The 57671-nt window shown below is 30.6% G+C and carries 43 protein-coding genes, 5 tRNA genes and 1 pseudogene (1 of these 49 running past the window's edge); 26 read left to right on the top strand and 23 right to left on the bottom strand.

Features of this window, described 5'->3' with window-relative positions; all coding sequences use genetic code 11:
- Together metE and lepA are read right to left on the bottom strand one after the other, a co-directional pair.
- On the bottom strand, positions 1-1126 hold the 5' end (the start) of the coding sequence (gene metE, locus ACUBP5_RS00245; protein WP_482168315.1) for a 5-methyltetrahydropteroyltriglutamate--homocysteine S-methyltransferase. 1145 nt of this gene lie to the left of the window's left edge; only the first 1126 of its 2271 coding nucleotides appear in the window; it begins with the start codon at positions 1124-1126; its stop codon lies beyond the left edge, outside the window.
- Between the two features lie 415 nt (positions 1127-1541).
- Complete coding sequence (gene lepA, locus ACUBP5_RS00240) at positions 1542-3338, bottom strand: translation elongation factor 4 (RefSeq protein WP_482168314.1); 1797 nt, start codon at positions 3336-3338, stop codon at positions 1542-1544.
- A gap of 243 nt (positions 3339-3581) precedes the next feature.
- Between lepA and ACUBP5_RS00235 the strand changes: the two genes are divergently transcribed.
- From ACUBP5_RS00235 to odhB, 9 genes are all read left to right on the top strand, one after another.
- A complete protein-coding gene (locus tag ACUBP5_RS00235) occupies positions 3582-3998 on the top strand; it encodes a deoxycytidylate deaminase (RefSeq protein ID WP_482168313.1) in 417 nt (138 codons plus the stop codon).
- An 840-nt stretch (positions 3999-4838) separates the two neighbouring features.
- On the top strand, positions 4839-5360 hold the full coding sequence (locus tag ACUBP5_RS00230; protein ID WP_482168312.1) for a DUF2480 family protein: 522 nt from the start codon (positions 4839-4841) through the stop codon (positions 5358-5360).
- 1778 nt (positions 5361-7138) lie between these two features.
- Entirely contained in the window at positions 7139-7804 is a 666-nt protein-coding gene (locus tag ACUBP5_RS00225) for a succinate dehydrogenase cytochrome b subunit (protein WP_482168311.1), read from the top strand.
- Between the two features lie 22 nt (positions 7805-7826).
- Positions 7827-9842 (top strand): fumarate reductase/succinate dehydrogenase flavoprotein subunit, encoded by a 2016-nt coding sequence (locus ACUBP5_RS00220; protein WP_482168310.1) that lies wholly within the window; start codon positions 7827-7829, stop codon positions 9840-9842.
- A 9-nt stretch (positions 9843-9851) separates the two neighbouring features.
- Positions 9852-10625, top strand: a complete 774-nt coding sequence (locus tag ACUBP5_RS00215) for a succinate dehydrogenase/fumarate reductase iron-sulfur subunit (RefSeq protein ID WP_482168309.1) — start codon at positions 9852-9854, stop codon at positions 10623-10625.
- Positions 10626-11351, top strand: coding sequence for a tRNA (guanosine(37)-N1)-methyltransferase TrmD (gene trmD, locus ACUBP5_RS00210; protein ID WP_482168308.1), 726 nt, complete (start codon positions 10626-10628; stop codon positions 11349-11351).
- Positions 11352-12258: 907 nt separating this feature from the next.
- A complete protein-coding gene (alaS, locus tag ACUBP5_RS00205) occupies positions 12259-14886 on the top strand; it encodes an alanine--tRNA ligase (protein ID WP_482168307.1) in 2628 nt (875 codons plus the stop codon).
- Positions 14887-15152: 266 nt separating this feature from the next.
- The gene (locus ACUBP5_RS00200) at positions 15153-17927 is read left to right on the top strand and encodes a 2-oxoglutarate dehydrogenase E1 component (protein WP_482168306.1); all 2775 of its coding nucleotides are present in this window, start codon (positions 15153-15155) and stop codon (positions 17925-17927) included.
- Between the two features lie 4 nt (positions 17928-17931).
- Entirely contained in the window at positions 17932-19146 is a 1215-nt protein-coding gene (gene odhB, locus ACUBP5_RS00195) for a 2-oxoglutarate dehydrogenase complex dihydrolipoyllysine-residue succinyltransferase (protein WP_482168305.1), read from the top strand.
- Positions 19147-20054: 908 nt separating this feature from the next.
- On the opposite strand, the gene groL is transcribed toward odhB, so the two are convergent.
- From groL to miaB, 5 genes are all read right to left on the bottom strand, one after another.
- Complete coding sequence (gene groL / locus ACUBP5_RS00190; protein ID WP_482168304.1) at positions 20055-21686, bottom strand: chaperonin GroEL; 1632 nt, start codon at positions 21684-21686, stop codon at positions 20055-20057.
- Between the two features lie 31 nt (positions 21687-21717).
- On the bottom strand, positions 21718-21996 hold the full coding sequence (locus tag ACUBP5_RS00185) for a co-chaperone GroES (RefSeq protein WP_482168624.1): 279 nt from the start codon (positions 21994-21996) through the stop codon (positions 21718-21720).
- A 153-nt stretch (positions 21997-22149) separates the two neighbouring features.
- The gene (gene secG / locus ACUBP5_RS00180; protein WP_482168303.1) at positions 22150-22377 is read right to left on the bottom strand and encodes a preprotein translocase subunit SecG; all 228 of its coding nucleotides are present in this window, start codon (positions 22375-22377) and stop codon (positions 22150-22152) included.
- 1086 nt (positions 22378-23463) lie between these two features.
- Complete coding sequence (locus tag ACUBP5_RS00175; protein WP_482168302.1) at positions 23464-24738, bottom strand: sigma 54-interacting transcriptional regulator; 1275 nt, start codon at positions 24736-24738, stop codon at positions 23464-23466.
- Positions 24739-24743: 5 nt separating this feature from the next.
- Positions 24744-26192 (bottom strand): tRNA (N6-isopentenyl adenosine(37)-C2)-methylthiotransferase MiaB, encoded by a 1449-nt coding sequence (miaB, locus tag ACUBP5_RS00170; protein WP_482168301.1) that lies wholly within the window; start codon positions 26190-26192, stop codon positions 24744-24746.
- A 1118-nt stretch (positions 26193-27310) separates the two neighbouring features.
- On the opposite strand from miaB, the gene mnmA reads away from it, so the two are divergent.
- The 16 genes from mnmA (at position 27311) to rpoC (ending at position 42736) form a co-directional block, all read left to right on the top strand.
- Positions 27311-28498 carry a tRNA 2-thiouridine(34) synthase MnmA gene (mnmA, locus tag ACUBP5_RS00165; RefSeq protein WP_482168300.1) on the top strand — a complete coding sequence of 396 codons (1188 nt, stop codon included), beginning with the start codon at positions 27311-27313 and terminating at the stop codon, positions 28496-28498.
- A gap of 10 nt (positions 28499-28508) precedes the next feature.
- On the top strand, positions 28509-29462 hold the full coding sequence (locus ACUBP5_RS00160) for an NAD(P)H-dependent flavin oxidoreductase (protein WP_482168299.1): 954 nt from the start codon (positions 28509-28511) through the stop codon (positions 29460-29462).
- A gap of 303 nt (positions 29463-29765) precedes the next feature.
- Positions 29766-29839: transfer RNA gene (locus tag ACUBP5_RS00155), tRNA-Thr, on the top strand.
- Positions 29840-29858: 19 nt separating this feature from the next.
- Positions 29859-29941 (top strand) — tRNA-Tyr (locus ACUBP5_RS00150).
- Positions 29942-29991: 50 nt separating this feature from the next.
- Positions 29992-30064 (top strand) — tRNA-Gly (locus ACUBP5_RS00145).
- 17 nt (positions 30065-30081) lie between these two features.
- Positions 30082-30153: transfer RNA gene (locus ACUBP5_RS00140), tRNA-Thr, on the top strand.
- Between the two features lie 58 nt (positions 30154-30211).
- Positions 30212-31399 (top strand): elongation factor Tu, encoded by a 1188-nt coding sequence (tuf, locus tag ACUBP5_RS00135; protein WP_482168298.1) that lies wholly within the window; start codon positions 30212-30214, stop codon positions 31397-31399.
- A gap of 99 nt (positions 31400-31498) precedes the next feature.
- Positions 31499-31571, top strand: a tRNA-Trp gene (locus tag ACUBP5_RS00130).
- A gap of 22 nt (positions 31572-31593) precedes the next feature.
- Positions 31594-31785, top strand: a complete 192-nt coding sequence (secE, locus tag ACUBP5_RS00125; protein WP_482168297.1) for a preprotein translocase subunit SecE — start codon at positions 31594-31596, stop codon at positions 31783-31785.
- 15 nt (positions 31786-31800) lie between these two features.
- A complete protein-coding gene (gene nusG / locus ACUBP5_RS00120) occupies positions 31801-32352 on the top strand; it encodes a transcription termination/antitermination protein NusG (RefSeq protein WP_482168296.1) in 552 nt (183 codons plus the stop codon).
- A 33-nt stretch (positions 32353-32385) separates the two neighbouring features.
- Entirely contained in the window at positions 32386-32829 is a 444-nt protein-coding gene (gene rplK / locus ACUBP5_RS00115) for a 50S ribosomal protein L11 (protein ID WP_482168295.1), read from the top strand.
- 13 nt (positions 32830-32842) lie between these two features.
- Positions 32843-33535, top strand: coding sequence for a 50S ribosomal protein L1 (rplA, locus tag ACUBP5_RS00110; RefSeq protein ID WP_482168294.1), 693 nt, complete (start codon positions 32843-32845; stop codon positions 33533-33535).
- A 22-nt stretch (positions 33536-33557) separates the two neighbouring features.
- Entirely contained in the window at positions 33558-34079 is a 522-nt protein-coding gene (rplJ, locus tag ACUBP5_RS00105) for a 50S ribosomal protein L10 (protein ID WP_482168293.1), read from the top strand.
- Positions 34080-34118: 39 nt separating this feature from the next.
- Entirely contained in the window at positions 34119-34487 is a 369-nt protein-coding gene (gene rplL / locus ACUBP5_RS00100; RefSeq protein ID WP_482168292.1) for a 50S ribosomal protein L7/L12, read from the top strand.
- A 116-nt stretch (positions 34488-34603) separates the two neighbouring features.
- A complete protein-coding gene (rpoB, locus tag ACUBP5_RS00095) occupies positions 34604-38410 on the top strand; it encodes a DNA-directed RNA polymerase subunit beta (protein ID WP_482168623.1) in 3807 nt (1268 codons plus the stop codon).
- Positions 38411-38467: 57 nt separating this feature from the next.
- Complete coding sequence (rpoC, locus tag ACUBP5_RS00090) at positions 38468-42736, top strand: DNA-directed RNA polymerase subunit beta' (RefSeq protein WP_482168291.1); 4269 nt, start codon at positions 38468-38470, stop codon at positions 42734-42736.
- 92 nt (positions 42737-42828) lie between these two features.
- On the opposite strand, the gene truA is transcribed toward rpoC, so the two are convergent.
- The 11 genes and pseudogenes from truA to ACUBP5_RS00035 all read right to left on the bottom strand — a co-directional run bounded on the left by truA (position 42829) and on the right by ACUBP5_RS00035 (position 51926).
- Complete coding sequence (gene truA / locus ACUBP5_RS00085; protein ID WP_482168290.1) at positions 42829-43572, bottom strand: tRNA pseudouridine(38-40) synthase TruA; 744 nt, start codon at positions 43570-43572, stop codon at positions 42829-42831.
- Positions 43573-43853: 281 nt separating this feature from the next.
- Entirely contained in the window at positions 43854-44495 is a 642-nt protein-coding gene (hisE, locus tag ACUBP5_RS00080) for a phosphoribosyl-ATP diphosphatase (RefSeq protein ID WP_482168289.1), read from the bottom strand.
- A gap of 1209 nt (positions 44496-45704) precedes the next feature.
- Positions 45705-46118 carry an OstA-like protein gene (locus tag ACUBP5_RS00075; RefSeq protein WP_482168622.1) on the bottom strand — a complete coding sequence of 138 codons (414 nt, stop codon included), beginning with the start codon at positions 46116-46118 and terminating at the stop codon, positions 45705-45707.
- A gap of 116 nt (positions 46119-46234) precedes the next feature.
- Positions 46235-46687 carry a Fur family transcriptional regulator gene (locus tag ACUBP5_RS00070; RefSeq protein ID WP_482168288.1) on the bottom strand — a complete coding sequence of 151 codons (453 nt, stop codon included), beginning with the start codon at positions 46685-46687 and terminating at the stop codon, positions 46235-46237.
- A 93-nt stretch (positions 46688-46780) separates the two neighbouring features.
- The gene (locus ACUBP5_RS00065) at positions 46781-49015 is read right to left on the bottom strand and encodes a RelA/SpoT family protein (RefSeq protein WP_482168287.1); all 2235 of its coding nucleotides are present in this window, start codon (positions 49013-49015) and stop codon (positions 46781-46783) included.
- A gap of 58 nt (positions 49016-49073) precedes the next feature.
- Positions 49074-49481: a Rid family detoxifying hydrolase gene (locus ACUBP5_RS00060; RefSeq protein ID WP_482168286.1), complete on the bottom strand. Its 408-nt coding sequence runs from the start codon at positions 49479-49481 to the stop codon at positions 49074-49076.
- Positions 49482-49700: 219 nt separating this feature from the next.
- On the bottom strand, positions 49701-50057 hold the full coding sequence (locus ACUBP5_RS00055) for a hypothetical protein (RefSeq protein ID WP_482168285.1): 357 nt from the start codon (positions 50055-50057) through the stop codon (positions 49701-49703).
- A 3-nt stretch (positions 50058-50060) separates the two neighbouring features.
- On the bottom strand, positions 50061-50597 hold the full coding sequence (locus ACUBP5_RS00050; protein WP_482168621.1) for a putative LPS assembly protein LptD: 537 nt from the start codon (positions 50595-50597) through the stop codon (positions 50061-50063).
- A 232-nt stretch (positions 50598-50829) separates the two neighbouring features.
- The gene (locus ACUBP5_RS00045; RefSeq protein ID WP_482168284.1) at positions 50830-51108 is read right to left on the bottom strand and encodes a putative LPS assembly protein LptD; all 279 of its coding nucleotides are present in this window, start codon (positions 51106-51108) and stop codon (positions 50830-50832) included.
- Between the two features lie 37 nt (positions 51109-51145).
- Positions 51146-51477: pseudogene (locus ACUBP5_RS00040) on the bottom strand (putative LPS assembly protein LptD).
- Between the two features lie 59 nt (positions 51478-51536).
- On the bottom strand, positions 51537-51926 hold the full coding sequence (locus ACUBP5_RS00035) for a hypothetical protein (protein ID WP_482168283.1): 390 nt from the start codon (positions 51924-51926) through the stop codon (positions 51537-51539).
- Positions 51927-52251: 325 nt separating this feature from the next.
- Here ACUBP5_RS00035 and ACUBP5_RS00030 point away from each other — a divergent pair, with 325 nt between their 5' ends.
- Positions 52252-53103 carry an N-acetylmuramoyl-L-alanine amidase family protein gene (locus tag ACUBP5_RS00030; protein ID WP_482168282.1) on the top strand — a complete coding sequence of 284 codons (852 nt, stop codon included), beginning with the start codon at positions 52252-52254 and terminating at the stop codon, positions 53101-53103.
- Between the two features lie 639 nt (positions 53104-53742).
- On the opposite strand, the gene ACUBP5_RS00025 is transcribed toward ACUBP5_RS00030, so the two are convergent.
- From ACUBP5_RS00025 to ACUBP5_RS00005, 5 genes are all read right to left on the bottom strand, one after another.
- Positions 53743-54582, bottom strand: coding sequence for a ribonuclease Z (locus ACUBP5_RS00025; RefSeq protein ID WP_482168281.1), 840 nt, complete (start codon positions 54580-54582; stop codon positions 53743-53745).
- Positions 54583-54940: 358 nt separating this feature from the next.
- On the bottom strand, positions 54941-55612 hold the full coding sequence (locus tag ACUBP5_RS00020; RefSeq protein WP_482168280.1) for a CPBP family glutamic-type intramembrane protease: 672 nt from the start codon (positions 55610-55612) through the stop codon (positions 54941-54943).
- Between the two features lie 613 nt (positions 55613-56225).
- The gene (locus tag ACUBP5_RS00015) at positions 56226-56939 is read right to left on the bottom strand and encodes an SAM-dependent methyltransferase (protein ID WP_482168279.1); all 714 of its coding nucleotides are present in this window, start codon (positions 56937-56939) and stop codon (positions 56226-56228) included.
- Positions 56940-57069: 130 nt separating this feature from the next.
- Positions 57070-57204, bottom strand: coding sequence for a hypothetical protein (locus ACUBP5_RS00010; RefSeq protein WP_482168620.1), 135 nt, complete (start codon positions 57202-57204; stop codon positions 57070-57072).
- A gap of 170 nt (positions 57205-57374) precedes the next feature.
- Positions 57375-57539: a hypothetical protein gene (locus ACUBP5_RS00005; protein WP_482168278.1), complete on the bottom strand. Its 165-nt coding sequence runs from the start codon at positions 57537-57539 to the stop codon at positions 57375-57377.
- Between the last annotated feature and the right edge of the window lie 132 nt (positions 57540-57671).

Genomic DNA, 57671 nt, shown 5'->3' with positions numbered 1-57671 from the left:
CTTTAAGTAAAAGACGATTCCCTTTGAAAATACATTGTAGATCCTGAATTTCTTGAAGCTTTTGATAAGCAAATGCCATGCGATCTTTAATCTCAGGGCAAATATTAATTTCAAATTCCAAATCAAATGGAACATGTAAAAATGAACAACTCGGAGCTATTATTAATCTTTCTTCTCCTAATATTTTAGAGGCTTTCCGAAGATATTTTAAAGACAGTTCATAATCATTTCTCCATATATTTCTACCATTAATTATTCCAAGTGAAAGCATACGATTTTTTGGAAAACGATCTAATAACTCATCAAATTGATAAAAAGAATTAATAAGGTCTATATGTAACGCAGTAACTGGCAATTTTAAAGCTAGAGAAATATTTTCATCTAAAGCCCCAAAATAAGTAGCTAAGAAAATTTTTAGAGTGGGATGTTCATTAGCTATGCGATTGTAAACTTTTTCAAAAGCTTTTTTTTCTTTTTCACTAAGGTCTAGTACTAAAAAAGGCTCATCTAGTTGTACCCAATTAGCTCCTTTTTCTTTTAATCGTTGTAATATCTCTAAATAAATAGGCAAAAGGCGATCAATTAAATCTATACGATCAAACCCTTTCTCCTTTTCTTTTCCTAATAATAAATAGGAAACTGGCCCAATAAGAACGGGTTTAGGAATTTTACGTAAAACTTCTTTAGCTTCTTTAAATTCATCAAATACCTTAGTTGAGTATAACTTAAAATCTTGATCTGAATTAAATTCAGGAACTATATAATGGTAATTTGTATCAAACCATTTAGTCATCTCCATAGCTATGATATCAAGACCATCTTTTTGATAACCACGTGCCATAGCAAAATAAAGATCAATAGAAGGCACTAAAGAAAGCAAAGGAGAATATCTCTTGGGGATAGCTCCAAGCAAAAAAGACATATCAAGTACGTGGTCATAAAAACTAAAGTCGTTACAAGGTATCCCTTCTAATTTTGATTGATATAACCAGTGCTCTTTCCGCAATTTCTTCCCTATCTTAAAAAGATCCTCAGAGGCAATTTTCCCCTTCCAATAGTATTCAATGGCTTTTTTTAATTCACGATGGATACCAATTCTAGGATAACCAAGGTTGTGTTTTAACATAATTTGATATTTTTTTATATTTCTCTTAATGAGAAAAAAAACATTTTTTATGAAAAGATTAGATCTATCGATAGCAAATGCGGTTACAATATAAAAGAAATTAAATTAAATAGATGATATTCTTATATATATTTTTAAGTATTAAAAATTTATTTTATTATAATAAATTATAAATTATTAAAAAATAATACCGAAAAGTTATATAGACATAAATTTCTAAATTTTATAAAAAAGGGTGATAAATAAATAAAATGTTTTATCACTTATGATTATTAAGCATAAGTGATAACAGTAAATACAATCTGGATATTACTTATGCCCCTCTGGGCATAATTTTTAGTATCGTATTTTTTTTCAATGAATTTAAGGATTCTATAATAAGAACAAAATTTGCTTGAATTTATATCTATACAGATTAATCCTCTAGTTTAAGGACTGTCATAAAGGCTGATTGTGGTATTTCTATTTTGCCTATTTGCCGCATTTTTTTTTTCCCTTGTTTTTGTTTTTCCAAGAGTTTTCTTTTTCTGGATATATCTCCTCCATAACATTTAGCTGTTACATCTTTTCGAAGTGCTTTAATAGTTTCTCGAGTAATAATTTTGTTTCCTATAGCTGCTTGTAAAGGGATTTCAAATTGCTGTCTGGGGATGAGATCTTTTAATTTTTCACATATTTTTTTGCCTATATAAAAGGCATTACTTCGATGTACTAAAGCTGAGAGCGCATCTATGGACTGTGCATTGATTATAATTTCTACTCGTGCTAAATCTGAGGGACGATAATCTATAGGGCTGTAGTCAAAAGAGGCATATCCCTTAGAAATAGTCTTCAACTTATCGTAAAAATTGAAAACCACTTCGGCTAAAGGCATTTCAAAAATCAACTCTACCCGTTTAGGGGTTATATAAAATTGATTCTTCATAATACCCCTTTTTTCAATACATAAAGATATTACTGCCCCTACGTATTCAGATATTGTAATAATAGAGGCTTTGATATAAGGTTCCTCTAATTTAGAGAGTTTTTTAGTATCAGGCATATCTGAGGGATTTTTTACCCAAAAATACTCAAGTGGAGATTTCTTTAAAAAAGCTTTATAGGAAACATTTGGCATCGTAGTAATTACCCTCATATGGTATTCTCGTTCTAGACGTTCTTGAATAATCTCCATATGTAACATCCCTAAAAAACCGCATCTAAATCCAAGGCCTAAGGCAACAGAAGATTCTGGTATAAAAGTAATAGAAGAATCATTTAAACTTAGTTTTTCAATACAATTACGAAGCTCTTCGTAATCTTGAGTATTCACTGGATATATTCCAGCAAAAACCATAGGTTTTACTTCTTTAAAGCCTTCTATAGCGATGTTAGCCGGGTTAAGCGCTCCTGTAAGAGTATCGCCTACTTTAATCTCCAAAGCATCTTTTATACTTGGAATAAGATAACCTACATCTCCAGTGCTTATTTTTTCTTTAGGAATTTGTTTAAGCTTAAGCGTTCCAATTTCATCAACGTGATATATTCGATTGGTAGCCATAAATTTTATTTTCTGCCCTTTATAAATCTCTCCGTTCATAACTCGAAAATACGCTTGTGCCCCTCTAAATGGGTTGTATACCGAGTCAAAAATAAGAGCTTGCAAAGGAGCTAAATGATCACCTTTAGGATGGGGTATTTTATCTATAACAGCCATAAGTATTTCATCAATACCTATACCTTCTTTAGCACTAGCTCGAATCACCTCATTTGAGGAACAGCCAATAAGATTAACTATCTCGTCTATTACTTCTTCAGGCCTAGCTACCGGTAGATCAATTTTGTTTAAAATAGGTATAATTACTAACCCGTTTTCTAAGGCTAAATAAAGATTTGATAATGTTTGAGCCTGTATACCCTGAGATGCATCAATTACAAGTAAAGCTCCTTCACAAGCAGCGATTGAACGAGAAACTTCATAAGAAAAATCCACATGCCCAGGTGTATCAATAAGATTAAACACATAAGAAATTTCGCCCTGTCTATAATTCATCTGTACTGCATGACTCTTTATAGTAATACCTCTTTCGCGTTCAAGGTCCATATTGTCGAGTAATTGATCTTTCTTTTCTCTCTCACTTATGGTTTTAGTGCGTTCAAGTAATCTATCTGCTAAAGTACTTTTACCATGATCTATATGAGCTATAATACAGAAATTTCTAATGAATCTCATAGGGGAAAAAGGTTTTTACTAAATTACAGTATTTAGAATTCTAAAAAATAATAAAGATTTAATATAAAATTATAAGATTGATATGTTTTTAGTAACTTCATGTTTTATTAACAAGATTATATGTTATATATAATTGTTAAAAAGGAAATTTATAATAAGTTATTAAACAGATCTTATAACTATCAAAATTTTTTATAATTAGCTATATTACTAATATCCGATCAAGACTTTTCATTATTATAAATGAATATTATAAATAAATATGACATTGCGTATATGAAAATGGCTTTTGAATGGGGAAAATTATCTTATTGCAAGCGAAAAAAAGTAGGTGCTATTATTGTTAAAGATCAAATGATCATATCTGATGGATATAATGGGACACCTGTTGGATTTGAAAATATATGTGAAGACAAGAAGGGTTTTACTAAATGGTATGTTTTACATGCTGAAGCCAACGCTATACTAAAAGTAGCTGCTTCTACAAATTCTTGCAAAAAAGCTACTTTATATATTACCTCTTCGCCCTGTTGTGAATGTAGTAAACTTATTCATCAATCTGGTATTGAGAGAGTAGTATATCATACCCTTTATAAAGATATAAAGGGGATCGATTTTCTTCGTCAAGCACGTGTAAACGTTCAACAAATAGAAATTTAGCCATTAATTAATAACTTTTAAGACTTTTTACGATGATGTTTTTTATATTTCTACCAGTAGATTTTTATTCCTAACGGGGAGATGCCTATTAGATTATGACTACTAATAAAAAAGTTTAACCTTTATTTTATAATTAGATTAAAAGAGTGAAAAAAAAGATTATTCCTTAATCTAAAGAGACTTATAGTATTTTTTTTAAAAAAAAAATCTAACATAAGTTATTCTATATACAGCATAGAAAATATATAACATTGCCTTCTTTGCATAGTACAAAATAAGTTTTTATCTATATAAAGCTTTGTGATAGTTTATCCCTTTCGGGGAATAAATAATCCCACTTATATATAGTCATAAGAATAAAAATGTATAAATCATAAATATGTAAATATTTATATAATTTATTGTTTTAGACTTTTTCCAAGGTAAAAGAGCAAATGTTCTCCTTTTTATTAAAAGTTTATGTTCTCTTATAAATATTTTCCTAAAAGGGAGATACTATATTAAAGAACATCTCTAAGAGAACATATCCTAGTAAAATAAGAATTTTATATGTTGTAAATTCGATATTACAAGTATTTATGATAAATCTATTTTTTTTAATTTAAAAGCGCTTATTATCTTCTATATTCATCTCTAACATAGAGTATAAATTAAATTATTTTAAACATCATGTTATTTTATAACATTAAAGAATTTATCTCAACAACTAAAGAATATGCATTATGGATCTTCCATTTAATATATGTAGGTCTACTCTATAAAGCCTATTATTAGGATTTACTAATGATTATATAATATTTTATAGTTTTACAAGTATAAGAAAATTAAGTTTCATAAGACATGGAAAAAATTATTAATAAGGTATCTAAGAGTACTCTCATTAGTATTGATCTAGAAACATTGCGTCCTAAAGGGCCACGTATACTACTAGACATAAAACCATGGCTTTATAAAGAACTTATGTTATGCGAAAAAGACTTTAGAGCACAGCTTAAAATACATAGATGGTCTAAGTATAGTAATGCTTTCATTGCACTCGATTGTTCTTCAAATGCAATTGTTCCGGCTTGGGTTTACATGCTACTAACAACATATCTTCAACCTTATGCATTTAGAGTTGTTAGGGGATCTCTAAATATTCTAGAAACTATTCTTTATCAAGAATTTATCCAAAAAATGGATTTGCAAAAATATCGAAATGCTCGAGTTATTATCAAAGGATGTAATGAGCAAGCCATTCCCGAAAATGCTTACTTATTGTTAATTCAAAAATTACAGCCTATAGTACATTCTATTATGTATGGAGAGCCATGTAGTACCGTGCCCTTATTTAAGGATTCAACATTGAAAACATGTTCTTGAACTACTTTTTTGCAAATTTAATATGTTCTAAGTACATCAAGATTTTTTGAATCTAAGATTATTATCGTTAAAAACAATACATACTAATAATTATTTTAAGTATGGTCATTAATGAGGCAGAAAGAAGTGTATAACTGATGGGATATTTTTATTATTATAACCTAAGTATCTTTACAATTATTTTTTATATAATTAAAAATTACATAGGAGTAAAAAACTAATTAAAATAAATTATTCAAGAAAAAAGTAGAGCTATATTATTCAGTATCTTCTATAGATTCCTAGGTTTATTAACATAGTCAACAATTTTAAATGGATAATTTTAAGGCTCTATTCATAGAGCTATGTACAAAATAGCTCAAAACACTGACTGATTGCCTATCTATAGAAATATGTTTTTCTCTATAATTAAATACCTCATAGCTGTTATGTAAAAGAGATTATTCTTTTGCGAACATTGTAGTTATATACTATGATCCTAGCAGGGATTTATAGCATATATTTTTATATTAGGAGTTTCACTGATGTTTTTACATAAAGTATATAAAAAGATCTTTATAGAATTTAGAAGTAATCTTTATCACAGGTAAACTTTTAACTATTTAAAAAATATAAAATATAAACAATATATAGGGTTATAAATATAACATTACAAATAAGTAAACGGATTTTTATTTTTTAATAGTCTTTTTTTTTAGGCTTATTCTGCAGAATAAAAACATTTTTCCCGTATATTTCATCTTTTTTTAAAGATATATTGGTGAATTTCATAACGATCTAGTTCGTAAATATCTCGTTGGATATTTTAATGTATTATAATAACTTTCCTTAGTTAGGAATAATTTTAAGGATATTATATGTTAAATCTGTTGAATCTTTATTTCAATTTAATAAAAACCATATGCTATTTAAAAATATAAATCATAATACTTTCTTTCTTATAAAGTGGTTTGTATAGATACAATAACGTTTTCAACCTTTTTACTTTTGATTTGAAGGATATATACTTATTTTATTTCGTTTATAGTGAAAAAATAAGTAATTGCCTTTTCCCCCCATATTCAAGACAATATCTTTTTCAATTGTTAAAGAACAATCTATCGCTTATAGAATCATTTTAAAAGGAAATATTTATTATAAACTTAAAAAGCTTTTTATAATACGTATTAGCTCAAAAAAAATTAGTTATATAAACATTTAACAATTATGAAAAACGATAAAAAAAATATATACGTATAAATAAATAGGTAAAAATCCTTACTCTAATTATAGAAATACAATTATAGAAAAAAAAATCGTGTAAAAAAAAAGAATTCCCTTTTTTTCGAAAAAAAATATATAAAATATAGGAAAAGAGCAAAAAAAAAGATCATCTTAGCTTAAGATGTATTTATAGATTTTATATAAAATTTTCTATTTCCTTAAAAATCTAATAGATAGACTTTGAGAAAATAAAAATAAAAGAATAGTATAAATATAAAGATTTCAATAGTAAATATTCATCTAATTATTTTTATTAAAATATTTACTTAATAACCAAAACTTAAGGGTTAAGTCGAAAAAGAAATATAAAAGGATATTTTATTTGTAAATAAATATCCTTTTATATTAAAAATTTTCATAAGTATAGATATTCAAGAGGTGGTATATTATTGAATAAAATAGTTTCTTTATTAAGAATTGTTCTAAAAATATAAGACATATTAAAAAATATTTGTAATATACAATACGTCAACCTAAATTTGCTTAAGGTTATGTATATATAAATATGTGCAATAATGCAGCAACCCAAGTTTATTCATTCTTCTATAGGAAAGAAAATCCTGATGGCTATTACTGGGTTCTTTCTCATGATTTTCCTTTTAGTACATCTAAGTATTAATCTTTTTCTTTTTGTAGGTGAAGACGCTTTTAATAAAGCGTCTCATTTTATGTCTACTAATCCATTTATTCAAGTCTCGCAATATATTCTTGCAGTAGGGTTTATTATTCATATCTTTTTTGGCATTAAGCTTTTCATTCAAAATAATGGTGCACGTGGAGAAGTATCTTATATAATAAATCAATGGCAAACGCATACTCCCTTTAATGCTAGAACTATGATTTATACAGGAGGGTTAGTATTGTGTTTTTTGATTTTGCATTTAAATAACTTTACTATTCCAATAAAAATGCATCTTACTTCGGAGGTCAATGATTATAAATTGGTTACTTCTCACTTTAAAAGCCCTATTTACACAATAATTTATATAATCTCCTTTATCTTTCTTGCTATTCATCTTAGTCATGGGTTTAAGTCAGCTTTTCAATCCACAGGAGCATATCATAAAAATTATATACACGTAATACGGAAAGCCGGCATATTATATTTTTGGGTTATATCACTTGGATTTTCGGCTATTGCCTTTTGGTTCTTTTTTAAAAACAACGCTATTTTCCCTTAGCTTGATTATCTATTTTTATAGTATGAACAACATATTAGATGCGAAAATACCTAAAGGACCTTTGTTTGACAAATGGAAAAATCACAAGTCTGAACTTAAATTAGTAGCTACTAATAACCGTTCTAGTATTGAAATCATTATCGTAGGCACTGGGTTAGCGGGAGGAAGTGCCGCAGCTACCTTAGCTGAACTCGGATATAGAATTAAAGTTTTTTGTTATCAGGATTCTCCACGCAGAGCACACTCTATAGCGGCACAAGGAGGAATTAATGCATCAAAAAATTACAAAGGAGATAACGATTCTGTATATAGACTTTTTTACGATACGATCAAAGGAGGAGATTATCGATCAAGAGAGGCTAATGTATATCGTTTAGCTGAAGTTTCATCAAATATTATTGACCAATGTGTTGCACAGGGAGTCCCTTTCGCTCGTGATTATGGAGGGTTACTCGATAACCGTTCTTTCGGGGGAGTTCAAGTTTCAAGAACGTTTTATGCCAAGGGTCAAACAGGTCAACAACTTTTACTTGGGTGTTATTCAGCGATGTCTCGCCAGATTGGTAAAGGACGCATTGATATGTACTGTCGTCATGAAATGCTCGATATAGTTATTATTGACGGTAAGGCACGCGGTATTATAGCACGTGATTTAATAAGCGGTGAAATACAAAGACATTCGGCGCATGCAGTAATTATTGCTTCAGGAGGTTATTCTAATGTTTTCTTTCTTTCTACTAACGCTATGGGCTCAAATGTTACGGCTGCTTGGAAAATTCATAAAAAAGGTGCTTTTTTTGCTAATCCATGTTATACACAAATTCATCCTACATGTATACCCGTACATGGTTCGTTTCAATCAAAACTTACACTTATGTCTGAATCATTGAGAAATGATGGACGTATTTGGGTGCCAAAAGATCAACAAGAAGCACTAGCTATTCGTCAAAAGCTTAAAAATCCTGATGACATCCCTGAACAGTCGCGGGATTATTATCTCGAGCGACGCTATCCCTCTTTTGCAAATCTCGTGCCTAGAGATATCGCTTCGAGAGCAGCTAAAGAGCGCTGCGATGCGGGGTTAGGTATTGAAGATAACGAAAACAAAGAAGGAGTATTTTTAGATTTTTCAACTGCTATTAGACGTTACGGAGAGGAAAAAGCATATGAGTTAGGACTTAAAAAACTTAATCATGAACAAATTATCAGCTTAGGGGAGAAGATGCTTGAATCCAAGTATGGCAATCTTTTTCAGATGTATGAAAAAATTACTAATCAAAATCCTTATCAAACACCTATGAAAATATATCCAGCAGTTCATTATACTATGGGCGGCATTTGGGTAGATTATAATCTTATGAGTTCTATACCAGGTTGTTATGTCATAGGTGAAGCAAATTTTTCAGATCATGGAGCAAATCGTCTAGGTGCTTCTGCCTTAATGCAAGGTCTAGCAGATGGCTATTTTATACTACCTTATACTATTGCCGATTATCTAGCCGACGATATTCGAACTGAATCTACACCAAAAGAACATCCTGAATTTGAGATAGCTGAGCAAGGCGTACGTGATAGGTTGAATTTTTTTATTAAAAATAAGGGACGTGAATCAGTAAATTACTTTCATAAAGCATTAGGAAAGATTATGTGGAATAAAGTAGGCATGGCTAGAGATAAAAAGGGACTTTTACAAGCTATAGAAGAAATTCAGAATATACGAAAGGAATTTTGGAGCAATGTTCGTGTCCCAGGTACTGCCTATGAACTAAATCCTGAATTAGAAAAGGCTAATCGCGTAGCTGATTTTCTTGAATTAGGCGAACTTATAGCTAAAGATGCACTCAACCGTAGAGAATCTTGCGGAGGGCATTTCCGTATAGAATATCAAAATGAAGAAGGTGAAGCCCTACGGGATGATAAACGCTATGCTTATGTATCTACTTGGGAGTATAAAGGCAAGAATATTAAGGAAGAAAAATTACATAAAGAAGCTTTGCACTTTGAATCTGTTAAACTTAAAACACGCTCCTATAAATAGGAAGAATTTATGACATTAATCCAATTGCTTAGTTTAACATTAAAAATATGGAGACAAAAAACCCCGCAAGATACAGGGCATTTTGAAACTTACTCTATAGATAACATATCACCCTATAGTTCATTTCTAGAAATGCTTGATATTTTAAATGAACAACTTATTAAGCAAAATAAGTCTCCTATAGCCTTCGATCATGATTGTCGAGAAGGTATTTGTGGGATGTGTTCACTATATATAAATGGCCAAGCGCATGGTCCTGATAGATTAGTTACTACCTGTCAGTTACATATGCGTAGTTTTAAAAATGGAGAAACAATTTATATAGAACCCTGGCGTTCTAGAGCTTTTCCGGTGATTAAAGATTTAGTAGTAGACCGTTCGGCTTTTGATAGAATAATAGCTGCTGGAGGCTTTGTTTCAGTAAATACCTCTGGGCGGACAATAGATGCTAACACTTTACCTATTTCTAAAGAAGATGCTGATAAAGCTTTTGATGCAGCTGCCTGTATCGGATGTGGCGCTTGTGTTGCTACGTGTAAAAATGCCTCGGCAATGCTCTTTGTATCAGCTAAAATAAACCATTTATCTTTACTCCCACAAGGGAAAATAGAAGCTAAAAGGCGAGCTCTCTCTATGGTTCGACAAATGGATCGAGAGGGGTTTGGTAATTGTAGCAATACAGGCGCTTGTGAGATTAAATGCCCTAAAAGTATTTCTATAGAAAATATTAGTCAAATGAATAGGGAATATCTTAGTGCCTCATTACAAAGTGAGGATAGGTAGATGTTTTTAATATATCGTTATGTTAATATTGTTATGAGTGGATCTCCTTTACGTATAGATATTATTTCAGTATTGCCAAATTTTTTAAAAGGGCTCTTTGAGATTTCTATCCTTAGAAGGGCTCTTAAAAAATCTTTAGTGGATATTAATGTTCATAGTTTACGCAACTATGGTCTTGGTAAACACAAACAAATAGATGATTATGTTTATGGCGGAGGTGCTGGTATGGTAATGCGTATAGAGCCCATAAAATATTGCCTTGATAAGCTTTGCTCAGAACGTCTTTACGATGAAATTATTTTTATGACTCCTGATGGAACGCGTTTCTCGCAATCTTATGCTAATATACTCTCGCTAAAAAAAAATCTTATTATTCTTTGTGGGCACTATAAAGGAGTAGACCAACGTGTACGAGATTATTTGATTACTAAGGAGATTTCTATAGGAGAGTATGTGCTCTCAGGAGGAGAACTTCCAGCAGTGGTAGTAGTAGATTCTATTGTAAGGTTGATTCCAGGAGTTTTAGGAGATGAAACTTCAGCACTTACTGATTCTTTTCAAGATGGATTAATTGAAGCTCCTATTTATACCCGTCCCTCACAATATAAAGGGTGGTTAGTTCCTGATGTACTACTTTCAGGAAATTTTAGAAAAATCGATCACTGGCGCCATGAAAAATCTTTGCAACGCACTAAAAAATGTTTTTTTAAAAATGATAAAGGATAAAAAAGTCTAATAGATAAAACATTTATAAATTAAATAATCCCCTTTATTTTTTAAATACGTTTTTATTAAAGTAGTTTATATTAATTATAAATCTTGGTATACTATCGTTTATAGCATATACTTTTTATTACAAATAAAAAAATATCCTAAACTATTATATATAAGAATACTAAATAGATAAAAAATATTAACGGGTTGCTCTATTTATTTTTATATATACAAAATACTTACTATAACAGTAGTAAAAAGTTTTTCTTCTTTATACAAAAAAATGTTTAAAACTAAAAAATACTTTATAAAAGGTTACGAATATTCTATTTCTTAAACAGAAAGATAAATTTAGATTATTTCTTACTCAAAACTTCAAATTTGGGTTATTAGACTTTACTCGCTATTATGCAAACAGTCGTGAATTTAAAAATCAGACTTATTTAAGTATATATAATAATATATTGATTTATTATCAAATAAATAACGTATTATTTCAAAATCTATAACTTTATTCTTCTTTATATTTTTTATCATGCCAAATCTTATAGCGGAAATTTTTATATTTATTGCCTTTATTTTTTCTTAGCCAATTTTAGAATACATTCTAAATAATGATTTTTTCTTATATGTTTGTTGTAAAAGCCTTTAGTTTTATTTTCTATCTATTCTTTATAGTTTAGTTATAGAGTATAAATACTTTTTAAAAAAGTCTTTATCATATAAACCCCTGTACAAATTAAAACAGTGGTTAAATTTGCTATAAATATGATTTAAAATTTTAAATTCTTTAAAAATCTTAGCTTTAAAATTTGTGCTTTCCTTTCATATAGCTCTATATAGAGCTCCTCTTAAGATAAATTTATAAAATAAATTAAAATACAGGTCGATATTATATTCGTGTAAATCTATATTTTTTATGAAATCACAAAAAATACGCCAGAGTTTCTTAGATTTTTTTGAAAAAAAATCTCATCAAGTTCTTCCTTCATCTTCTATTGTCGCTTATAATGATCCTAGCTTATTGTTTACAAATGCTGGCATGAACTCTTTTAAAGATTATTTCTTAGGAAAGAATAAAGCGCCCTTTAAAAGGATAGTCAATACACAAAAATGTTTGCGTGTAACAGGGAAACATAATGATCTTGAGGATGTGGGTTATGATATCTACCATCATACTATGTTTGAGATGCTCGGGAATTGGTCTTTTGGGGATTATTCTAAAAAAGAAGCTATTGAATGGGCCTGGGAACTACTTACCGAAGTATACCACATTCCATACGAAGATCTTTATGTTACTATATTCTCCGGAGATACGGATGATGGACTTGTTGCTGATGAACAAACTCGTTTGCTTTGGGAGGTTATAGTTAAAAGTGATCATATTATCGCTTGCGGGAAAAAAGATAATTTTTGGGAAATGGGTCTGAATGGTCCTTGTGGTCCTTGTTCAGAGATTCATATCGATTTACGCTCTCCTCATGAAAAAAAACATATCTCTGCAAGAGACCTTATTAATAAAGATCATCCGCAAGTTATTGAGCTTTGGAATCTAGTTTTTATAGAATTTATACGTAAAGCTGATGGTAGTCTTGAAAAGTTAAGCTATAGTTATATCGACACAGGTATGGGATTTGAACGTCTTTGCAGAGTGTTGCAAAACAAATCTTCGAATTATAATACTGATCTTTTCTTCCCATTAATTCAGAAAATAGACCAACTTAGTGATACTCAATATGGCAAGGATCCCCAAAAAGATATAGCTATTCGTATAATAGCGGATCATATACGTGCTGTAGCCTTTGCTATTGCTGACGGGCAAAGCCCATCTAATACCGGAGCTGGTTATGTCATTCGACGTCTGTTGCGACGGGCTGTAAGTTACGGATATTGTTTCTTAAATCAAAAAGGAGCTTTCTTCTATAAATTATTAGATGTTCTTATAGCTCAAATGGGTAAGGTATTCCCAGAGCTTATTAATGGACAAAAATGGATTCGACAACAAATAAAAGCCGAAGAAATAGTTTTTTTTAAAACCCTAAATCAGGGTATAAAACGTATGGAAACTATTGTTAAAGAGACAATAGATAAAAAACTAGTATATATTGAAGGAGATAAAATATTTGAACTCTATGACACTTATGGATTTCCGATAGATCTTTCGAAACTTTTAGCTGCTGAGAATGATCTAAAAATCGATGAAATTGGTTTTAAGAAACAGATGCATCTACAAAGAGAACGTTCTCGAAACGTGAGAAAAAATATAAAGAATGATGATTGGATAATCTTAAGAGATAACTTCTTTGAATCCCAAAAGAATTTTTTAGGTTATGATTATTTAAATATCAACACGTACATCTGTGCATATCGTCGTGTACAAACTTCTAAGGGGAATTATTATCATTTAGTTTTTAATTCTACGCCTTTTTATTCTGAAAGTGGAGGTCAAATAGGTGATAGTGGTTATATAGAAACTATAAATGAAAAAATTCCTATTATAGATACTAAAAGAGAAAATAGCCTTTTTATTCACATAGTTGAAAGACTCCCTAAAGACCCTACACTACTTTTTAAGGCTACAGTAGATATAAATCGCCGAAAGAATATTGAAAAAAATCATAGTGCTACTCATCTATTGCATTATGCGCTTAGGATATTGCTGGGAATGCATGTTAGTCAAAAAGGTTCTTATGTAGGTCCGGATCGCCTGCGTTTTGATTTTTCACATACTCAAAAGTTATCTTGTGAACAATTGCAAACGATTGAAACATTTGTGCAAGATATGATAGATAAGGATTTTATTCTGCAGGAGTCTCGAGAAATTTTATTGGAAGAAGCTATCAGTAAAGGTGCTATAGCTTTATTTAGTGAAAAATACTTAGATAAGGTTCGATTAATAGGGTTTGGTCCATCATTAGAAGTATGTGCAGGAACACATGTAAAGCAAAGTGGTAAAATCCAATTGTTTAAAATTATATCTGAGTCTTCCATAGGTTCTGGTATTCGTCGCATAGAAGCGCTAACTTCTAAATCAGCTCTTATGTACTTAAAAAAAAATAATGAGATTTATCAAAAAATGCTTGCAAAAATGCAATATCCATCTAATCCTTTAAAAACTTTTGAACAATTACAACAGGAAAATAAAAGATTACAATATCAAGCTAATTCTCTAATAGAGAAAGAAATTAAATACCTTAAAAAGGAATGGTATACTAGGGCTAAAAAGTATGACAACTTTACTCTTATTTGCGATAAAACTGATTTAGACCTTTCCTTTATAAAATCAATTTCCATGGAACTACGGAGAGAAAATAAGGAATTAATTTTACTTGTTGCTCGTATAGATAAAAATGATATTATACTCTGTACAGCAGTTTCGGATGATCTAGTAAGTAAAGGAGTAGATGCTGCTTATATTATTAAAAATCTTGTACCTTTTATCCAGGGAAAAGGAGGAGGTCAGAAGTTTTTTGCTATGGGGAAAGGAACTGATCCTAAAGGTGTAACTAAAGTTTTTAAGAAAGTAAATAATTTTATTCCTTTGTAAGAAAAGATATGAGAACTTCTTATTCTATTTTTTATTTATTTTAAAAAACTACTCTTAATATCCTCTAGCTATAAAAAAATAATTTAATTAGGTTAAAATGTCTTTTATTCTCTGTTAGATATGCTATTGATTTTTTTTCATATTTCATCCCTATCCTCTGTTTTCATAAAAAAAATAACGTGTTACTATGTATAATTTAACACTTAAATAAAAATATTAAATTTGGATAACTATTATAATCATCAAATAAATGCCCCCTATTTATCATGGATCGATATTCTTTTCTGAATGCAATGCATCCAGAACTTATCGAAGAACTTTATCAAAAGTATCTTCATTCACCTGATAGTATTGAACCCAGTTGGAGAACTTTTTTTCAAGGTTTTGACTTCTCAAGGGGAAACTTCAAGGAAGAATTAGAGTTTTGTGAACAAGAAATCAATGAAAATAATTTTGATTTTAAACATTACTACATTGAAAATACTGGGAAAAACATTAAAGAATTTCAGGTAACTACTTTGATACAAGCCTATCAAAGTCGCGGCCACCTATTTACAAAAACTAATCCAATACGCAAAAGACCTGAGTATACGCCAAATCTAGATATTGAACAATTTGGACTTAATCCATTAGATCTTACTAGTATTTTTAAATCTGGAGAACTTATAGGAAAAGGGCCTACAACACTTGTTAATATAATTGCTCATCTTAAGGCAATTTATTGTGAATCTATTGGGATTGAATATATGTATATACGTAATCCTGAAAAAATAGAGTGGATTAATAAATGGGTGATTAAAAATGATAATCATCCTGTCTTATCTCATCAGGAAAAAAAAAATCTTCTTAAGATACTTAATGAGGCAGTAGTATTTGAGAATTTTTTGCACACTAAATTTGTAGGTCAAAAACGATTTTCTATTGAAGGAAATGAATCTCTATTGCCTGCTTTAGATGAACTTATAGATTATGCTTCAGATCATTATCAAGCCCAAGAATTTATTATAGGAATGTCTCATAGAGGTCGGTTGAATATATTAGCTAACCTTCTTAAAAAAAACTCTTCCGAAATATTCACTGAATTTTACGGTAATGAATATGAAGAGCCTATGTTCGCTGGTGATGTTAAATATCATTTAGGAGCTACTATGATTCGTGAGAATAGAAAAGGAAAATCTGTAACGATAAGCCTTGCACCCAATCCTTCTCATCTTGAAACAGTCAATTTAATAGTACAAGGAATAGCTAGAGCTAATGTAGATTGTTATTATCAAGGTAATTTTTCCAAATTAATACCCATATTAGTACATGGAGATGCTGCTATTGCCGCTCAAGGTGTTGTTTATGAGATGGTACAGATGTCTAATCTTAAAGGCTATAAAACAGGAGGAACAATACATATTGTGGTAAATAATCAAATTGGATTTACTACTAATTATCTAGATGGACGTTCTAGTACTTATTGCACTGATATAGCTAAGGTTACCCTTTCTCCAGTTTTGCATATTAATGCTGATGATGTGGAAGCTGTAATTCATGCTATACGATTTGCTGTAGATTTTCGTATGCGTTTTGAGCAAGATGTTTTTATTGATTTGTTAGGTTATAGAAAATACGGCCATAATGAAGGAGATGAACCACGATTTACTCAACCTTTTCTTTATAAGGCTATTGATAAACATTCTAATGCAAGAGATATCTATAAGGCAAAATTATATAAAGAAGGAATTATTAATGATAAATATATATCCATTATTGGATGTAATTTTACAAATCAACTCGAGAAAAATTACGAAATCGCTGGGAATATAGAATATAGCAAGATCAATGCTTTCTTGCCTGACAAATGGAAGAATTTTAAAAAAGTTAAATCCGAAGAACTATTCAAAATTTCGGATACACGTTTCCCTTTGGAAAAGCTCAGAGAAATAGGATTCAAAATAAGTACCTTACCAAAAAAAGGTAAATTTTATCGAAAAGTACAAAAAATATTTAAGCAAAGGCGCGAAATGTTAGAAAAAGGCAATGCTCTCAACTGGGGTATGGTTGAACTTTTAGCTTATGGAAGCTTGCTTAGTGAAGGATTTAATGTACGTCTTTCTGGAGAGGATGTAGAACGAGGAACTTTTTCACATCGTCATGCGGTAGTTATAACAGAAGATACTGAGGAGAAATATATTCTTTTAAATACTATTGAAGCCTCTCAAGGTATCATGTATATATACAATTCATTACTCTCAGAGTATGGTGTTATGGGGTTTGACTATGGATATGCTATGGCCTCTCCTAATACGCTTACCCTATGGGAGGCACAATTCGGAGATTTTAGTAATGGTTCGCAGATCATAATAGATCAATATTTATCTACTGCTGAGGATAAGTGGAAGGTCCAAAATGGGTTAGTTTTGATGTTACCTCATGGATATGAAGGGCAGGGATCAGAACATTCCTCTGCTCGTATTGAGCGTTATTTACAATTATGTAGTAATCATAATATGATAGTTCTTAATTGCAGTAATCCTGCTAATTTTTACCATGCCTTGAGAAGACATATGAAATTTCCTTTTCGGAAGCCCCTAATTATTTTTACTCCTAAAAGTTTACTTAGACATTCACTCTGTACCTCTACTTTAGAATCATTAGCTATGGGAAGTTTTAAACCTATTATAGAGGATAGTGTAGATAACCTAGTAAACATTACTCGTTTATTGATGTGTTCAGGTAAAATTTATTACGAACTCCTAGAACGGAAACAGATAACAGAATCGAAGCATATTGCCCTTGTTCGACTTGAACAGCTTTACCCTCTTCTACAAGAAGAGATAAAAAAGATTTTTAAAAAATACCCATCCTGTCAGGAATGGATATGGGTTCAGGAAGAACCTGAAAATATGGGATTATGGCCTTATTTATCCTACAAGTTTAAAAGTTTCCCTATTGAACTTGTATCACGTTCCAAAAGCGCCTCGCCCGCTAGCGGTTCTTATAAAAACTTTATAAGAACACAACAAGAAATTATTGACAAAGTTTTTAAATCCTAAACTTATGATATTAGAAATGAGGGTTCCTTCTCCAGGTGAATCGATTACAGAGGTAGAAATTGCTTGTTGGCTTGTTAAAGATGGTGATTATGTTAAAAAAGATCAAGCTATTGCAGAAGTAGATTCTGATAAGGCTACCTTGGTAATTTCTGCTGAATGTGCAGGAATCATAACATTAAAAGCTAAAGAAGGGGATACTTTACAAGTAGGTCAAATTATTTGTTTAATAAATACGGTCTCTCTTGAGAATACAAATATTTTAGCATCCTCTTCTCTTGCACCAAATCAAGAAGAATTTAAAATTCTAAATACTGTTGATAACAAAGTAGCCGAAACTTGTGTAGTAAAAAATATACCATCTCCAGCTGCTAAAAAAATTCTAACGGAAAAAAATATCCCCTTTGATCAGGTTCACGGTTCAGGGGTTCAAGGCCGCATTACTAAGGAAGATGCTCTAAAAGCTAGACCTTTACTAAATATTTCCGAAAACGTTTTACGTTCATCAAAAAGAGTACCTCTTTCTAAGCTCCGACGTAAATTATCTGAACGGTTAGTTAATGTAAAAAAGAATACTGCTATGCTCACTACTTTTAATGAAGTAGATATGAGTAAAATTATTAATATAAGGAATAAGTACAAAGATTTATTCAAAGAACGTCATGGATTAACTTTAGGCTTTATGTCTTTTTTCACTAAAGCCTCTATACGCGCTCTACAAATATACCCTCAAGTTAATTCAATGATGGATAATCAAGAAAAGATACTTTATGATTTTTGCGACATCAGCGTAGCAGTATCTGGCCCTAAAGGGCTTATGGTCCCAGTAATCAGAAATGCTGAAAATCTTTCATTTAGGAACATTGAACAAGAGATCAAACGGTTGGCCTTTCGTGTACGCGAAAATCTAATATCGGTAGATGAAATGACTGGCGGTACTTTTACCATTACTAATGGAGGAGTATTTGGTTCTATGCTTTCTACGCCAATTATCAATCCTCCACAAAGCGCGATTTTAGGAATGCATAATATAATAGATCGTCCAGTGGTTATAGATGGGAAAATAGAAATTCGTCCTATAATGTATCTTGCACTTTCTTATGATCATCGTATTATTGATGGACGTGAATCCGTGGGTTTTTTAGTATCAATAAAAGAATCTTTAGAAGATCCTATAAAATTTTTAATGGAAGAAAAAATTCAAATAGCCCTTGAACTATAAATAGATAGTAGTATATAATACACTACTATAAAACATAGTTAATTACGTTTGATATAATCTTAAAAAGATAAATTAAAAAGAGAGTCATATTTTTTATTCTAAAAATTACTATTAATAGTATATCTATATTATATATTACAGTAGTTTATTTTTCCTTAACTAGGAAAAGATAGATAATATAATTTTCTCTTAGCTATCTTATTAGCTAAGAGAAAACAAACGTGAAGGGTTTCACAAACTTGCTATAACCCAATATTCTAAGTAATAATTCATATAGTTTTATTTATATAGATGAAACTATATGAATTATTACCTAATCTTATATTAAGACAATTGGTATATAATTTTATGACTTTTTAATAAAATTCTTATATTTTAAATATTAAAGTAATCGTAACAGCATTATTAGTATTATATCACTTAATATATAAGTTATAGATAATTTAACAATTTTTTAATATTTACCCTTTTAGTTTTTTTTCTGTGACTATAAGAACTCCTCCTTAGGGAGGAGGAGGAGCCTAAAAGGGTGAATATTAAAAACGAAAATACAATAAGTTAATATTTACTTTTACTGAAAAGTATAATAAGGGAAAAAATATAATCTTTTTGATTAATATTAAACGGGTATTTATTACTGAATAATAAGTAAAACGGCCCTTCTATAAAGAAGAAGGTGCCCTTTTTATTTTATAGAAGTTATAATAGAAGTAACTTGCCTTATGATAAGGTTCTCAAAAAGCTTATAATAACGTTATTATTTTAAAGTTAAAATTTATATTATTTGTTTTAATCTTTTTTCTCTAATTAGAGAGGGAGTCATAAATAGTTTTTATAAAAAAAATCCGTAACATTATCAAAATGTTACGGATTTTTTAATAAAAAGATATCTATATTGTTAGAGATGATTACATCATACCTCCCATTCCACCTCCCGGCATTGGAGGCGCAGCAGGTTCGTCTTTTTTAATATCAGTAACAACACACTCAGTAGTAAGTAGCATACCTGCTACTGAAGCAGCGTTCTCTAAGGCTACGCGAGTAACTTTAGTTGGGTCAATTATACCATGAATGATCATATTTTTATACTCTCCTTCTTTAGCATCATAACCAAAATCATCTTTACCCTCAGCTACCTTTGATATTACCACAGAACCTTCCCCGCCAGCATTTGCTACGATCTGACGCAATGGCTCTTCAAGAGATCTTCTGACTATTTGAATACCTGTGTCTTGATCCGAATTATCTCCCTTTAGATTTTTGAGCGAATTAACACTACGAACTAAAGCTACACCACCTCCTGCAACAATACCTTCTTCAACTGCAGCACGAGTAGCATGTAGAGCATCATCTACACGATCTTTTTTCTCTTTCATTTCTACCTCTGAGGCAGCACCTACATAAAGCACAGCTACACCTCCAGCTAATTTAGCCAGGCGTTCCTGAAGCTTTTCTTTGTCATAATCTGAGGTAGTATTCTCAATTTGAGCTTTGATTTGATGAACCCGGCCTTCAATACATTTCTTATTGCCTGATCCATTAACGATAGTAGTATTATCCTTATCTATACTTACTCGTTCAGCACGACCTAACATATCAATTTTAGTGTCTTCTAACTTTGTACCAGTTTCTTCAGAAATTACGGTACCACCGGTTAAAATAGCTATATCTTCAAGCATAGCCTTTCTTCTGTCTCCAAATCCAGGAGCTTTTACAGCAGCCACCTTTAGAGCCCCACGAATTTTATTAACTACTAGAGTAGCTAAAGCCTCTCCGTCTACCTCTTCAGCTATGATCAATAAAGGCTTCCCAGATTGGGCAACAGGCTCGAGGATTGAAAGTAAATCCTTCATAACTGAAATTTTCTTATCACAAAGCAAGATATAAGGATTATCTAGATCTGTGATCATCTTTTCAGTGTTAGTGACAAAATAAGGAGATTGATAGCCACGATCAAACTGCATGCCTTCTACTACGTCTACATATGTTTCAGTTCCCTTAGCCTCTTCTACCGTGATAACTCCCTCTTTACCTACCTTGCTGAAAGCTTCAGCGATAAGCATACCAGTAACTTTATCGTTGTTAGCTGATATAGAGGCTACTTGCTCAATTTTCTGGCTGCCTACCTCAACTTGTTGAGATTGTTTTTTAAGATCTAAAATTACATTTTCTACTGCCTTGTCGATCCCTCTTTTTAAATCCATAGGATTAGCCCCCGCGGCAACATTTTTAAGTCCTTCGCGGACAATAGCTTGAGCTAATACAGTAGCTGTAGTAGTACCATCCCCAGCTACGTCATTTGTTTTAGAGGCAACTTCCTTTACCATTTGAGCCCCTAGGTTCTCGATAGCATCTTCGAGATCAATCTCCTTAGCTACTGAAACACCATCTTTAGTCACTTGTGGCGCTCCAAAAGATTTTTGTAATACCACATTACAACCTCTAGGCCCTAAGGTAACACGAACCGCATCAGCAAGTTTGTCAACTCCTTTTTTTAACTTATCTCTTGCTTCAATATCAAATTTGATGTCCTTTGCCATAATTAATTTTGTTTTTTAATCATTGTTTTTTTTAAATGATTGCTAATATATCAGATTCTCTCATGATTAGATAATCTTCTCCTTCATGTTTCATTTCCGTACCTGAATATTTTCCGTATAATACTTTATCTCCCACCTTTACAGTCATAGGCTCATCTTTCTTGCCTGTTCCTATAGCTACCACTTTACCTTGCTGAGGTTTTTCCTTAGCCGTATCGGGGATGATAATACCTGAAGAGGTCTTAGTTTCCGCTGCATCAGGTTGGACTAGCACCCTATCGGCTAGAGGCTTAATTCTTACATTTACCATAGCTTTAAATATTTTTAAGACTACCAACGATAGGGCGAAAAATATGCCAAGTTTTACTAACTTCAATAAGTAAGACAAAATTTCTTTTAATAAAGACAATTTGACATTTCAATATAAAAAATCTAACTCTTACCCATCTAAAAAAAACGATAGCTAAGTTTTAATAAAATAATTAAATAGCAATATTAGAATAAATAAGATGAAGAAAAATATCCAAGTGGTTTTTTCGAAAAAATTACTAGTGCGTTGTTCTCCAAACATTTGCATGTTATGACTTTCAAAACCTTGTGATAGCCCTCCTCCTTTTGGATTTTGAATCATGATGATCATTAAAAGCAGAAAAGAAACAATAATAAGAAGTATAGCTATAAGTATGTACATAATTGGATATTCATATTATTTTATTTTTTTTCTTTATCAAAACACGTGTTTTATACAAAGAAACTGTTTTTTTTTTTAAAATATTTCAAAAATAAGTATATCATTCATAATTTTAAGGCTTTAGTCGTATTTTTTATAACCCATAGTTAGAATGATAATCTTTCTGTCATGAAGTCATTCTTCTCATTTATTTAATATAATTTAGAATAAGTTTTGAATTTTACGATAGTATATGTTTTTTTAAGTAAAAACCCCTATTTAAATATAGGAGGATTGCTATATAGTTTTGATTTTTTTATTCTTCTTATCAAAATTTTATATCTGCATAAGATATAATGTCCCCTCCTCTTCCCCATCCCTCCCTAAAATTTAGGGATATTGATTAAAAATGCATCGTAGTATCATATCTAAATAAAGCATTATTAGTTTTTGCAAGATTTACTTTTATTAAGTCTCTTAAAGAGGTTTTTTAAAATATATTCTTGCTATATTTTAATAAATGAAGAGAGTAATAAAAAATGAATAATATAAAAATAATATATTCTGATAGGGATTAATAATTTTTAGATTATTCATTTTTTATTACCAATCATTATATATTTTATTAAAAATATCGGTTACTAACCGATCTACTATTACTGGTACTAGTACACTTTGTACTGATTCTGAAAATAGTGTTTCGTTTATTAGAAATTCTTCTTCAGCCTCAAAATCTTGTTCAAATTTTTTTCTTTGGGACTTTTTTATTAATATAATATACGCGAAGATTTATAGTAAGACATGTCTTTTGCGTTTTGTTATTCTCTATATTTATAGGGGTTTGTTTATATTCGAGGAATTCCTCTCTTAAAACAAGATCCGCTTCATTCTAGGAAAGTTGCAAATTCGTGTAACTCCTGAAAATATTTCGTAACTCTTTCATAAAAGTAGGTAATAACTTTATACCGGGGAAAGATGAGTTATCCACTGCCTGAATGATTTGGATGGGGGTTATCTCTGGATTTATAAGGGGAAAATCTCTTGAAAAACTGGAACAGCTCGATAATAGCATAAGAAAAAAAAACGTGATTCATACTTAAAGGGGATTTAAAGACCATATTGTTTTATTTTTCTATAAAGGGTACGTTCGGATATCCCTAATTCTTGAGCTGCTACTTTACGTTTTCCATCATTACGTTTTAATGCTTTTTGAATAAGTTCTATTTCTTTTTCCTGTAAAGATAATGATTCCAAAATCAAACGATGTTCTTGTTCTTCATTAATTTCCTCATAATCAGACTCTTCATCCGTTATATTTATCTCATCAGCTTTTTCAAGATGATATATCGGGTTAGGATTTATAGATTCTCCTTTGTGTGTAGGTAAATCTCCAAAAACTTTTTTTACCAATTTTGGATGTTTTTGCTCAAAATGTGAAATATCTCCCGTATGGGAACGAATAAATTCAAGTATTAATGATGTTAAATCATTAATATCTTTGCGTATCTCAAATAATATCTTGTAGAGCAAGTCTCGTTCACCTCCAAAATCTTGTCTGGAAATTTCGGTTGAAACAGTAGCCGGTGAGAGTAAAGGTATATTCTCGGGAAGATATTCTTTGATTTTATCAATAGAAATTTCTCTGTTAATCTCTACAACTGAGAGTTGCTCAACAAAATTTCTTAGTTGCCGAATATTTCCAGGCCAGAGGTAATTTTCTACATATGCCATAGATTTACTATTTAACCCTATCATAGGAATGCGATATTTTTCAGCAAAGTCTTGAGCAAACTTTTTAAAAAGCAACTCTATATCATTTCGTCTTTTACGTAAGGAGGGGAGATCAATTTGAACAGTATTAAGTCTATAATAAAGATCCTCACGAAAATGATTTTTTTTAATTGCTTCAAGAACATTAATATTAGTAGCAGCTATAATTCTAACGTCTGTTTTTTGAATTTGAGAAGAGCCTACCTTAAGAAATTCTCCTGATTCTAAAACTCTTAAAAGCCTAACTTGTGTAATCAAGGGCAATTCGCCTACTTCATCTAGAAATATCGTGCCTCTATCTGCAGATTCAAAATAACCCTTGCGTAGGCCGGTAGCCCCTGTAAAAGATCCTTTTTCATGACCAAAAAGCTCACTATCTATAGTCCCTTCGGGAAGGGCACCGCAATTTACGGCAATATAAGAGTGATGTTTCCTTTTGGAAAGCTGATGAATAATCTTTGGAATAAATTCTTTCCCCACACCACTCTCTCCAACGACAAGTACCGATATATCGGTAGGCGCTACCTGTATAGCCTTTTCCAAGGCTCTATTTAATGCCGGATCATTGCCTATGATTCTAAAGCGTTGTTTAATGCTTTGAATAGTTTCCATGACTTTTATATAACTGAAATGCCCTTACCAATAAGCGTTGCAGAAGTACAGTGATCCACTTGTACTTTTACTAAATTTCCCAGCTTATAAGATTTTTTAGGAAATACCACTACAGCATTTTGTGAGTTTCTTCCGTACCAGTAGTCTAAATTTTTTTTCGAAGTCCCCTCTATAAGAACTTCATGTATTTTCCCCGTATGTTCTTGCATACGTTTATAGGAATGTTGACGTTGTAAATCAATGATCTCTTTAAGACGTTTTTTCTTTATCTTATAGGGGACATCATCAATTAGTTGCTTCTCTGCAGGCGTTCCAGGTCTTACAGAATAGGCAAACATATAACCAAAATCATAGCATACATATTCCATCAAATTAAGTGTCAACTCATGATCCTGTTGAGTTTCACCACAAAAACCTGAAATTATGTCGTGAGATATAGCACAATCAGGTATAAGTTGTCGTATCTTATCGATAAGTTCTATATACTGCTCTCGCGTATAACGTCGATTCATTTTCCTAAGTATTTCTGTACTTCCTGATTGTACTGGTAAATGTATATACTTACAAATATTTGAATAATGAGCTATAATCTTAAGTACTTTCTCAGACATATCATGAGGATTAGAAGTAGAAAAACGAATACGCATTTCAGGCAATTTACGGGCTATTAAACCAAGCAAATCTGCAAAATCAATAGCAGTAACCTGTTGTATTAAAGAGGCTTTTAAAAACTCTTTTTTCACTCCTCCCCCATACCATAAATAAGAGTCTACATTTTGTCCTAATAAGGTTATTTCTTTATACCCTTTACTATAAAGATCTTGACATTCAAGCACTATACTATAAGGATCTCTACTGCGTTCTCTGCCGCGTGTGATAGGTACTACGCAGAAAGTACACATATTATCGCAACCTCGCATAATAGTAACAAAAGCCGTAATTCCGTTTCCAACTAAACGTATAGGATTGATATCAGCGTAAGTTTCCTCTTTCGAAAAAATTACGTTAATAGCACTTTTCCCTTCTTCTACATTATGAATTAAATTGGGAAGATCGCGATAGGCATCAGGACCCACAACTAAATCTACTATTTTTTCCTGTTCAAGCCATTGATATTTAAGACGCTCTGCCATACATCCTAAAATTCCTATTATAAGTTCCGGTCTTTTCTTTTTAAGAAATTGAAGATGAACTAGACGTTTACGAATAGTCTGTTCAGCATTTTCTCTTATAGAACAGGTATTAAGTAATATAAGGTCTGCCTGAATTGGCTCTGAAACAGAGATAAACCCTTCATTAGTTAAGATAGAAATGACAATTTCGCTATCTGAAAAATTCATTTGACATCCGTAACTTTCCAAATAGAGTTTGCGCTTAAACTTTATGGATGGATGGGTATAAGTTATTTTTCTTTGATTCGTATTCGATACGGGAAGTTCCTTAAATAAAATCATAATCGTTTTTGAATAATACAAAAATAGGAAAAACTGTCATGATGATAGTAGAAAGAAATTAGTCTGTTCCTTATATAAAGTAGCTATCATAATGTCATGATTTCATTAAACATCTTACTTTATATAAGTAAAGAAAAAAAATAAAATATTTAAAGATTGAGAATATTAATAAATGTTTATTAAAGATATATTATTTTAATAATAGGAGTTATTGTTACTAGAAATTTAGTTGTATAACAGATTCAAGATAAGTTTTTTAACTCTTTCCTTTGTAAAAGGAAAAATTTGATTTATACATTTTTAGTTAAAAAAAAATATATAACCTCTTTAAGGAACTTAAGCTTAAGAAGCTAATTTATATGCCATAATTAAATATCTTATAAAAAAATTTGTGTTTGTCTTTAATGTTTTTTTTTAAGAAAAAAGATCTTTGAGATGTGATTTTTATATCTACTTTCCTAAGTGAATAACTTTTTTACTTAAAAAGCTATAACAATATAGTTTTATATTACCTGTTCATTTTAATTACGTGCTTTACTAAAGCAATATTTTTTTCTAATTTTATAGTTAATATTTAGTTCTAAAAGTTTGTCAAAAACTTATAGATTTCTATACTCATTGTAGCCCCTCTCCCCCTCATAATTCTAAATTCTATCTTTTTAATGATCAACCCGAAAATAGTTAGTTAATTCATTAATTAATGAATATAACTCATATTGAGATTTTAAAAAATTTATGTAAAATTATATAAGGATATAAGATAACCCCCATCTTAATAAGATGTAATAGTAATAAATAAATATTCTAGACTATAAACAATTTTTTTCACTTTTTTTTTAAATTTGTTTTTTAGAATAAAAATCACTGTTTTACTTAGCACTAAGTAAGACAGTGATTTTTATTCTAATTTTTAAGCCTATCTTAAATCTAAAAGAATATATTTAAATATTTTAAAGTATATCTCTTAATACAAAGAAAGATAAAATATTACAGGAGCATAAAAAAAATATAGGTAGAGATTTACATTTTTAAGTTTTTGTAAAACAGCATATAATTTATTTTACTACTCGTATTATTATTAAAGAAATAAGATATAATATTTATTCTATAAAAACGATATGTCAAGAGTAGTGGTTGGTCTCTCTGGAGGAGTAGATTCTAGCGTAGCAGCAATGCTGTTAAAGCGACAAAATTACGAAGTAATAGGGATTTTTATGCGTAATTGGGATGACACTAGCTTAATTACTGATAAAAGATGTCCTTGGATAGAGGATAGTATAGATGCGATGTTAGTTGCTCAACAGTTAGATATCCCTTTCCATATTATCGATATGAGTAAAATATATAAAAAATATATTCTTAATTATATGTTTAAAGAATATGCTAGTGGGCGTACGCCCAATCCTGATGTCTTGTGCAATAAGGAAATCAAATTTGATTTTTTTCTTAAAAAAGCACTTTCTCTAAATGCTGATTTTATTGCCACGGGTCATTACGCGCGATGTAAAAAATCTTTTAAAGGCAAACAAACTATATATCACTTATTAGCTGGTATTGATAAAGGAAAAGATCAATCTTATTTTTTGTGCCAGCTTAATCAATGGCAACTTAGCAAAAGTTTATTCCCTATTGGAGAACTTGAAAAAAAAGAAGTAAGAAAATATGCTAAAGAAGCTAATTTAGTAACTGCTAAAAAAAAAGATTCACAAGGTCTTTGTTTTATAGGTAAAGTCAGACTACCTATATTTTTAGGGCAAAAACTCAAATCTAAAACTGGAGATATTATAAAAATTCCTTTTAATTCAGATATTTATAATAAAAGTAGAGAATTGCCTGAGTCTAGTAAAGAAGAACACGCTCTTATAGCCAAAAATTATCTATATGGTAGAGCCTACGGAAAGATCATAGGGCAACACTCAGGGGCTCACTATTTTACTAAGGGACAGTGTAAAGGTCTACATATAGGCGGGTATGCTAAAAAACTATTTGTTCTTGATACAGATATCGAACAAAACATAGTTTATGTTGGAATGGGCAAAAATCATCCTGGTCTTTACAAAAGGGCATTTTTTGTAAAGGAAAATGATATCCATTGGATACGTCCAGATCTATTATTACATAAAGGGGAAAATTTAAAAGTAAAATGTCGTATACGTTATAGACAAACTTTACAAGAAGCATGTTTATATAAAGAAGAGGACGGGCTTTATACCGTATTTAAAAGCCTACAGGCATCCATTACTGAAGGGCAATTTTCCGCATGGTATATAAATGAAGAACTTATTGGATCAGGCATGATTTCCTAATACATTAATAATGAAAAATCGTATTACGGATCTATTTAATATACGTTATCCTATCATACAAGGAGGAATGGTTTGGGTTAGTGGATGGCGTTTAGCTAGCAGAGTGAGTCAAAATGGGGGGTTAGGGCTTATTGGTGCTGGCAGTATGACTCCTGAGGTACTTTGTGAACATATTCAAAAATGTCGTATGGCTACTCAAAAACCTTTTGGCATAAATCTTCCTTTGCTTTACGAAAATATCGAAACACAAATTGAAGTCTTAATCCAAGAAAAAGTGAAGATTGTTTTTACTTCAGGGGGGGATCCTAATTTATGGACTAAAAAACTACAAAATAAAGGAATTAAAGTTGCCCATGTCGTATCAAGCACGAAATTTGCGCTTAAAGCTCAACAAGCAGGAGTAAATGCTATTGTAGCTGAAGGATTTGAAGCAGGAGGTCATAATGGTCGTGAAGAAACTACAAGTTTTTGTTTGATTCCTATTATAAGACGAGCTACGAAACTGCCTTTGATTGCAGCAGGAGGTATAGCTACAGGATCTGCTATATTAGCGGCTATAGCTTTAGGAGCAGAGGGAGTCCAAATTGGCTCACGTTGGATAGCTACTTTCGAATCTTCTGCTCATCCTAATTTTAAAACCGCTGTAATTGCTGCTAAAGAAGGGGATACTCAATTAACCCTTAAAGAGATATCTCCAGTTAGAATGCTTAAAAATACTTTCTATGAAAATATCCAAAAAATTTATAAAAAAGGCCTTCATATAGACGAACTTAGGAAATATTTAGGAAAGGAACGATTACGTAAGGGAATTTTCAAGGGCGACATAGAAAACGGAGAACTTGAAGTAGGTCAAATTTCAATTCTTATTGATTCCATTGAAACCGTAGATAATGTTTTTGATACTTTAATTAAAGAATATAATCAGACACGTAAGGCGGTTTTTGAAAAAAAATATGACTTTTAACGTTCCTTGATAACTGAGGTTGCATTATAGCAGTTTTTCCTTGATTCATAAAATCTTAGATTTTTTCAATAGGGTTCTTCTTTACTTAAAGCTCAAATAATGCATATTATATTTTCCCTAAATATAATTAGGATTATAGTTAAAATAATATTTTAAAAAGCGATTAAAATATAAAAAAGCATATGATATTTTGTGATAAAATTTACAGTGTTTTTTGAAAATAATCAAAATATTTTTACATTTACACTCCAGTTCATTACTGGGGTTCTTTGTATTTTTTATTGAGAATAATTGATATATGATGCCGGTGTAGCTCAGCTGGCTAGAGCACGTGATTTGTAATCTCGGGGTCAGGGGTTCGAATCCCTTCACCGGCTCATTAATATTTAAATGATTGGGGAGATACTCAAGCGGCTAACGAGGGCAGACTGTAAATCTGTTGGTATACGCCTTCGCAGGTTCGAATCCTGCTCTCCCCACGGTTTTACTTTAAAAAATATTAAAAATCAATAAAATATTCATAAAATGTGCGGGAGTAGCTCAGTTGGTAGAGCATCAGCCTTCCAAGCCGAACGTCGCGGGTTCGAGTCCCGTCTCCCGCTCTGTTTTTGAGACTCTTGCCGATGTAGCTCAGGGGCAGAGCGCTTCCTTGGTAAGGAAGAGGTCATGGGTTCAATTCCCATCATTGGCTCAAAGAGGTGTAATGAAGTAGTTTAAATTTAAATCTCAAATAGAAATTATTGTTGATTATGGCAAAAGAAACATTTAAGCGTGATAAACCCCATTTGAATATAGGCACCATAGGTCATGTAGATCATGGCAAGACGACTTTAACCGCTTCTATTACTGCAGTTTTATCTGCTCAAGGGTTAGCTGAGAAGAAAGACTTTAGCTCCATCGACAATGCTCCTGAAGAGAAAGAGCGCGGTATTACTATTAATACTTCTCATGTAGAATATCAGACAGTTAATCGCCATTATGCACACGTAGATTGTCCCGGACACGCTGATTATGTAAAAAACATGATAACTGGTGCTGCTCAAATGGATGGCGCTATTCTTGTGGTAGCTGCTACAGATGGCCCTATGCCTCAAACTCGTGAACATATACTTTTAGCACGACAAGTAGGTGTACCACAGTTAGTGGTTTTTATGAATAAAGTTGATGCGGTAGATGATCCAGAGTTATTAGAGCTTGTAGAAATGGAACTCCGTGAATTGCTTTCAAAGTACGATTTTGATGGAGATAATACTCCCATTATTCAGGGATCTGCTCTTGGAGCTCTTAATGGAGAGAATAAATGGGTAGAAAAAGTGAACGAGCTAATGTTAGCAGTAGATAATTATATCCCTAATCCTATTCGGGATATCGATAAACCTTTTTTAATGCCTGTTGAAGATATATTTACTATTACAGGGCGAGGCACAGTAGCTACCGGTCGCATTGAAACTGGAATTATTAATTCAGGAGATGCTGTAGAGATTGTAGGTATGAGTGATAAGAAGCTTACTTCTACTGTTACAGGGGTAGAGATGTTCAGGAAGATCCTAGATAAAGGACAAGCAGGTGATAATGTTGGATTATTATTACGTGGTATTGAAAAAATAGATATACGCCGAGGTATGGTTATAGGGAAACCTAATTCAATAAAACCGCATAAAAAGTTTAAAGCTGAAGTATATATACTCTCCAAAGAGGAAGGAGGGCGCCATACACCTTTTCACAATAAATATCGTCCCCAATTCTATCTTCGTACTACTGATGTCACTGGTGAGATTTATCTTTCTGATGGTGTAGAAATGGTAATGCCTGGTGATAATATTTCAGTTATTGTAGAATTAATCCAGCCCGTAGCTATGGATAAGGGATTGCGATTTGCTATTCGTGAGGGAGGGCGTACTGTTGGTGCTGGTCAAGTTATAGAAATCCTGGATTAAATTTTACTATTTCTTTCTAGTGCTATAGAATGTAGTAGAGAAAGAGCATAATTTTAAAACAATGTTTTTCTTTAAACTCATTCATTAATATTAATAAAGACGGACGTAGCTCAGTTGGCAGAGCATCGGTCTCCAAAACCGAGGGTCGTGAGTTCGAGTCTTACCGTCCGTGCAAAAAAAAAAGCTAAATATCAATGGATAAATCAAATTTTTTATTAGGCGTGTACGATGAATTTGTGCGAAAAATTACTTGGCCTAAATGGGATGAATTACAATTCTCTACTAGAATGGTGGCTATCTCAATTATGATGTTATCTGTTACTTTCTATATTATAGATGAAATTTTTATATGGGTTCTTCAAAAGATTTTTTCTGTTCATTTTTGATTTTTTAAATAAATCATGAACGTATTAGAGAAAAAGTGGTATGTTCTTAAAACTGCTAGTGGTAAAGAGAATAAAGTTAAAGTTTACATAGAAAATGAAATCCGTGATTTAGATTTTGAAAAAAAAATAGGTCAAGTTCTGGTCCCCGTAGAAAAGGTTATACAAATACGTAACGGGAAAAAAATCCAAAGGGAAAAAGTATATTATCCAGGCTATGTGATGATAGAAGCTATTTTAGAAGGTGAAATACTCCATTTAATAAAGAATATTCCGGGTGTTGTTGCTTTTTTAAGTGATCGTAAAGGTGGTCAACCTATTCCTATGAGGAAATCAGAAATTAGTAAAATGTTAGGTAAAATAGATGAGCTTTATGAAAATGATCCTGAGTTGAATATTCCTTTTACCGTTGGAGAAAAAGTAAAAGTTACCGATGGGCCTTTTAGTGGGTTTGATGGGACAGTAGAAAAAATTAATGAAGAAAAAAGAAAAGTTTCTTTAACCGTTTTAATTTTTGGGAGGAAGACTCCTTTAGATTTGAATTTTGCTCAAATAGATAAAATCATATAATATCTTGCTATACTTTTTAAGTAAAATAATTCGATGATAAATAAAATAAAAAAAATACTAAGACTTCAGATAAAAGGAGGAACGGCTAATCCTTCGCCTCCTGTAGGTCCTGCCTGCGGGGCGGCTGGTATTAATATTATGGATTTTTGTAAGCAGTTTAATGCACGTACACAGGATAAAAAGGGACAATTATTACCTGTATTAATAACTGTATATGATGATAAATCTTTTGATTTCGTTATAAAACAACCTACTGTATCGGTACAGTTAATGGAGATAAGTTCCTTAAAAAAAGGTTCTAAAGAATCTAATCGTATTAAGGTAGCTAAGATCAGTTGGGATCAAATTAAGAGCATTGCAGAAAGTAAAATGCCTGATTTAAATTGTTTTACTCTCTCTTCTGCTATGTCTATGGTGGCTGGGACAGCTCGATCTATGGGAATAGAAATTTTAGGTGAACCGCCTTTCCACTCTTAGAATGTTATAAATTATGGCAAAGCTTACTAAAAAACAAAAAGAAGCTCATCAAAAATATGATCGTACTAAAGAATATAGTTTATCTGAGGCGTCAGAGATTGTAAAAGAAATTTCCCTTTACACCCGTTTTGATTCTTCTATTGATATTGCTGTACGTTTAGGGGTAGACCCACGTAAAGCTAATCAAATGATTCGTGGTGTAGTCACACTACCTCATGGCACAGGTAAAAATATTTGTGTTCTAGCTCTTGTAAATTATGATAAAGAAGCAGAAGCAAGGGAGGCGGGCGCTGATTATATTGGATCTAATGAATATCTTGATAAGATCAATCAGGGATGGACTGATATAGATTTAATTATTACCACTCCCATCATGATGCCTAAACTCGGACGTCTTGGTAAGATATTAGGCCCTAGAGGGTTAATGCCTAATCCTAAAAGCGGGACCGTTACCATGGAAATTGGTAAAGCTATTAAAGAAGTTAAATCCGGAAAAATAAATTTTAAGGTTGATCGTTATGGTATTATCCATACCTCAATTGGTAGATCTTCTTTTACCCCGGAAAAATTAGTAGATAATTCTATTGAATTGATTCAAGCGCTCAACCGTCTAAAACCCTCTTCAGCTAAAGGAACTTATATTAAAAGCATCTTTCTTTCAGGGACTATGACCCCGGGAATTCAAATAGATGTCAAGAGCGTATAGTGGAATAGAGAAAAAAAACTTTATGACAAAAAAACAAAAAATACAATATATAAAAGCACTTGCTTCATTATTGTCTTCAAATAATATTATCTATTTAGCTGATACTTCTGGAATGAATGCGCAACAAACTTCTGAATTTAGAAGATATTGTCATAATTCTCAGGTACGTATTCAGGTGGTTAAAAATACTTTGTTCCGTAAAGCTATGGAACAACAAGGAGAAAAATTCTCTACATTTTTTGATATACTTAAGGGGAATATTTCTGTAATAACTACAGAGGTTAATAATCTTCCTGCAAGGATTATTAAAGATTTCAGGAAGAAAAATAATAGTGAAAAACCTTCTTTTAAAGGAGCTTATGTAGATGAATCTTTTTTTATAGGAGATAAACAATTAGATATACTTATAAACATTAAATCAAAGGAAGAGCTACTTGGTGATATTATTTGTTTACTTGAAGCTCCCTTAAAAAATATTATATGTGCATTACAATCAGGAGGGCACAAAATTTCAAGTCTTCTTGAGAGTTTATTAAGAAAATAAAATACTTTACAGGATATAAAATCGAAAAATAATTTAGAAATGTCAGATATTAAACAATTAGCAGAAGCTTTAGTTAACCTAAAAGTGACAGAAGTGGCTTGTTTAGCTAAGATTCTTAAAGAAGAATATGGTATTGAGCCAGCTGCTACTTCCCTTGCTGCTCCGGTCCCAGAAATTACAGAGCTAGCTAAAGAAAAAACTTCTTTCAATGTTGCACTTAAGTCAGCAGGTGGTTCTAAATTAGCTGTTGTAAAACTCGTTAAAGAACTTACTGGTCTTGGTCTTAAAGAATCTAAAGATTTAGTTGATAGTGCGCCTAAAAATATTAAGCAAGGGATTAGTAAAGATCAAGCTGAAGCTGTAAAAAAACAACTTGAAGAAATTGGAGCTGAAGCGGAATTAAACTAAATATTTTAAAATAAATCTATGTCTAAGTTAATAAAGACTAGATCCATTCAAAAAATGGATATCCTGTTTTGTCTATATGTAAATTATTATCAAAAATCAAATAAACAGTGGTTCCTATAGAACAAAATCTAGAAAGAATAAATTTTGCTTCGGTAAAAAGACAAATAGAATATCCCGATTTTCTTGACATTCAAATCAAGTCTTTTCAAGAATTCTTCCAGTTAGAAACTAAATCTGAAAACCGTAAAAATGAAGGTTTATTTAAAACTTTTATGGAAAATTTTCCTATATCCGATACTCGGAATCAGTTTATACTAGAATTTTTAGATTATTTTGTTGATTCTCCAAGATATTCTATTGAAGAATGTATCGAAAGAGGGCTTACTTTTAGTGTGCCTTTAAAAGCTAGAATGCGTCTTTGTTGTACGGATCCTGAACATGAAGATTTTGAAACTGTAGTGCAGGATGTCTATTTAGGAGCTATCCCTTACATGACATCAGCTGGATCTTTTGTAATTAATGGAGCTGAACGTGTAGTGGTTTCTCAATTACATCGTTCTCCTGGTGTATTTTTTAGCCAATCGCTTCACGCTAATGGTACACGCTTATACTCAGCTAGGGTTATACCGTTTAAAGGTTCTTGGATTGAATTTTCTACAGATATCAATAATGTGATGTATGCTTATGTAGATCGGAAGAAAAAATTTCCTGTTACAACACTTTTTAGGGCTATAGGTTATGAGCAGGATAAAGATATTCTTGAAATATTTGATCTAGCTGAAGAAGCTAAAGTTAATAAAAGTAATATTAAAAGACTTATTGGTTGCAAGATTGCTGCGCGTGTACTTAAGAAATGGATAGAAGATTTCGTGGATGAAGATACTGGTGAAGTTATTTCTATTCAGCGAAATGAGATTATCCTAGATCGCGATATAGTTCTTGAAAAAGAACATATAAATCAGATTATAGAAGCAGGTATAGAAAATATACTTTTGTATAAAAGTACTAATACAATTGCAGATTACGCTATTATTCAAAATACTCTCCAAAAAGATCCCACTAACTCAGGCAAAGAAGCCCTTGAATATATTTATAGACAGCTTCGCAGCGCTGAGCCTCCTGATGAGGAAACTGCTCGTGGAGTTATTGAGAAGCTCTTTTTTTCTGAAACACGTTATAGTCTTGGAGAGGTAGGGAGGTATCGCTTAAATAAGCGGTTGGGTATAGATACCTCTATAGAGGTGCAAGTCCTTACTAAGGAAGATATTACTTCTATCGTAAAACATCTTATTGAATTAGTAAATTCAAAAATAGAGATTGATGACATTGATAATCTTTCCAATCGTCGTGTAAGAACAGTGGGCGAACAATTATCAGCACAATTCAGTATAGGGCTTGTACGTATGGCTCGTACTATTAGAGAACGTATGAACGTACGAGATAATGAAGTGTTTACGCCTATCGATTTGATCAATGCTAAAACGTTATCTTCGGTAATAAATTCTTTTTTCGGGACAAGTCAGTTATCTCAATTTATGGATCAGACTAATCCACTTTCTGAGGTTACTCATAAACGAAGGCTATCTGCACTTGGTCCTGGAGGGCTATCGAGAGAACGTGCCGGTTTTGAAGTGCGAGATGTGCATTATACACATTATGGAAGATTATGTCCCATAGAAACTCCTGAAGGCCCTAATATAGGGTTAATTTCTTCTCTTTGTATCTTTGCTAAGATTAATAGTATGGGATTTATCGAAACGCCTTATAGAAAAGTAAAAGAGGGTAAGGTAGATTTCTCATCTTCTGTTTATCTTACAGCTGAAGAAGAAGAAGGCAAAACTATTGCTCAAGCTAATGCCCAAGTTGATGATAATGGATATTTCACGAACGATAGAGTTATTTCACGTAAAGATGGTGATTTCCCTATAGCCGAGCCTGTTCAATTGGATTATATTGACGTAGCTCCTAATCAAATTGCTTCTATTTCAGCCTCTCTTGTTCCTTTTCTTGAACATGATGATGCTAATCGTGCTTTGATGGGATCAAATATGATGAGACAAGCTGTTCCATTACTTTGTCCTGAAGTCCCAATAGTGGGGACTGGTCTTGAAAAAAAGATTGCTATTGATTCACGTATACTTATCAGAGCAGAAGGAGATGGGATAGTAGAATTTACAGAGGCTGATCGTATATGTATACGTTATCAAAGAACTCAAGAAGAGGCGCTGATTAGTTTTGAACCCGAGTTAAAAACATATGACTTAATCAAGTTTCGTAAGACAAACCAAAATACTACTATTACTCTTAGGCCGACTGTAAAAAAAGGTATGAATGTAATTAAAGGGCAGATCCTTTGTGAGGGATACGCTACTAAAAAAGGAGAGTTAGCGCTAGGTAGAAATCTTCTGGTTGCTTTTATGCCTTGGAAGGGATATAATTTTGAAGATGCGTTTGTCCTATCCGAACGTGTAGTGCGTGAAGATTTATTTACTTCTTTACATATTGATGAATATTCTCTTGAAGTACGTGATACTAAACTAGGAATGGAAGAACTCACTAGTGATATTCCTAACCTTAGTGAAGAAACCACGAAAGATCTTGATAAAGATGGGATTATTCGTATTGGGGCTCAAGTAAAATCCGGAGATATTCTTATAGGCAAAATTACCCCTAAGGGAGAATCTGATCCTACTCCTGAAGAAAAGCTTCTTAGAGCTATATTTGGAGAAAAAGCTGGGAATGTAAAAGATGCCTCGTTAAAAGCTGAACCTTCGTTGTCAGGAGTTGTTATAGATAGAAAGTTATTTTCACGAAGTATTAAAGATAAGAAAGTACGTGTACAGGATAAGATTGATATTGAGCGTTTTGAAATTGATTTTCAAAATAGTTTTTCTCAGCTTCATGACCTTCTTTGTGAGAAGCTTTATATTCTTTTAAGATTTAAAATTTCACAGGGAGTTACTAATGATTTAAAAGAAGAAATAATTCCGGTAGGGAGTAAGTTTACCCAAAAACTTATTAATAGCATTCCAGATTATATGAATATTTCTTCTTTAGGATGGACTTCAGATGAATCTACTAATCATCTTATTTCAACACTATTGCATAATTATAAGATTAAAGTAAGAGATTTGCAAGGAGAGCTCAAGCGCAAAAAATTCACTGTTACAATAGGAGATGAGTTGCCTGTAGGTATAGTAAAGCTTGCTAAAGTATACATTGCAAAAAAACGGAAACTAAAAGTAGGTGATAAAATGGCTGGTAGACACGGAAATAAAGGTATTGTAGCGCGTATTGTGCGTGATGAAGATATGCCTTTTTTAGAAGATGGCACGCCTGTAGATATAGTTCTTAATCCATTAGGAGTCCCCTCTAGAATGAATATAGGTCAGATTTATGAAACCTTGCTAGGTTGGGCAGGTTATAAACTTGGTGTGAAATTTGCTACTCCTATTTTCGATGGAGCCTTGGTAGAACAAATCACAGAATATACTGATAAGGCAGGTCTTCCCCGTTTTGGAAGTACTTATCTTTACGATGGAGGAACTGGAGATAGATTTGATCAACGAACAACAGTAGGAGTTATTTATATGCTTAAACTAGGACATATGGTAGATGATAAGATGCATGCTCGTTCTATAGGGCCTTATTCACTTATTACTCAACAGCCTTTAGGAGGGAAAGCCCAATTTGGAGGTCAGCGTTTTGGTGAGATGGAAGTCTGGGCTTTAGAAGCCTTTGGGGCTGCTAATCTATTAAGAGAGATGCTTACGGTAAAATCTGATGATGTAGTTGGACGTTCTAAAACTTATGAAGCTATTGTTAAAGGAGACACGATGCCAGAGCCAGGCATTCCGGAATCTTTTAATGTTTTGCTTCATGAGCTCAAAGGGCTTGGATTGAAAATACAGTTTGAAGAGTAACCCTATATATTATTTCTTTTGAAATAGTCAATACAAAAAATTCTATTATCCATAATAATGGCTATTAAAACAGATAAAATAAACAGCAAATTTAACAAAATTACTATAAGTCTATCCTCTCCGGAGGATATACTTCAAGAATCCTGTGGAGAAATACTCAAACCTGAGACTATTAATTATCGCACACATAAACCTGAACGTGATGGGCTTTTTTGTGAAAGAATATTTGGTCCCGTAAAGGATTATGAATGCGCTTGTGGTAAATATAAGCGTATACGTTATAAAAACATTGTTTGTGATCGATGTGGTGTAGAAGTTACTGAAAAAAAAGTACGTCGTGAACGTATTGGCCATATTAGTTTAGTAGTTCCTGTAGTCCATATTTGGTATTTCCGATCTTTGCCTAATAAAATCGGTTACCTCTTAGGTATGCCATCGAAAAAGCTTGATATGATTATCTATTATGAGAGGTATGTAGTTATACAAGTGGGGAATGCTAAGCGTCGTGATAGTAGTCTTATTGAAAAACTTGAATTTTTAACTGAAGAGGAATATTTAGATATATTAGATATCCTTCCAAAGGAAAATCAATATTTAGATGATACAGATCCACATAAATTCATTGCTAAAATGGGGGCAGAGTGTATAGAAGAACTCTTAAAGCGTATTGATATTACTGAGCTTTCATTTAGTCTTCGCCATCAGGCTTATAACGAAACCTCCAAACAACGTCGTATAGAAGCTCTCAAACGGTTACAAGTAGTAGAGGCTTTTCGAGAGTCAAGTAAGAAAATTCAAAATAGAAGAGAATGGATGGTTATCCATGCACTTCCTGTAATTCCTCCTGAATTACGACCATTAGTTCCTCTTGATGGAGGTCGTTTTGCTACTTCTGATCTTAATGATTTGTATAGACGAATTATTATTCGTAATAATCGTTTAAAACGTCTATTACAAATTAAAGCTCCAGAAGTGATTTTACGTAATGAAAAACGCATGTTACAAGAAGCAATAGATTCTTTATATGATAATACTAAAAAGGCATCTACTATAAAATCAGAGGGGAGCCTTCCCCTGAAATCTCTATCTGATTCTTTAAAGGGTAAACAAGGGCGTTTCCGTCAGAATTTATTAGGGAAACGAGTAGATTATTCTGCCCGTTCAGTGATTGTAGTAGGGCCTCAACTTAGGTTACATGAATGTGGTCTTCCAAAAGATATGGCAGCAGAATTATATAAACCTTTCATTATTCGTAAACTTATAGAACGGGGTATCGTCAAAACCGTAAAATCTGCCAAAAAGATTATCGATAATAGGGAGTCTGTAGTATGGGATATTCTTGAAAATGTACTTAAAGGACATCCAGTACTGCTTAATCGAGCTCCTACTTTGCATCGTTTAGGAATTCAAGCTTTTCAGCCTAAACTTATTGAAGGTAAGGCTATACAGTTACATCCGTTAGTTTGTACAGCTTTTAATGCTGATTTTGACGGAGATCAGATGGCAGTACATCTTCCATTAGGCCCAGAAGCGATTCTAGAATCTCAATTATTAATGCTTGCCTCACAAAATATTTTAAATCCTGCTAATGGTTCACCTATTACTGTTCCTTCTCAAGATATGGTGCTTGGGTTGTATTACATGACTAAAGCAGCAGATTCAACTTCTAAGTGTAAAATAAAAGGTGAAGGATTAACATTTTATTCTCCTGAAGAAGTTCAGATTGCTTATAATGAAGGTATAGTTGAGATCAATGCGCGCATCAAGGTAAAAGTTTTTATCCGTAAAGAAGATCAATTTTTTCATAAAATCATAGATACAACTGTAGGAAGAGTCCTTTTTAACCAAGTAGTACCTAAAGAAGTAGGTTATATAAATGAGTTACTCACTAAGAAGTCTCTTAGAGATATTATTGGTAGGATCTTAATCCTAACTAATACTCCTACTACAGTAAAATTTTTAGATGATATTAAAGAACTTGGATTTTATAATGCTTTTAAAGGAGGTCTTTCCTTTAGTTTAGGAGATATCATAATACCTAAGGATAAGAAAACGATGGTTAAAAATGCTATTGAGCAAATAGATGCTGTGAAAAGTAATTATAATATGGGATTAATTACTAATAATGAACGTTATAATCAGGTAATCGATATATGGACTAATACTAATGCAATGCTTACTGAAAAAGTTATGAAGCAAATGCAAGATAATCAGCAAGGACTCAATTCGGTTTATATGATGCTTGATTCAGGAGCCCGAGGATCTAAAGAACAAATTAGACAACTTTCCGGTATGCGAGGATTAATGGCTAAACCTCAACGGGCTGGTTTGGGTGGTGGAGAAATTATTGAAAATCCTATTATTTCAAATTTCCGAGAAGGTCTTTCTATTTTGGAGTATTTTATATCTACACATGGCGCTCGTAAAGGTCTAGCTGATACTGCTTTAAAGACAGCTGATGCGGGTTATTTAACACGTCGTTTAGTTGATGTAGCCCAGGATGTAATTGTTAGAGAAGAAGATTGCAATACTCTAAGAGGACTTGAAATTTCGGCTCTGAAGAAAAATGAAGAAATAGTAGAACCTCTATATGATCGTATTTTGGGTCGTATCCCTCTTTATGATATATATTACCCTGATAAAAATCAGGTTATTGTCTCTTCTGAGGAGATAATTGATGAAAAATATGCTACATTAATAGAACAACTTGGCATTGAGATAATAGAGGTACGATCTCCTCTCACTTGCGAGGCAAAAAGGGGTATTTGTGCTAGATGTTATGGACGAAATCTTTCCACAGGGAGACTTGTTAAAAAAGGAGAGGCTGTAGGAGTTATAGCCGCTCAATCTATCGGAGAGCCAGGTACACAGCTTACTCTTCGTACTTTTCACGTAGGAGGTACAGCTGGGAATATTTCAGAGTCTTCGCAAATTCGTTCTCGTTTTAATGGTGTTATAGAATTTGATGATCTGAGAACTATACAAGCTAAAGATGAAAATGGTAAAAATGTAGAATTGGTAGTATCACGTTCTACAGAAATGAAACTCTTAGAAAGAGATGGGTCTATTCTCATGGTTAATAATATTCCTTACGGAGCTACTTTATTTGTTCATCAAGGAGCGAATATTGAGCGTAACATGGAAATTTGTCGCTGGGATCCTTATAATGCCGTTATTATAGCTGAATCTGCTGGTACTATAGTTTATGAACATATTGAACAAGGTATTACTTACAAGATAGAAATAGATGAGCAAGCGGGATTTCAGGAAAAAGTTATCTCTGAATCCAGAGATAAAAAATTAATTCCTTCTTTAAAAATAATTAATGATAATGGAGAAGATTTAAGAGTATATAATCTACCTGTAGGGGCTCATCTAATAGTAGAGGACGGTGAAAAAATTAATGTAGGAAAAATCTTAGTCAAGATTCCAAGAAAATCAGGGAAATCAAGTGATATTACTGGGGGGTTACCGCGTGTTACTGAATTATGTGAAGCACGTAATCCATCTAATCCAGGTATTGTATCTGAAATAGATGGTGTAGTAAATTTTGGGAAAATTAAGCGAGGAAATCGTGAAATTATTATAGAATCTAAAACAGGCGATACTAGAAAGTATCTTATTAAGTTATCTAATCAAATTTTAGTACAAGAAAACGATTATGTCAAAGCGGGTATCCCACTATCTGAAGGAGCGATAACGCCAGAGGATATCCTCAACATAAAAGGCCCAAAAGCAGTTCAGGAATATTTGGTTAATGAGATTCAAGAAGTTTACCGGTTACAAGGGGTAAAAATCAATGATAAACATTTTGAGATTATTGTACGCCAGATGATGCGTAAAGTCCAGATAATAGATGCTGGAGATACTCGTTTCCTTGAAGATAGTATAGAGCATAAAGGTGATTTTATTGAAGAGAATGATAGAATTTTTGGTATGAAAGTGGTTGAAGACTCTGGAGGGTCTTCACGATTCAAATCTGGACAGATGATTACTCTTACTGAATATCGTAATGAGAGTGATGTCATTAAAAACACAGGTAAAAACCCCATGAAAATTCGTGAAGCTATTCCTGCTACAGCTAAGCCGATACTTCAAGGAATCACGCGTGCGGCTTTACAAACAAAATCATTTATATCAGCAGCTTCTTTCCAAGAAACTACTAAGGTTTTAAACGAAGCTGCTATAAGCGCAAAATCTGATTATTTACTTGGGTTAAAGGAAAATGTTATTGTAGGTCATAAGATTCCTGCAGGTACTGGTTTAAAAGAATATGAAGATTTTATTGTTGAATCTAAGAAAGATTTGAATGGGATTACAATCTAAAAACGTTATAAAAAAAAATATATTTTATTGTTTCTAATTTAATAACATAAAATTAGTCTTTTTTAATAGGTTAAAAGCTATTATTATTTTTTTTATAAAAATAGATTTTTTGGATAATCTATAGAGGTTAAAAAAAGTCCTTTTGCTGGTGCTGAAATACCTGCTTTACATCTATTTTTAGACTCTATGATTTTAATAAACTCTTCTAAGTTAATCTTTCCTTTACCTACATCAATAAGAGTCCCTACAATAGCACGTACCATATTTCTTAGAAATCTATTAGCTGTAATTTCAAACCATAATAAATCATTTCTATATTTCCATTTAGCATATTCTATCTTGCACAGACTAGTTTTATTAGAGGAATGCGATTTGCAGAAACTTTTAAAATCTAAGTGATCTTTAAGAATTTTAGCAGCCTGGTTCATTATATCTATATCAGGTATAGTACGGAACCATTGCCAGCTAAACTCCTTAAGAAAAGGATTTTTTCCTATAGAAAGGAAATAACAATAGCTACGTTTTATAGCACTAAAACGTGCATGTGCTTCAGGGATAACCTGACAAATTTTATAAACTTTAATGTCGCAAGGCAAAAAGGAGTTAAGCTTTTGTGCTAAATTTTGATTTAAATATTCTGTATGGTTAAAATGCGCGAAAAATTGTCGTGCATGGACACCACTATCAGTACGTCCTGCTCCAATAATATCTATAGAATTCCCTAAAAGCTGAGAAAGACAATTTTCAAGTACTTCTTCTATAGAAATTCCAGTTTTTTGTATTTGCCAACCTTGGTATTTTGTCCCATTATACGCTAACTCAATGAAATAACGCAAAAATTTTTAATTTTTAAGAAATTAAAAATATAAAGTCTTAATTAAATTTATTTATTTTACTTTTATGCATAAGCATATTCATAAAATATGATAATGTAATATTATATATAATATTAAAAATATACCGTATCTATTTATAGATATCCTATTTTTTAGTAATATATCCGTTTTACATTTCTTATAAGAAGAAATAATATATATTATAAAAAACAATCTCGATTATCATAATATTTATAAGTATATATCTCTCCTTATCATATTTAAAGGTATTATTACATTCTTCACATATTCTGTATGTGTTTACGTATTTTTTCTTTAAAACGGTCTATTTTAATTTTTAGTTTCCCTTTTTTTTCTCTTTTGCAAAGTATTTTTAGCACATCTCCAAAATATAGTCCCTTAGCATTGAGTAATATCAAAAAATTAAAAATTAAATCAGCTGCTTCATTTAAAAATTTTTTATCATTATGATCCTCTTTAGCTTCTATGATAAGTTCAGTAGCTTCTTCACCTAGTTTTTGGACAATCTTATTTAAACTAGTTTGAAATATAGGACAGCTATAAGATTTTTTCTTTCCATAAAAAGAATTTAGCTCTATGATTTTCTCAATCTTGCCTAGAAAATCATTTTTTTTTTTGTTTATATTTAATTCATTCCATAAACTTTTTTCTATCAATTGTGTTGGAGAAACCTTGATTAATAGTATATTTTTTTCTTCATTAAATAATACTTGTCGTATATTAAGCTCTGGATATTTTTTAATCAAGGCATTTTCTAAAAAATAGCAAGTTTTTTCTGTAATACTTTTATTAAGTGCGTTTTGATCCATAAAAATGCTATCAAGTACCACTTTTGTATTTTTATCTTGTATGATTGCAGGTAGTATGCCTTCAATTCTTATGTTTTTAAAAGATATTTTCATCATTTAAAGGTTGAGAGATATTTGTCATCAAAAACACTTTGGCAAGATACGATATCCCTTCCATATTTCTTATAGGATAAAGTCATAAATACGAATATAAAAACGTAGATTTTATATAGATTTACTCCAAAGAACGCTTAGCCAGTAAGAAGATAAAAAAAGGATCTAATTAGAATATATCTAATGTAGGATAAATATCTAATCCTTTAATAAAGCAACCATATTATTTAGTCTGGGAATAATCTTTTTAAGATCTATCTTTGAGTATATCTTCTTCAAGATTTTTAATAGTTTTTTGTTTTTCCTCTTCTTCTTTATGGTAGATTACGATATTAGGGATAGATATATTTTCTTTTTTCATACGATGTTCTTTATGCCAGTAAAACTGTTCGAGAATACGATCATATTGTTCAAGGGCTTTTATCTCAGGAGATAGTATTGAATAAGTTTTTTGTCTACAAGATATCTTTCGAATCTTTTGGTTAGGTGTACCCCAAATGCCAATGATTTCGCAAGTTGATTTATTAATATTGCGGCGTTTATTTTTTATTTTTTTATCATTGTCTTATTCAACAAAGAAAAGACTTTGGGCATTACCTTTTACCTCTATACTATCGATAATATTATTTTTAAAATAAGCAGTTATATAGTCCCTTTTAAATTGGTGAAAATCCTTTTCATTGTCAGGATCAATTTTACTAATGGTGAAGGCATTTCCGATAAATTCTATAGAATCATCTGCATGAAGATAAATAAAATCGTTTTTTATAAGTTTTATAGCTATAGGATTTTTGAGTAATATAGCTGAATCGGATTTTGGTATATTTATCCATAGTCTCTGGTAAGGAATATTTTTTTTTATTGGATCTTCTGACCATACGTTGCCCTTAGCAGACCCAAATCCAATTCTTTGATCAAAGTATAAACTGTCTCCTTTAAGAATTTTATCATTATAATATAAACTTGAAGCCTTTTTTGCCGTAAGATTTTTCCCCTTCTATATAATAGGGTCCTTTTTCAGTATATATATATTCTTTAGGCTTGAGTTTTTTCCCTTATGATAGGGGGGTCACAATAAAATCTACTTTTTTTTCTTTAATATAGTAGTATACTCTCTGTGAGAGAATGATATATTCTTTATTCTCTATCTTAACGTTTAAGAAAAATTATGCTTTTTTTTTGATAAAAAATATATTCCTTTAAGACTTTTTAAGGTATTTTTTTATGATATATAGTAGCTCCATTAATATAATAAATTTGTTGATTATTAGTGTTGTATTCAAAAATTGGACTGCTTATGTGTACATCTTTATTTATTAATAGCGCATTTCCAATAGCCTTATATTTTTTTTTATGTGAATCATAATAAAGAGTATCAGCTCGGATTTCAATTCCTTTTTGATATCCCTTAGGATTTTCATAGACTTTAACAATTCCACTATTACCGTTATATTCTATTTTACCTCCTATAAGCGTATACTCTTTTGAGTATATTTTTACTTGCCCAAGCCCTAGAAATTCATTTCGTTTTTTATAATATATAGCGCTATCGCAACTTAATCTGTTTTCTTGATATTTAAAACAAACTTTTCCATTAAGAAATAATGTATCAGGATCGACAATCCCTTTTTTTGTATAAGATCGGCATGAATAAAATATCTTTTTTTTACCGGTAGTTCTTTTCTTATCTGGCCCTTAGCCACCAAAGGTTAGATAAAAGAAAAAAATATTTAAATTTTTTAAGAATCATTTTTTTTAACACCATAAAAATACAAAGAATGACTTTCTATTTTTACATTATACTGCTCTTCAACAGTAAATTTTAATGCCTGTATTCTAGGGTCACAGAATTCAATGATTTCACCTGTATCGGTAAGAATTAAATGATCATGTTGTCTATTAAAATAAGCTTTTTCATAAAAAAATTGATTTTCACCAAACTGGTGCTTCCTAATCAATTTACAATCCTGTAAAAGGGATATAGTGTTATAAAGAGTGGCTCTGCTCACACGGTATTTCTTTTGCTTCATATTAAAATAGAGAGTTTCTACATTAAAATGGTCATTGGATTTATAAATTTCTTCTAAAATAGCATAACGTTCAGGAGTATTTCTATAGCCTTGTTTTTTAAGATATTCTTCGAGTACTTTTTTAACAATTTCAAAACGGATTTTTTTTGCAGTTGGATTCATTAATTTTTTTAAGATACTTATCTTGAGCTATTTATAATAAATATTTTAATTTAAAAAATATTAAAATAAGGGAAATAACAAAAAAGATTTTTCCTAGAGGTTAAGTTGTGAATATGATTCAATACGTTTAACTAATTTGATCTGTGGAATTTTTTTGAGTTGTTTGATAGCATAGTTAACTTGATATGTATTTTTTACCTCTAATGTAAGCATACCATTAAAAATATCGTCACTACTAGAAATGTTTATGTTTTTAACCTTAAGTTCAAGATATTTAGCGATAACTTCTCCAATATCTTTAATAAGACCTATTCGGTCAAAGCCTTCTATAATAATTTTTATTTCAAAATTTTCATATAGACAATTTAACCATTGCGCTTTAATGATACGATATTTATAGTTAGCTCGTAAACTAACAGCATTAAGGCAATTTTCTCTATGCACTCTAATGTTTTGTTCAATAGTAATAAATCCAAATACTAAATCATCAGGAATAGGATCACAGCATCTAGCTAAGGTATGGGGATAATATTGTTGGCCATCACCAAAAGTTAGTAAATTATTGTATTTTTTTTCAGGATTGATATTTATTGTAGTAAGTTCTAAAGATTTTTTAGAATCTCTCTTTGCAATAGTATAGTATGATTTATTAAATTCGTCAAAAAACATTTTGAGGTTCTCCTCATAAATAATTTCACTACCTACTTTATAAAATATCTCTTGATTACTAGAGACTTTAAAAAAAGTAATTAATGCTTTTAAGATATTTTCATTAAAGTCCATTTTATATTGACGTAATTTACGTTTGATAATTTCTTTACCTACCTTGGTAATCTTTTTCTTCTCTGCATTTAATGCACTTTTAATTTTTGAACGTGCCTTGGAAGTAATGACTATATTAAGCCAACCTATCTTAGGTTTTTGATTAACTCCACTGATAATTTCTACTTGATCTCCACTTTGTAATATATATTTAAGAGGTACAATTTTACCATTTATTTTAGCCCCTAAAGCACCATCTCCCATACATGAATGGATGCTGTAGGCAAAATCAAGTATAGTAGCTCCTTTAGGGAGAAAAATTAAATCACCTTTATGTGTAAAAACATAAATTTCTTTTGAATAAAGATTCAATTTTAAATTATCGATAAGTTCTATTGTGTTATTATAATATTCGGTATTAATAACTTCACGTATTTTATTGATCCAATCTTCTAACCCTTTTCCATAGTTTTCTTTAACCCCATATTTATATTTATAATGTGTTGCTATACCTTTTTCAGCAATTTCGTGCATACGTTCCGAACGAATCTGAATTTCTACCCATCGACCTTTAGGTCCCATTACCGTAGTATGTAAAGATTCATAACCTGTAGACTTAGGGTGGGATATCCAATCACGAAAGCGTTTTGGATTTGGATAATATAAATTCGTTACCACAGAATAAATCTTCCATATTAAAAAACGTTCCTCTTTAGGAGAGGTTTTATAGATAATTCTTATGGCTAAAATATCATATATATTTTCAAAAGGCACTCCTTGTTTGTTCATCTTTTCTCTAATCGAAAAAATCGATTTGGGACGACCTTTAATTTGATATTTTATTTTTTCCTTATCAAGAGCTTCTCCTATGTTTTTACTAAATGCTTCGATATAATTTTCTCGCGTTTGTTTGCTGTCTTCAAGTTTTTTAAGAATATATCTATACGTTTTTGGTTCAAGGTATTTAATACTTAAATCTTCGAGTTCCATTTTAATGTTAAAAAGTCCTAATCTATGTGCGAGCGGAGCGAAGATATAAAGCGTTTCTGAGGCAATATTTTTTTGCTTTTCTATTGGCATAGCCTCCATAGTCCGCATGTTGTGTAATCTATCAGCTAGTTTGATCAAAATTACTCTGATATCTTCAGAAAGAGTAAATAAAAGTTTTCTGTAATTTTCAGCTTGTATTGATATATTTTGATTTTTAATTTCTGAAATTTTTGTAAGTCCATCAATAGTTTTAGCTACTTTTTCATTGAAAGCATATGAAATATTCTCTAACGTATAATTGCTATCCTCCACTACATCGTGAAGCAATGCTGCTATTATAGCTATGGCATCAAGGCCTATCTCTTGCGAGACTATTTTCGCTACGGCGATAGGATGGTATATATAGACTTCGCCTGATTGCCTTTTCTGCCCTTTATGAGCATCAATAGCCATATCCATAGCTTTTCGAATTAGGATTTTATCCTCTTTGCTTAACGTTAAATAAGATTGTGATAAAAGATCTTTATATCTTCTAGCAATTTCATGGGATTGTTCTTCGTTATAGCTTTCTTGCATAACTTTAATCCTTCTCTTTTAAATCTTAATAAGATCTTTACTATATTAACAGAAATATTTATTTACAAGTAGTATTTTTACATTTTGACGAATAAGCGATAAGAGAAATTTCTACATCCACATCCTTTGGGAGTCTGGATACCTCTATCGTTTCTCTTGCTGGATAGTTTTTCGCCTTAAAAAAACTTCCGTAAACTTTATCCACTTCAGAAAAATCATTCATATTCTTAATAAAGATAGAGGCCTTTACTGCGTCTTCAAAGTCCATATCTGCTTCTTTAAGATATGCTTTGATGTTTTTCATAACCTGAAGTGTTTGATTTTTAATACTATCTGAAATTACTTTTCCGTTATAAGGATTTAGTGGGATTTGGCCTGAAATATATAAGAATCCATCTATAAGAATAGCTCCGCTATAAGAACCTATAGGTATAGGAGCATTTATTGTACAAATGATCTTTTTCATAAAAATTTGGAATTTACTTTAGGGATAGAATATAAATAAAATATAGAGTGCTATATCTTTTTTTAACATTTCGATTAAAAGAGTAAGATCAGATACGGATTAAATTATCATGTTTTTAAATCTTTACTATTAACTTAATTATATGAAAACTTTTTTTTTAGATTTAAAAATCATTGAGTAACGCTGAATAAGATTCTTTTTTACTAAATTTTAAATTATTTAAATAGGGACTTTTACTCCTATAGCGGAATTCCATCTTGATTTAAAAATAGAGGAAATAGGACCCCAGTTAAAATTCATCGAAAAACTTCTTAAATCTCTTTCTAATTTTAGATTTAAGTACGTAAATTTTTGATCTATTAAATTATAATAACTATTAAAGACAACCCTCCAATAAGGGCTAAAAGATAAATCGCCGTCGAATTTTAAATCGGTACTATGATACTTATTATCTATACACTCTATATTATAGCTATAACTTATGCTTACATTTAAGTTCCATAATATATAATAATGTGCGTAATTATCCTCATCGAAATAAAAATTTTCATAACGGATCTCTCCTTTTTTAGGCATATTCTATTGTTTTTTAACAGCTTCTTGAGAAATCTTATTATTCATAGAATAACTTATATATAAGTTAAAATTTTTTATGGTAAAAAACCCTATTTTATCAATCACTATTTCTTTATAAGGGTTTATAGGAGATTTTAATATTTTATAAGGAGTTATACTGCCTCTAAATTGAGTGGTTACATTTTTAGTAAATGAAATATTTATGTTAAAATAGATATTAGACCATTTAAATTCTTTTTTATCTAGATCATAATCAATTTTAAAAGTTAACTGTTTAATAACAGCTATTTTAAGTAACTTATCACTTTGTGAGGGATCTTTAATTTTTATTTCCAAGTTGTTATTTAAAGAAATACGTAATTCTCGACTTGAGATGTCGTTGTCAAGATTACTCTCATAAAAACAATTTTCAAAAATTGTATAATCTCTTTGTTTATTCTCTTCATCATAGGGTTTTTGATAATCCCAAAAATTTTGTATATGTTCCGGGACATATACAAGATAAATTTTAAAATACATGATATATCTCAGCGCCTGAATAAAATTTTTTTTTTTTAATAGTAAAAGTTTATAAAGGATGGTAGATAATTCAGTTTTATATACTTAAAGTGCAAGAAATATTAAAAATTTTGTTTACCTCACTATTTCGTTTAATATTTTGTGATCTCCAAATTTCATCATATAAGAGATTAGGTAAAATATGTATATACCTTAATAAGGTTATAGAGTTTCCTAATTTTAATTCATGATAAATATTAGTTACCATATATCATCAAACATTGATTTTTTTAAAAAAAAAATCCTCAATAGTATTAACTTTATTAGTTAAAGAAAAATCATAATCTATAAATAAGTTTTGTAAAAAATCATTATTCTTCTCTGAAAATAAATTTTGTCTGTTTATATTAAAGTTCAAGCTTAGAAGATCTCCAGTAATTTTTCTTGCATTGAAATTTTGATTTAAATCAATGATCTTAAAATTCATTATTGTAGAATCATTAAATCTTTTACTTAAAATAATATTTGAGCTATTATTATTATTAATTAGCATACTAATGCTATCTGTAGACAATCCATTTTTATAGAAATTACTGTTTAAAAAGTCTACGTACCGAAAAAATTAAACTCGGGTTTTTACTTTTATCTTGTTTATGATCCCATTTAAATCTATAATTTTTAGACTTGGAATAATCATTTAATCCTATATTATTTCGGGGTTGTATTTCATAATTAAATTCTAATTCCCGGAATATTTATAAAGTTTTTTATAATCCATATGCAACCGAATTCCCCAGCTTCCATAAGTATAAAATGAGGTGAAAATCTTAGCTTGACAATAATTAGAAATAGGGGAAAACCCAAATCTTCTATAAAAAAAACCTTCATTACATTCTCCATAGTTATGGAAATATAAAGCCAGTGCTATTATTTTCAGAGGTAGAAATATAAGAAAAAGGTATGGGGATAGGGAAAGGAACTTTATAAAAAATAAATAAATATATGGCCGGTAATAATAGCTTTATTATTATAGTGTTTAAGCCTTGTAATTTTGAAAAAATAATCAGGATTCTTAGTTTTTCTTTCCTTGAAATAAGTATCTGTTATATATAAAATATCACGCATTAAATGGATATTTTCATTTTTTTGAAATACTTTCTTAGATAGCATTACCCCATGTTGCCCTTCAATTCTTACATTTTCCGCTTCTCCTTCTTTAGTCTTGAAATTTAAATGGAAGCTATCATATTCATATTTTTTCCCTGATTGTGTTAAAACAGCTGAGCTACTTTCCGTGGAGTTAAGTTTTTTACGTGCATAAATCATATTATTTCCCCAGTTGATCTCTATATAATCTGCTGATATATGCATATCAGTAAATTTAATCGAAGCACTACCTATAAGATAGGATTTTTTCTTAAGAAGATCATGATCTTGAGTATCTGCACTATATTTTATAATTTTTTTTAATTAAAGTTTTTTTTTGTACTTTCGGCGTATTTTCAATTAATTTTATATCTTTCTTATTGTTAGAATAGGACATATATATAGTTTGAGAATAAGCTATTCTCTCATCGTTAAATGACAAAAAAACAAATAATGATTATTAATCTTCATTTCAAGCAAGTCCTTTGTTAAGAATATATATTTTTAGAATATTGCCTGCTCTAAAATAGTTAAAAATTATTCCTTAATTATGAAAGAAATTTTTTTATATTTTTTATTATTTTCTACTCTATCTTTTATTTATCCTCAGACAAAGAAGCCTTTTATATTAGTAATAGATGCTGGTCACGGAGATATAGATTTTGGAGCTTATGTTCATAAAGAATATGAAAAAAATATAACTTTATCGGTATCTAAAAAATTATGTAAATACATAGAAAAAAAATATTCCTCAACGGTTAAAATAATACAAACACGTAAAACTGATAAATTTATTTCTTTAGTAGAACGGGTGAAAATTGCCAATCAGCATCGTGCAGACTTATTTATTTCTATCCACTGCAACTCTAATCCTCAGTCTTCTTCCTATGGTACTGAAACCTATGTATTAAGTATACACCGTAATAAGGATAATTTTGAAGCAGTAAAACGAGAAAATTCTATAATATTTTTAAATACTCATTATAAAAAAACCTATAATGATTTTAATCCTAATTCTCCAGAATCAATTATTAAGCTTACTTTGATCCAAAGTAATTATTTAAAAAATAGTATAGAATTTGCTAAAAAAGTTGAAGAAAATTTTTTGAAAGCTCAAAGGAAATCTAGAGGTGTAAAACAATCAGGATTTTTTGTTATTCGTGAAGTATTTATGCCTTCTGTGCTTATTGAAATAGGGTTTATAACTAATTTAAATGAACGTAATTTTTTAGCTTCTTCTTTTGGCCAGAAAATTATAGCTTTATCCATCTTTAAAGCTTTTTCTAGTTTTAAATCAGAATACGATGCTAAAAACTCTTCAAAAAAACAAATATTCCTAAATACAAACTCTTCAGTAAGACATAGAGTTTCTAATATAAAAACTAAAAGCAAGATTCCCTAATAAGAATCCTCAATTAATTTTTATAGAATAAAAGATTACTCTTTTTTAATTCTTATTTAAGAAGGGATATTAGTCCTATATACTTTTTTCGCTCTTATACAAAGATATATAGTATTATATAAGCATAATTAAACGGAATAACTTAAGTATGGGAAGCTTCTATCTATATTTATCTTAGTCATAAAAAAATAAAATTTTATTTAAGAAAAAGTAAATACAGAAAATTTACTAAAAAAAATACTTTATATAAATGTACCTATATAAAATAGGTAAAAGTGAAATATATAGCCATTATATATAGGATTGATTAATTTCTTCAAATTTTACATCTTATGATATAATAAACATTAAAGAATCAGAATATATTAATATCTGAATAGAGTTATAACAAATTTAGATCCTTTAAAAAGTTATATTGATTTTTCTACGTTTTAAAAGAAAAAAGTATTACTTATAAGTATAACAAGTTATTTATTCCGATAACAAAATAATAAAAAGCTATAAGTTCTACTGCTTAAAAATATCTATATAAAAAAAATAGGATTTATTAAATAAATAAGACCTCTATTAAATAGAGAATAAATTTTTGATGAAAGTTATTTTATCTCTTTTTACTTAATATCTAAAAGATACCATAACTTATTCTATGGAATACCTTTCTAGAGTTTTTGATGCTTGACTATTAGAAAAAATATTTTGTGCTTCTAACTCGAAACTTTTGATATTTGGGAAACGCTGAGAGTAATGGCCTAGTAATAATTTTTTTACTTGAGCTTCTTTAGCAATCAGAGCAGCTTGCTTTGCCGTACTATGACCAGTAATTGCGGCCCGTTTAGCTTCTATATCAAGAAAAGTAGATTCATGATATAATAGATTTACTCCTTCGATTTCTTTTACAATTTTCCTATGATAGATAGTATCTGAGCAAAATGCATAAGATAAAGGCTCTATTGAATCTAGAGTATATTTAGAATGTCTTTTAACTTCCTCTAGATTTAATAGTTTAGATTGGTGTTTTTCTCTAAATAAGAATCCGTTTGTATATATTCGGTGTTTCAAAGGTATGTTTTTAACACTAATAGTATTATCTTCCCATATCTTTTCAGAGGTTGTAGATGATAACTCAATATATTTAATAGGATAATAAATAGGATAACAAGTGTATTTGAGTTGTAGTTCAATAATTTTTTTTAATCCCTTAGGTCCATAAATAAACAAAGGATTATTACGTCCTATTAAATGATAAGTAGATATTAACCCGATGAGGCCAAAAAAGTGATCACCATGTAAATGAGAAATGAATATGCGGTTTATACAATGGGACTTTATACCTGCTCTTTGAAGTTGTCGTTGAGTACCTTCTCCACAATCTATAAGAAATAGATGTCCTTGCATTTGTAATACTTGTGCTGTAGGGTATGAATTTTTTGCTGTTAATGCTGAATGTGCCCCGAGCACGGTAATTTGTGCATGTTTCATCTCATAAAGTATTTAAAGAGGCCTTTTGAGAAGTATATATTTTGTTTATAGTTTATATTCATCCTTAATATAATTTTTTTTATAAGTATTGTTACCTTATATATCTATTTGTAATAAGGCGTATTATAGGTTTTTATTATCTTATAATAAAAAAAAATGAATCCTTACAACTTCTTTCTCTCTTAAGAAGAGATATATCCCCTAAAAAAGGCAGATCTTATAAATATTTAAAAGAGTATAGCCCTACCCCCTATTGGCATAGGGGGTATTTTATTTTTGACAACATCTAATTTTTAATATGAGATTTTTAAAGTGTTAACTTCAATAAGAAAACCGCATTATCTATAATAATAAAGTCCTAGTTATTTATTTTACTTTTATTTGTATAGCAAATAAACCAACGTAGTACAATAATAAAAGAAATGAATACTATAAAAATATAATACTTTGATTGAATCCATCCATAAATATAATCTTCTTTAGAAAAGAGTACATTAAAAAAAATAATTCCGTTGTTTAATCCATGTAAAAGGGAGCATATAAAAATAGACCTCGTTCTAAAATATACTAATCCTATTACATTCCCTGCAAAAAAAGCGGTAATAATCTGCCAAGGATTAACATGAATAGCTCCAAATAAAAAAGATGAAAACAAAATAGATTTTAAAGGGGAGATACCATTATTTAAGAGGCCTTCGAGTAAAATTCCTCTAAAAAAAAATTCTTCACAAAAAGGTGCTAATAAAATCGCCACAATAAAAAAACCAATAGGAGATCTTAATTGGTAATTAATATTTGTATTAAACGAGCGATAAATAGGACCTAAAAAGGAGCCTTCTTTAGGAAGAATTCCAATTAAATAATAATTTATTAATACAGTAAAAAACATTAATAAAAAAGCAATTATATAGGTATATAGTGTTATGCCTTTAGATAGTTCGTTTTTTTTCTCATTACATTTTTTTCCATGCCTCTTATTAATATATATATAAAGTAGTATAAAAGGAAAAATATATCTAATTATAAACATTACTAAGTCCAATTTTGGATAATAGATGGTCTCTAATAAAAAATTAGAGACTAAATAAGATAAGATATTAGAAATAATAAATAATAAAATTAAATGAAATGCGTATCGGTAACTGATTTTAAAAACAGACATGATGATAATGATAAATTGTTAAAGATTAAAAACAAATAAGAAAATTATCTATAACAAAATAAATAGGGATAATTTACTTTGTAAAAGTAACAAGTAGGAAAAATATGCTTTTATTAGATTACTTATGTAACCTATTCCAAAAACTATAAGGTTATATAAAACAACAAGTATTACATAGAATATTTTATTTTTTTCTGATAAAACAAATAAGTTTTAAAATTTTTCTATCATTCTATAAATTGTAGAATAGTTTTTTTATTTTCATATATAAATATTTCATTATAAAGTTTTTAGCTGTTTAAATAAAATTTAATAATCAGATATTTTTTTTTACAAATAAAGTTAGTGTATCAATTTTATTTTATTAGCTCATATCCTTTTTAAATCTATTTACACAACTAATATAGAACGTTATTTTTCTTCTTTTAAAAAAATAGAGGAATTTATAACTACTAAGTTTTTAGTTTAGTAATTTATCTATCTAATAGGCAAAAAGAGCAAACAAGCTAGGTCTTTTATAAAGATCGACGCTAGTTCTCCTCCATTGTGAAATGGACTGAGTTTTAATCATTTCGTTTTGCCCAGTAAGTTCTATAGCTATAGTAAGCCAACTATGTTCATTACAAGTGCAAAGAAGCATTTCTAGAAGTTTTTTATTACGATAAGGGGTCTCCATGAAAATTTGCGTTTGTTTATTTTCTCTAGAATGTATCTCTAGAGATTTAATTTTTTTTTTCAATAAGTCTTTAGCAATAGGTAAATATCCATGAAAGGCAAATCGTTGCCCACTTAACCCTGAAGCCATTAAAGCCATAAATATTGAAGAAGGACCGCTAAGGGGAACTACAGTGAGTTTTTGGATATGTGCTTTTAAGACGATATCTGATCCGGGATCAGCAATACAAGGCAGACCAACTTCCGATAAGAGGCCCATAGAACGGCCTTTAAACATAGGTTCAAATAAATAACTGGTATTTTTAATTCTTTTATTATCAGGTTTTGATAACTTAAAAAACTTAAGATGATGTTGAGACTTTTCTGGGCATATCTTCTTTATAAAATGACGTGCACTTTTTTCGTTCTCGACAATGAAGTATGATAGTTCACTAATAATTTCGCCTATATATGCAGGCAGTATTTTATCAAAATCTCCTTGCCAGAGAGGAGTAGGAATTAAAAATAGCTTTCCATGCATATAAAAATCGTGTCTTTATAAAATTAATAAGTAATATTTTTTTTTTGTGTAGGTCACTGATATAATATATGAACATCTTATCTATTCCCGATAAGTTTTAACCGTCTTACAATGTAGTACGGTAGCGTGATCACGACGGCCTATTTTTGAGTCCATCTTTTGCTAAAGAGACTCCTGTATATTCTTTATAAAAATATATCGCGAGCTGTCTCACTTGAATGATATCCCTTTTTAGAGTCTTAGATTGAGTTTGCTTAACACTAATTTTAAAATAGTCATATATTATTTTTTGAATTTGCTCTATAGAAATATTCTTTTTAGTGTTTAATATAAAATTAGGAAGGATATATTCGGTTAGTTTTTATGTGATTCCTTCCTTATTTAAAAGAAGCTTAGACTACTAAAGAGACTAAAGCTCCTTCGAGTTCTCTTATATTAGTATTTATATTTTTCGCGATATGTTCCTATAATATATTTTTCTATACTAAGACTATCTTTATATATTTTACTTTTTATAATTTCTATGCTAGATTCATAATCTGGGACTTGAAGTTCAGATAATAACTCCCACTTAAAGTGGGGAATAAGCCGTTGTTTCATATCTTGTCTATAAATAGGAGGGGGTTTATCATAGGTTATTACTAACTGTTTACTACTTTCTATATGGATGATTAAATATATGAAAAAAAAGCCTCCTGTATAGCTTTTTTTTGCAAAAAAAATGAATATCAC

The sequence above is a fragment of the Candidatus Insignibacter tubulum genome (genome assembly GCF_056790205.1).
The sequence above is the reverse complement of the archived record's forward strand: the minus strand, read 5'-3'. Positions and strand labels throughout refer to the sequence as shown.

Coding starts and splice junctions, on each gene's coding strand:
- lepA (WP_482168314.1), bottom strand. CDS start 3,338: ATGAGATTCATTAGAAATTTCTGTATTATAGCTCATATAGATCATGGT.
- ACUBP5_RS00235 (WP_482168313.1), top strand. CDS start 3,582: ATGAATATTATAAATAAATATGACATTGCGTATATGAAAATGGCTTTT.
- ACUBP5_RS00230 (WP_482168312.1), top strand. CDS start 4,839: ATGGAAAAAATTATTAATAAGGTATCTAAGAGTACTCTCATTAGTATT.
- ACUBP5_RS00225 (WP_482168311.1), top strand. CDS start 7,139: ATGCAGCAACCCAAGTTTATTCATTCTTCTATAGGAAAGAAAATCCTG.
- ACUBP5_RS00220 (WP_482168310.1), top strand. CDS start 7,827: ATGAACAACATATTAGATGCGAAAATACCTAAAGGACCTTTGTTTGAC.
- ACUBP5_RS00215 (WP_482168309.1), top strand. CDS start 9,852: ATGACATTAATCCAATTGCTTAGTTTAACATTAAAAATATGGAGACAA.
- trmD (WP_482168308.1), top strand. CDS start 10,626: ATGTTTTTAATATATCGTTATGTTAATATTGTTATGAGTGGATCTCCT.
- alaS (WP_482168307.1), top strand. CDS start 12,259: ATGAAATCACAAAAAATACGCCAGAGTTTCTTAGATTTTTTTGAAAAA.
- ACUBP5_RS00200 (WP_482168306.1), top strand. CDS start 15,153: ATGGATCGATATTCTTTTCTGAATGCAATGCATCCAGAACTTATCGAA.
- odhB (WP_482168305.1), top strand. CDS start 17,932: ATGATATTAGAAATGAGGGTTCCTTCTCCAGGTGAATCGATTACAGAG.
- groL (WP_482168304.1), bottom strand. CDS start 21,686: ATGGCAAAGGACATCAAATTTGATATTGAAGCAAGAGATAAGTTAAAA.
- ACUBP5_RS00185 (WP_482168624.1), bottom strand. CDS start 21,996: ATGGTAAATGTAAGAATTAAGCCTCTAGCCGATAGGGTGCTAGTCCAA.
- secG (WP_482168303.1), bottom strand. CDS start 22,377: ATGTACATACTTATAGCTATACTTCTTATTATTGTTTCTTTTCTGCTT.
- ACUBP5_RS00175 (WP_482168302.1), bottom strand. CDS start 24,738: ATGGAAACTATTCAAAGCATTAAACAACGCTTTAGAATCATAGGCAAT.
- miaB (WP_482168301.1), bottom strand. CDS start 26,192: ATGATTTTATTTAAGGAACTTCCCGTATCGAATACGAATCAAAGAAAA.
- mnmA (WP_482168300.1), top strand. CDS start 27,311: ATGTCAAGAGTAGTGGTTGGTCTCTCTGGAGGAGTAGATTCTAGCGTA.
- ACUBP5_RS00160 (WP_482168299.1), top strand. CDS start 28,509: ATGAAAAATCGTATTACGGATCTATTTAATATACGTTATCCTATCATA.
- tuf (WP_482168298.1), top strand. CDS start 30,212: ATGGCAAAAGAAACATTTAAGCGTGATAAACCCCATTTGAATATAGGC.
- secE (WP_482168297.1), top strand. CDS start 31,594: ATGGATAAATCAAATTTTTTATTAGGCGTGTACGATGAATTTGTGCGA.
- nusG (WP_482168296.1), top strand. CDS start 31,801: ATGAACGTATTAGAGAAAAAGTGGTATGTTCTTAAAACTGCTAGTGGT.
- rplK (WP_482168295.1), top strand. CDS start 32,386: ATGATAAATAAAATAAAAAAAATACTAAGACTTCAGATAAAAGGAGGA.
- rplA (WP_482168294.1), top strand. CDS start 32,843: ATGGCAAAGCTTACTAAAAAACAAAAAGAAGCTCATCAAAAATATGAT.
- rplJ (WP_482168293.1), top strand. CDS start 33,558: ATGACAAAAAAACAAAAAATACAATATATAAAAGCACTTGCTTCATTA.
- rplL (WP_482168292.1), top strand. CDS start 34,119: ATGTCAGATATTAAACAATTAGCAGAAGCTTTAGTTAACCTAAAAGTG.
- rpoC (WP_482168291.1), top strand. CDS start 38,468: ATGGCTATTAAAACAGATAAAATAAACAGCAAATTTAACAAAATTACT.
- hisE (WP_482168289.1), bottom strand. CDS start 44,495: ATGAAAATATCTTTTAAAAACATAAGAATTGAAGGCATACTACCTGCA.
- ACUBP5_RS00070 (WP_482168288.1), bottom strand. CDS start 46,687: ATGAATCCAACTGCAAAAAAAATCCGTTTTGAAATTGTTAAAAAAGTA.
- ACUBP5_RS00065 (WP_482168287.1), bottom strand. CDS start 49,015: ATGCAAGAAAGCTATAACGAAGAACAATCCCATGAAATTGCTAGAAGA.
- ACUBP5_RS00060 (WP_482168286.1), bottom strand. CDS start 49,481: ATGAAAAAGATCATTTGTACAATAAATGCTCCTATACCTATAGGTTCT.
- ACUBP5_RS00055 (WP_482168285.1), bottom strand. CDS start 50,057: ATGCCTAAAAAAGGAGAGATCCGTTATGAAAATTTTTATTTCGATGAG.
- ACUBP5_RS00045 (WP_482168284.1), bottom strand. CDS start 51,108: ATGCTAATTAATAATAATAATAGCTCAAATATTATTTTAAGTAAAAGA.
- ACUBP5_RS00035 (WP_482168283.1), bottom strand. CDS start 51,926: ATGCATATATCAGCAGATTATATAGAGATCAACTGGGGAAATAATATG.
- ACUBP5_RS00030 (WP_482168282.1), top strand. CDS start 52,252: ATGAAAGAAATTTTTTTATATTTTTTATTATTTTCTACTCTATCTTTT.
- ACUBP5_RS00025 (WP_482168281.1), bottom strand. CDS start 54,582: ATGAAACATGCACAAATTACCGTGCTCGGGGCACATTCAGCATTAACA.
- ACUBP5_RS00020 (WP_482168280.1), bottom strand. CDS start 55,612: ATGTTTATAATTAGATATATTTTTCCTTTTATACTACTTTATATATAT.
- ACUBP5_RS00015 (WP_482168279.1), bottom strand. CDS start 56,939: ATGCATGGAAAGCTATTTTTAATTCCTACTCCTCTCTGGCAAGGAGAT.
- ACUBP5_RS00005 (WP_482168278.1), bottom strand. CDS start 57,539: ATGAAACAACGGCTTATTCCCCACTTTAAGTGGGAGTTATTATCTGAA.